The organism is Hamadaea sp. NPDC051192 (assembly GCF_040682475.1).
Taxonomy (GTDB): domain Bacteria; phylum Actinomycetota; class Actinomycetes; order Mycobacteriales; family Micromonosporaceae; genus Hamadaea; species Hamadaea flava.
The window spans coordinates 1-56,647 of record NZ_JBFBAZ010000045.1 but is presented as its reverse complement, the minus strand read 5'-3'; the positions used below and the strand labels follow the sequence as shown (position 1 = coordinate 56,647).

Here is a 56,647-nt window from a genome sequence, read left to right as displayed (position 1 = left end):
GGCGCTGGAGGCGCCGAGCCCGCGAGGAGCGAACGTCACCGCGAGGCGAGCAGCCGCCGCGGGTTGAACCGAAGGAGGAACTCGCGGAGCTGTCCCATCCGCTGAACGCCCCGGCTGAGCCCTTCCAGGAGTCCGATCCGCCACCGGGCCAGCACCGACGGCGGCATGAGCACGGCGAAGACGCGCGTACGCCGGTCGGAGGTGCTGGCGAGGTGCCGCCGGATGAGCCGTAGCGCGTCCGGCAGTGCCTGCGGGTCGAGCGGGTTGCGGGCGTACCGGGCGCGTTCTTCGGCGAGGGCGAGCCGTTGGGCTCCGTCGGCTGTCGCCTGGGGCAGTTCCTGCTCGGCGATGAGCCGCCGGGCCACCGCGCGCGGGGTTTCGGCGGCGTCGGCCGGCACCCGGAAGTCGACCAGGGTGTCGAGCAGTTCGTCCCAGGCGTCGTGGGCCAGGTTCCGGGCCCGGTCGGCGCCGGTGTCGGAGATGACCACCATCGTCCCGGTCGGGGTGACCTCCAGCGGGTCGCTGGGTACGCCGTCAGACCGGGATCTGCGGGTTCGCAGCATCCGGCGGCGTACGCCCGGCACGCTGAGCAGCAGCACCAGGGCCACTGCGCCGGCGAGCAGGTACCACGGCCACATCACGGTCTGTTCGATGGGCTGGCCGTCGGCGCCGAACTGCGCGTCCGGGTCGTTGGCCCCGAGACCCTTGTCGGGCAGGTCGTCCCCGGCGTCTCCGCCCGGTCCGGGGCTGAACGACGGGTTCGCCGACGGCCCGGTGGTCTGGTTGGGGTCGGGAGCCCACGCGGAGGCGACCGAGCCCGCGACGTAGGTGCTCGGCGTCGCGTCGAACGGCACCCAGCCGAAGCCCTGGAAGTAGACCTCGGTCCAGGCGTGCAGGTTGCGGTTGGTCAGCGTGAACGTGTACTGCCCGTTCGAGACGTGCACGTTGTTGCCCCGGGCGAAGCCGAACGCGACCCGCGCCGGGATGCCCGCCGTACGCACGAGCCAGGCCATCGCCGCGGCGTACTGCTCGCAGAAGCCCGTCTTGTTGTTCAGGAAGTCGACGATCTTCTGCCCGGACGTGCCGGTCGGCACTTCGAGGCTGTACTTGAAGCCGTTCTTGGAGGAGAAGTAGTCGTAGATCGCACGGACCTTCTCGTACGGCGTCTTCGCGCCCTTCGTCAGCTCGTCGACCTGCTTGCGGACCTCGGCCACCAGCGGCACCGCGGTGAACTGCCGCCGCATCGCGTTCTCGGCCGACAGCTCGGGCGCCTCGTTGAGCTCCTGCGGCGTGTAGGTCGAGCGGACGTAGTCGAAGTCGTAGGTACGCCCGCCGGACCGGGATCGCAGCGAGAAGACGACCTGCATGTTCTGGTCGTAGGACCAGTCCGAGCCGATCTTGCGGGTCTGCACCGGTTCGGCGTACACCGGCAGCAGCGGCATGTCGAACGTCTTGGACACCTCGACGTTGGCCGTGTACTTCTCCCGCGTCACGCCGAACGACGGCCGCTGGTACGGGTCGGGCAGCGGGTTGCCGATGCTCGTGCCGTTGGGCACCCGCGTGCCGAAGCCGCCCGCGCTCAGCTCGTCGGCCACCCCGAACCGAAGGTAGTAGGGGTTGGCGTCGGTCGTGGTGACCTTGACGAGGTCGATGACCTCCTTCTGGTTCAACCGGCCGCTGAGGTCGGCGAACAGGTTGGCCTGCAGGCCGCCCCGGCCGGAGCCGGTGCCGTTCCCGCCTTCGCCGTTCCCGCCGAACTGGTCGAAGAAGCTGGAGCTGAGCTGGGGGATGAGCAGCGGGATGACGATCGCGACGATCACGCTGACCACGCCGAGCCGCCGACCGGCCGAGGCCAGCGGGGACGGCTCCCACACGTCGACGTCGCGGCCCTCGCCGGTGAACCGCCGCCCGAATCGGCGTACGCGGTCCACATTGTCGCTGACCAGCAGCCACAGGTACGCGGCCGCGGCGAAGACGAACGGGACGACCGCGACCGAGTCGGGGTAGACCGCGATCGGCACGGCATAGATGGCCAGCATCGGCAGCCCGGTCAGGGCCGGCCGCCGCATCGCGACGGTGAGCAGGTCGTTGATGATCGCGACCAGCCCGATGCCGAACACCGTCAGGAACAGCAGCCCGTCCAGATCGGGCACCGGTACGCCGTTGTCCCGGATCTGGTCACCGGCGGTCGACAGCAGCGACGCGAAGTACTTGATCGTGTCCGGCGTCGGGATGATCCCGATCAGCGAGTGCCCGTTGGAGAACAGCAGGGTCAGGATCACGACCAGGGCGGCGAGCATGCCGAACCCCTGCGCGGCGGCTCGGCCACGCAGTGCGCGTACCCCTGCCGCCGTGGCGGCCACGACCCCGACGGCGAACGCCGACTCGATCAGCCAGGTCCACGTCTGGAAGATCCCCGCGAGCGGCGTGGCCGCGAGCAGGGTGGCCGCCGCGGCGACGAAGCCGAGGTGACGACGGTTGGTCACGAGAGCACCAGCCTTTCTGCGGTCATCGTCGGCCCGTCGTGGGCAGGGCGGTCTCGGCGAGCGCGGCGCGCCAGGCGAACCCGGCCGAACCGCGGCCGGCGTGCGGCCAGAGCGCGGCGAGCTTGGCCCCGTGCTCCGCGCCGACCACCCGCCAGCCGTTGTGCAGCAGGGCGAGCGCGGTGGCGGCCCGGTCGCGGTCGGCGGTCGCGCGGGCCTCGGGCGGCAGGTTGAGCCAGGTCGAGGCGTCGATCGCGAACGCGACACAGGTGGTGCCGCTGGCCCGCAACCCGGCGAGGATCTGCGTCTCCGCCTCGCCGAGCTGGCCCAGGATGGCGATGATCAGGCCGCCGTCGGACCGCCGCCGGGAGTGCTCGACCAGGGCGGCCAGCGTGCTCCGATTGCTGGTCTTGACCTCGGCCAGCCGGTCCATCAGGTGCGCCTCGCCGGCCGCGTCGTGCGCGTCGACGTCGATGTCGCCGTCGGAGACCAGCCTGATCCGGTAGCCGGCGTCGCGCAGGTGCATCGCGATGCTGGCGGCGGCGGACACGGCCCACTCGAAGCTCGCCGTCGGGCCCTCGCCCCGGTGGGCGACCGCCCGGGAGTCGATCAAGATCGTCGCCCGGCTCTCCCAGGGCTGTTCCTCGCGGCGGACCATCAGCTCGCCGACGCGCGCGGTCGAGCGCCAGTGCACCCGCCGCAGGTCGTCGCCGTGCCGGTATTCGCGGGTCGCCGCGTCGTCCTCGCCGTGCACCGACACCGAGCGCGCCCGGGAGTCGCCCGACCCCGCGAACTCGCCCGCGAGGCGTACCGAGGGAAGCGGCACGACCTGCGGGATCACCACCAGGTGGTCGGTACTCGGGAAGGACCGGGTCAGCTCGCACAGCCCGAACGGGTCGGTCATGCGGATCGCGAGCGGACCCACCTCGTACCGGCCGCGGGCGTCGGCCCGGACCGTGTAGGCGACCGAACTCGCCTGGCCCGCGCCGAGCCGTTCCAGCACCAGCCGCGGCCGGCTGCCCAGCGCGTACGGGAGGCGGTCCTCCAGCAGCAGCGTCCCGGTGGGCAGCCGGGACATGTTCGCCAGCCGGAGCACGACGCGGGAGCTGGAGCCGACCGGCACCCGGTGCGGCTCCAGGGTCCGCGTGCAGGACAGCTTGTATCGCGACCGGCCCACATAGGCCGCCGCCAGCAAGGGCAGCACGGCCAGCAGGGCCGCCACGCGCATGAGGTCCCGCTCGCCGAGGATCAGGGACGCGAGCGCGGCAGCGGCGGCCGCGGCGAAGAACGCTCGCCCCCGGGTGGTCAGGCCGCTCAGCGCCTCGCGCACGGCGTCATCGCCTCCGCTCGAAAGCCTGCGTGCCCTGCCGCCGCTCGCTCGGCACCGGCAGGCGGTGCACCAGATCCGAGACGATGGCATCAGTGGTACGCCGAGAGAGCTGAGCGTCGGCGGTCGGGATGATCCGGTGCGCCAGGACGGGCACCGCGAGCGCCTGAAGGTCGTCCGGCAGGACGTAGTCGCGGCCGTCCAGGGCGGCGATCGCCTTCGCCGTCCGCAGCAGCTGCAGCGTGGCCCGCGGCGAAGCGCCCAGCCGCAGGTCGCCCGACTCACGGGTGGCCGTCACCAGGGAGATCGCGTAGCTCTTCACGGCGTCGGAGACGTGCACCGCGCGTACCGTGGCGATCATCTCGCGGACACGGGCCGCGTCGGAGACCGCGACCAGGTTCTCCAGCGGGTCCTGGGCCGAGTGCACGTCGAGCATCGCCAGCTCGGCGTTGGCGTCGGGGTAACCCATGGCGATCCGGGCGGTGAACCGGTCGCGCTGCGCCTCGGGCAGCGGATAGGTCCCCTCCATCTCGATCGGGTTCTGGGTGGCGATGACCATGAACGGCGTCTGGAGCGGGTAGGTGACGCCGTCGACGGTGACCTGCCGCTCCTCCATGCACTCGAGGAGCGCGGACTGGGTCTTCGGCGAGGCCCGGTTGATCTCGTCGCCGACCACCAGGTTGGCGAAGACCGCGCCGGGCTTGAACTCGAAGTCGTGGTTCTCCTGGTTGTAGACGTTCACGCCGGTGACGTCGCTGGGGAGCAGGTCGGGGGTGAACTGGATGCGCCGCACGGAACAGTCGATCGACCGCGCGAGCGCCTTGGCGAGCTTCGTCTTGCCGACGCCGGGGACGTCCTCGATCAGCAGGTGGCCCTCCGCGAGCAGCACGGCGAGCGCCAGCCGGACGGTGGCCGTCTTGCCCTCGATGACCTGCTCGATGTTGGCGACGATGGCTTCCGCCGCCGACTGGAACTCCTCGGCCGGCAGAGCTGGGTTGAGCTCCTCGCGGCCGTCCCACGACCCAGGCGTCAGGGGGTTACGGGTGGTCAACGGGCCTCCTCAAGATCGTGACCTCCGGTGCGTCTGTTAGACGCCCTAGCCCCGCCCGTGGGTTGCAGGCCCGCCGTCGGCGAGGCGGCTCTCAGTGTGGGAGAAGTCTCCCCGAGTTACTTGCTCCCGGCAACAATCCGCGCTACCCGTTCGACGCTACCTCTTGCGCAGCGGTACACTGCGGTGCATGGGCCGGACTTTCGAGCTCCTTAGCGAGCCGTGCTGACGCCACTTCGAGCGTGAGCACGGCGACCCCTCCTGCGCGAGGGGCTTTTTTGTGTCTAAGTGTGCCCGGAAGCCGATAGACAGAGGTGAAGACGATGAGCGAGGCGGACACCCCCGCGTTCCGCTACACGGCGGCGCTGGCGAACCAGATCGAGAAGCGCTGGCAGGACTATTGGGCGGCGAACGGCACGTTCCACTCGCCGAACCCGGTCGGCCCGCTCGCCGATCCCGCCCACCCCCGCTCCGGCGCCGACAAGAAGTTCGTGCTGGACATGTTCCCGTACCCGTCCGGGGCGGGCCTGCATGTCGGGCACCCGCTGGGCTTCATCGGCACCGACGTCTTCGCCCGGTTCAACCGCATGGCCGGGTTCAACGTGCTGCACACGATGGGCTTCGACGCCTTCGGCCTGCCCGCCGAGCAGTACGCCGTGCAGACCGGCACGCACCCCCGGGTGACCACCGAGCAGAACGTCGAGCGCTACCGCGCGCAGCTGCGGATGCTGGGCCTGGGGCACGACGACCGGCGCAGCGTAGCCACCACCGATGTGGCCTTCTATCGCTGGACCCAGTGGATCTTCCGGCAGGTCTTCAACGCCTGGTACGACGAGGAAGCCGGCAAGGCGCGCCCGATCGAGGAGCTGGAAGCCGCGTACGCCGCGGGCGAGCGCCCGACGCCGGACGGCCGCGCCTGGTCGGAGCTGTCCGTCCACGAGCGCCGGGCGGTGCTGAACCGGTCGCGGCTGGCGTACGCGTCGAACGCGCCGGTGAACTGGTGCCCCGGGCTGGGCACGGTGCTGGCGAACGAGGAGGTCACCGCCGACGGTCGCAGCGAGCGCGGCAACTTCCCGGTCTTCAAGGCCAACCTGAAGCAGTGGATGATGCGGATCACCGCGTACGGGGACCGGCTGATCGACGATCTGGACACGCTGAACTGGCCGGAGCCGATCAAGCTGATGCAGCGTAACTGGATCGGCCGCTCGACCGGCGCCCACGTCGACTTCGCGTCTGACGCTGGTGCGATCAAGGTGTTCACCACCCGTCCCGACACCCTGTTCGGGGCGACCTACATGGTCCTGGCCCCGGAGCACGAGCTGGTCGACGCGCTGGCCCCGGCGGAGTGGCCGGCGGGCACGAACCCGAAGTGGACCGGCGGGCACGCGACGCCGGCCGCGGCGGTGGCGGCGTACCGGGCGTTCGCGGCGGCGAAGACCGATGTGGAGCGGCAGGCGGACGCGAAGGAGAAGACGGGCGTCTTCACCGGGGCGTACGCGACGAACCCCGTCGACGGCCGCAGCGTCCCGGTCTTCATCGCCGACTACGTGCTGGCCGGTTACGGCACCGGCGCGATCATGGCGGTGCCCGGCCAGGACGAACGCGACTGGGCCTTCGCCGAGGTGTTCGAGCTGCCCATCATCCGCACCGTGCAGGCGCCGGAAGGCTGGACGGGCAAGGCGTACACCGGCGACGGCCCGGCGATCAACAGCGCCTCCGAGGTCAGCACCAGCCTGGACGGGCTGGGCGTCACCGAGGCCAAGGCGAAGATCATCGAGTGGCTGGAGGCCAACGGCCACGGCACCGGGGCCATCACCTACCGGCTGCGGGACTGGCTGTTCAGCCGCCAGCGCTACTGGGGCGAGCCGTTCCCGATCGTCTATGAGGTGCTGCCGGACGGCACGGTCAGCGAGGAGCCGATCGCGCTGCCCGAGTCCATGCTGCCGCTGGAGCTGCCCGAGATCGACGACTTCTCCCCGAAGCTGTTCGACCCCAACGACGCGAACACCTCGCCGGAGACGCCGCTGTCGCGTACGCGGGAATGGGTCGAGGTGGAGCTGGACCTGGGCGACGGCCCGAAGCGCTACGTACGCGAGACGAACACGATGCCGCAGTGGGCCGGCTCCTGCTGGTATCAGCTGCGCTACCTGGATCCCACCAACGACCAGGCGTTCGTCGACCCGGCGAACGAGGCGTACTGGGTGGGCCCGCAGCCGGGGCAGGAGTCCGGCGGCGTCGACCTGTACGTCGGCGGCGTCGAGCACGCCGTCCTGCACCTGCTGTACGCCCGGTTCTGGCACAAGGTGCTGTTCGACCTGGGCAAGGTGTCCTCGTTCGAGCCCTACCACCGGCTGTTCAACCAGGGCTACATCCAGGCGTACGCCTACACCGACGAGCGCGGCGTCTACGTCCCGGCCGAGGAGGTGACCGAGGAGTCCAGCGGCGTCTACGTCTGGCAGGGCGAGAAGGTCGACCGCGAGTACGGGAAGATGGGCAAGTCCCTGAAGAACGTCGTGACTCCGGACGAGATGTGCGCGCAGTACGGCGCGGACACCTTCCGGGTCTACGAGATGTCGATGGGGCCGCTGGAGGTGTCCCGTCCGTGGGAGACCCGGGCGGTCATCGGCGCGCAGCGGTTCCTGCAGCGGGTCTGGCGGGCGATCGTCGACGAGGAGACCGGTCAGGCCGCCGTCGTCGACGAGGCCGCCGACGAGGCGACCCAGCGGCTGCTGCACAAGACCATCGCGGGCGTCCGTGAGGACATGTCGGAGCTGCGGTTCAACACCGCGGTCGCGAAGCTGATCGAGCTGACCAACGGCATCACCCGGCTGGAGCGCACGCCGCGGGCCACCGCGGAGGCGCTGACGCTGATGGTCGCGCCGTTCGCCCCGCACATCGCCGAGGAGCTGTGGCGCAAGCTGGGTCACGACGACTCGCTGACCTACGCCGACTTCCCGCAGGCCGACCCGGCCCTGCTGGTCGAGGACCAGGTCACCTACCCGGTCCAGATCAACGGCAAGGTCCGCGGCCGGGTCGAGGTCGCGGCTTCCGCCGCGGAAGAAGTGGTACGCGCGGCGGCGCTGGACGCCGTCGCGGACTCGCTGGCGGGCAAGGAGCCGAGGAAGGTCATCGTCGTCCCGGGCCGGATGGTCAGCGTCGTCGTGTGACCTACGAGCGTTAGATGACAAGACTGTCATCGCAGGTGGCGGCCCGTCTACGTGAGGAGACGGGTCGTTCGCCGGCTATAGACGTACCCCGTGACAAAACTGGGGACATCGGTCGATGATCGCCTCCGGGCGGCGCGACGAAGCTGTGGCTCATGAAGCTATTGGCCACACGACGTCGCAAGATAACCGCCGCCATCGCGGCCGTCCTGCTCGTCGGGGCCGGCGGGGCGGCGGCCGCCGGTGAGAAGTTCTGGGAAGAGATCGGAGTGCTCGACGAACCCGGCGCGGGCACGCCGTTCCAGCCGCACGAGTTCGCCGAGATGATGGCGGGGGAGGCCGGCGAGAATCCGGCCGACGAGGCGTTCGAGGCGCTGACCATCGCGCAGCAGTTCGCCGACGCCCGCACCTCGCCGGGCATCGTCGCGCCGGGCGCTTACAGCGCGGCGTACGCGCAACTCACCTCGATGCCGAAGACGGCGGGGACGTGGAGCGAGGTGACCAATAAGGTCTACGACGCCGACGATCCCCGATATCGCGACTGGTACTCGAACTCCAGCGGCGGCGCGGGGAATGTGACGGGCCGGATCACCGGTCTCGTCGCCGACAACGCCGGGCACGTGTACGCCGCGGGCGCGGACGGCGGCGTCTGGCGCTCGTCCACGGGCGGTGGCCAGTGGACCCCGATCGCCGACCAGCTCCCGTCGCTGTCCAGCGGCACCCTGGTCCTGGCCGAGGACGGCTCGCTCTGGTACGGCACCGGTGAGGCGAACACCGGTGGGACGGCGTACGCCGGATCCGGGGTGTATCGCCTGGCGGATCCGGCGAGCGGCCAGTTCACCCCGGCCAGCCGGGTCGGCGGGACGGAGCTGGAGAGCAGCGTCATCTCGAAGCTGCGCTTCGCGGGCGGCACCGTGTGGGCGGCCACCAACCGCGGGGTCTACAGCCACTCCGCGACGACGGCGACCGGTGCCTGGACCCTCCAGTACGCCCCCAACCCGTCGTTCCTCCCGGGCGGAGCCGACGCGGGCAACGCGAACGCGGCGTACAAGAACATCGTGAACGACATCGCGCCGGACCCGAAGGACCCGAAGCACATCGTGGCCGCCATCGCCTGGCGGTCGGGGGACACCTACAACGGGTTCTACGAGACCGCCGACTACACACAGGGTTCGGCGAGCTGGCACAAGGTGAATCCGACCGGGGCGATCCCGGCGGACGACATCGGCCGGGTCACCTTCGCGTACGCCGCCGACGGTAGCGCCCTGTACGCGGTCAACCAGTCGCCCAAGCTGCTGAACAAGCTGGTCGGCACGGTCAACAGCTACCTCGACGGGGTCTACGTCTCGAACTCGGGCAACCCGGCCGGGCCGTGGTCGAAGATCGCGGAGTCGGAGAAGCTGGCGAACTCGGGCTCGGCGTTGAAGCAGTCGGTCGGCGGCAAGGGCTACGGCCCCGGCATCCAGTCCTGGTACAACCACTTCCTGCAGGTCGATCCGGCCGACCCCAAGCACGTGTGGCTGGGCCTGGAGGAGGTCTACGAGACCACCGACGCCGGGGCGACCTGGAAGACGATCGGCCCGTACTGGAACTTCTACTTCGGCTGCTGGGCGATCAGCGACAAGGATGACACCTGCCCGGACAGCACCCACCCGGACCAGCACTCCGTGGCGGTCGGCAGCTATCAGGGCAAGGCCTACGTCTACGTCGGCAACGACGGCGGCGTCTTCCGACGGCCGGTGAACGGCGCGGTCAACCGGGACGGGCACGCGACCGACTGGCAGAGCCTCAACGACGGGACCATCGACGCCTTGCAGTACTACTCGGTGTCCGTCGGCAAGGACGGCTCCGGCGTCGGGGTGGCGGGCGGCCTGCAGGACAACGGCGCGTCCATCCTGCGGCCCGGCGACACCGTGATGGGCTCGCACTTCGGCGGGGACGGCGGCGACTCGCTGGCCAACCCGCAGAACTTCTGCCAGCAGGTCCAGGAGTACACCAACCTGGCGATGCGCTCGACCGAGAACTGCGCGGTGAACCCCGGCGCGGACACGATCGACAAGGCGACCTCGTACGACATCCAGCCGTACACGAACCGGCCGGGCGACGAGCCGGCCCGCTTCATCGCCCCGTTCTCGCCCGACCCGGGCAACCCGAACGTCTGGGTGGCCGGCGGCCAGCACGTGTGGGTCAACGACATGGGCTTCGCCATCCGCAGCGGCAAGCAGTGGAAGAGCGTGTTCGACCTGGGGGCGGGGCACACCGCCACCTCGGTCGCGGTGGCCGGCGGGACGGCGTACGTGGGCTGGTGCGGGCCGTGCAACAACGCCGGGTTCACCCGTGGCGTCGCCACCGGCAAGATCGGCGACCCGACCAGCTGGCACCAGCTGGCCCTGCCGTCGACCGGCGTCGTGCCGAACCGGTTCGTGCAGGGCGTCGAGGTCGACCCGGCCGACGGCCAACACGTGTTCCTCGCGATGAACGGGTTCTCCCGGCGCTTCACCGAGGGACCGGGCGCGGGCCTCGGCCACGTCTTCGAGTCCCACAATGGCGGGGCCGACTGGACGGACGTCTCGGCGAACCTCCCGGACGTCCCGGCCAGCTCGATCAAGCTGCTGCCCGGTGGCGCGCTGGTGCTCACCACCGACCTCGCCACCTTCTACCGGCCGGGCGTCTCGGCGACCTGGCAGCGGCTCGGGTCCGGGCTGCCGCTGACCGTCGGGATGGACGTGGAGTACTCGACTGTGGACAACTCCGTCTACGTCGCCACCCACGGCCGGGGCATCTGGCGGTTCAGCCTGGGACAGCTGTGATCCCGACGGTGACCCTGGCCGGACTGGCCGGCCGGTGATTCCACCTGGTGAGGGCGGCTTCGCACCGCCGCCCTCACCAGGTCACGGCTGCAGGACGATCGAGTCGCCGTTGACCGTCACGTTCTTCGCCGGCAGCGCCATGGTGGCGGGTCCCTGTTTGACCGCGCCGTCGGTGATCGAGTATTGGCTGCCGTGGCAGGGGCAGTTGATGGTGCCGTTGGCCACCGTGCCGACCGTGCAGTGCATGTGGGTGCAGATGGCGCTGAATCCCTTGAACGAGCCTGCGGTCGGCTGCGTCACCACCACCTCCTGAGTCGCGAAGATCTTGCCGCCGCCGACCGGGATGTCCGCCGTCTTGCCCAGCGTGGTCGGGGCGGTCACCTCGGTCGTGGCCTGCGCCGTCGGCGTGGCGGTCGAACCGCCGCCGTCGCCGCTGCCACACGCGGCGGCCAATCCGGTCGCGGCGACCCCCGCGGCTCCGGCGATCCCGGACACGAAGGCCCGGCGAGTGGATGTCATGTACGCCCCCACACTGCTTCGGCACCGGAGTCCCCGGTACGCACGACGTAATAGGCCGTGACGACGGCCAGCACCAGCACCACCACCTGCGCTCCGGTCCGTAGCCAGGGTGTCTGCGGGGTGCGTCGAAGCACCCAGAACAGCAGGGCCACGGCCAGACCCAGGGCGAGCGTCCACCAGAAGGTGGCCGTGCCGAACGAGCGATGCTGCAGCACGTTCAGCGGCTTCTGGGTGGGAAAGCGAGCGGCGATGAACTTGTCACCGGACAACTTCGCGGCCAGCGCGGCCAGCGGCGCGAGCACGGCCAGCCCGGCGGTGAGCCACCCCGTCTTCGCCCGCCAGCGCGGGACGAAGGCGTACACGATGGCGAACAGCGCCAGCAGAGGCACGAAGACGACCGCCGCGTGCACGAAGAGCGGATGGGCCGGTATGCCCAGAATGTCACTGAACATGACGCCAGTCTGGTAGATCCCACCTGACTGTGCTGGGCTTTCGCTCAGATCACGAGCGGCGGGACGTCACTCGCCAGTAGACGGCCGCGCTAGCGCTGACCAGCGCGCCCAGGGCGGCGGGCAGATAGGTGAGCAGGGTGACGCCGTCCGGCGAGACGACCGCGGCCCCGATGGCGGCGTACGCGAACGCGCTGGGCGCACCGCCGAGCGCCGTTCCCGCCAGGTAATGCCGGAAACGCGTCGCCGAGCTGCCGTACGCGTACCCGACGAGGCCGAACGGCGCGATCGGCAGGAGCCGCACGACCACCACGGCGAGCGTGCCGCGCTGGGCCAGCCACTCGTCCAGCCGCGCGATGCGCCCACGCAACCGGCGTCGCACGGTTTCCCGGCCAGCCCAGCGACCCAGCCAGAACGTCGCGATGGCAGCGCCGACCGCCGCGACCAGGGCCACGCCCGCCCCGGCCATCGCACCGAACAGCAAGCCGCAGGCCAACGAGATCGCCGTACGCGGAACGAGCGCCATGAGCAGGGCGGCTCCGGCGACGACGGCGGCGGCAGGGCCGAACGCGCCGAGATCGCGTACCTCGTCGGGCACCGAGCCCAGGGGAACTCGACTGGCCAGCAACGCCACCACGCCCACGCCGAGCGCGAGGGCGCCGGCACGGATCAGCGCCCGGCGCCGGAAGTCCGCCGCCGGGGTGTCAGCAGTCGTCATCGGCCGACAGCGGTGAGCCGCTCGGCCCGGAGCCGATCCGGCCAGGTGTCGTCCAGCGGCCCCAGCGACTGTTCGCCGGTCGCCCAGCAGAGCAGGAGATCTGCGAGCGCAGGGTTACGAGCCAGGGCGGGGCCGTGTGCGTACGTCCCGAGAATCGTCTCGGACCAGGCCCCCTCCGTGACGCCGTCGTTGCCGACGCCCGTGGTGACGCGGAGCAGGGGCTTGACGCCGGGGCCGAGATGCGTGCGGCCGCCGTGGTTCTCGAAACCGGTCAGCGGCGGGAGGCCGAGCGTGGGATCGATGTCGCCCGCCAGCTCGCCGACGGCGCGCGAGGGGCCGCGGTCCGAGCTGATGTCGATCATGTCGAGGCCGGGGCACTTGTCGCCCTTGGCGAAGAAGCTGCTGCCGAGGAGCTGGTAGCCGGCGCAGACGGCGAAGACCACGGCGCGGTTCGCCGCCGCGCGGGCCAGCCCGCCGTCGTTGAGCAGCCGTTGCGCGGCGAGTGCCTGCGGGCCGTCCTCGCCGCCGCCGAGCAGGTAGATGTCGCCCTGCTCGGGCAGCCGCTGGTCGGAGCGGACCTCGACGGTCTGGGCGGGGATGCCGCGGGCGCGGGCGCGGTGGGCCAGGATCAGCATGTTGCCGCGGTCGCCGTAGGTGGAGAGCAGGTCGGGGTAGACCCAGACGATCTGCAGGCCACCGTTCACATCAGAGGACACGGTCCAACTCCGCTCGGATGTCTTGGAACGCGGTGTAGTTGGCGATGACCTCCAGGCGGCCCTGCGGCACCGTCCCGACCGCGTCGGCGAAGGTCTTGACGTGCGTGAACGGCACGTCGTTGATCTCCAGCCGGACCGCCAGGTCCATCGCCCGATCGCCGCTCACGAGGACCTGACGCCCCCGGAGCGGGCTGAAGTCCACGTCGTAGAGCCAGCTCGTGTCCAGCCCGTCGGGGTCGCGGGCGTTGATCGCCAGGAGCGTCGGCGCGACGTCGGCCATCTCGAACGCCTCGAGCCAGCTCGCCGGGTTCTTCGCCAGCAGCAGCCGGACCAGCCGGCCGTCCCGCTCCACCTGGGCGTACCGGCCGGCGACGCTGGCCACCGAGCCGAGCCGGGGGATGGCGTCCACCGGATTGACCCCGAACCGGGCGGCCACGGCCAGCGCGGTCGCGGCGTTGCCCAGGTTGACCGTGCCGGGGATCTGGAGCTTCACCTCGTGCGGCTGGCCCTCGGGGTCGACGACCTCGCCGTCGAGCAACGTCCACTGCGGAGTCGGCCGGCGCAGGTCGCCGTTGGCGCAGGCCCAGCCGCCCGCCTCGCCGCGCTGGATGTGGCCGCCGCACGCCGGGCACACGTGCGAGTCGTCCTGCCAGCGCTGACCGGCCGAGAACCAGGTGACCTCGGCGACGGGGTGGGCGCCGGCGGCGTAGACCACCATCGGGTCGTCGGCGTTGGCCACGATGTGCACCGCCGGGTGCGACGCGAGCGCCTGCCGCCAGAGGTCGGCCATCATGGCGACCTCCTTGGCCCGGTCGAGCTGGTCGCGCGACAGGTTGAGCAGCGCCACCACCCGGGGCTGAGTCGCCTGGATGACCTGGGCCAGGTAGTGCTCGTCGACTTCGAGCACCGCGTAACGGGTGGTCCCGGCGCGGGCGAGCGCGGAGGTGTGCCCGGTCGGCATGTTCGCGCCGAACGAGTTCGTCGCGACGTCGCCGAGGACGCCCAGCGCCGCGGCGGTGAACCGGGTCGTGGTCGTCTTGCCGTTGGTGCCGGAGACCAGCGCGATCTGCCGGCCCGCCGCCAGATGGGCGAGCAGGTCGGGGTCGATCATCATGCCGAGCCGGCCGCCGATGACCGAACCGTCGCCTCGCCCGGTAGCGCGCGACAGCGCGGCCGCCGTCTTCGAGACGGAAACGGCGAAGGCCGTACGCAGCGGCAGCTTCTTCTCGTCCGACACGCGGCTAGAGTACGCGATCTGCCTTCGTGATTGGTTGTGTGGCCTGAATCACGGACATCTCGGGCAATCTACCGGGACAATCCGGGCGCCTGTCGCGGCCGAGGGACATCTTGGCTGCTCAGCCGCTATGTAGCGGGCTTGGCTGGGCGGCGAGGATGCACTAGAAAAAGGACGCCGGTCGATGACCGGTGGACGTTCCGGTCCCGCCGAGCCCTGCCCGGCCGGACGTCGACCCCCAGAACAGCATCGGGCAGGGGTGGGGGACCCACTTTCGCCTCGCGACTCACGCGGCCGGCCTCGCTTCCCCAGGAGCCGGTCTCGCCGCGCGCGGGGCTCGGGGTGTAGCCGCGCTCAGCGGCCGGGCAACCCTTCCGCGCCCGAACCCGACAGCTCACCTCACAGGCGTGCTGAAGGGACCCCTATGGCCATCTTCCGTATGGTCGCCTCCCGCTGGGAGCGTGCTCGAAGTCTTCTGTTCGGTAGCCGCCGTCTTCTGTTCGGTAGTCGGCGGCGGGGCTTGGTCACCGCCGGGGCCGCGGCGATCGCAGCGGCTGCGGTCGGCCTCCCGGCCCTCGCCGCCGGACCTGGTGGTTCTCCGGCCGCGTCCGAACTTTCGCTGTCGGTCGCGCCCTCGGCGTACGCCTCGGTCTCAGCGTCGGCGTCTGGTGCGGCGTCCGCGTCTACCTCGGCGTCGACGTCCGCTTCGGGCGCCGCAGGCGTGGGCTCGGCGGCGTCGGCCGCCGCGTCGGCTGCGGCTGCTGCCGCGGCCAAGAAGGCGGCTGCGGCCAGGGCTGCTGCTGCTGCGGCGGCGAAGAAGGCGGCGGCGACGGCCATCGCCTCGACGAAGGCGGCGACCGTGCTGCGCGAGGTGGCGAAGCTCAAAGGCTCGCCCTACGTGTTCGGCGCGACCGGGCCGCGGACCTTCGACTGCTCCGGGCTGACCCAGTTCGTGTACGCCAAGATCGGTGTCAAGCTCGTCAACTACGTGCCGACGCAGCTCGACAAGGCGAAGGTCGTCCCGCATTCGAAGCAGCGTCCGGGCGACCTGATCTTCTTCCTGAGCGGCGACTTCGCGTACCACGTCGGCATCTACGCCGGGAACCACAAGATGTGGGACGCCCCGACCGAGGGGCAGACCGTCGGCCTGCACGAGATCTGGGACGACTCCTACGTCGTCGGCCAGTTCTACTGAGTCCTCCACTGAGTGTTCGGCTGAGTCCGGCTCGTCCGATCGGGGGATCTCCCGGGTCGGCCGGGCTGGACGACTTCTGTGGGCTGCGTCACCAGCTGAACCGGACATCGCGGCAGGCAATATCGGACATCGATGTCTTGACCGCGCGCCAGGGGTAGTTTTCCCAGCTCTCAGGCCTTCTTCAGGTTCTTGGCCAATTCGCAGGTTCTCGGTAGAAACGATCCGCCGGCCGGGTTCACCTGGGCGGCGGCGCCGCGGATACGCCGAATCCCGCCCGTTCGCGGTGCCCACCCCACGCAGCAGTGGATGGGCGGGAGTGGGGGAACCACCTTCGCCGGATCTGGTCGCGGACCCGGCTCGGGGTGAAGCCACCGGCGTCCGCTCAGGACACCCGCCCCCCGGTGGACCTCCGTCCTGAATGGATGCCGTGGCCGGGCCGCCTTCCCGCCCGAACCCGACAGCTCACTTCGCAGGCGTGCCGGAAGGACGACGATGAAGTCTCAGATCAGGCGGCGTACCGCCAGACTCGTGCTGGCTGTCGGCGCGGGCGTCCTGGCGTCGACGCTGACGGGTACCCCCACCCAAGCCTCCTCGGTGGACTCGGCTGCCGCGGCGCTCGCCTCGGCTCCGGCTGCGACCGTCGGGACCGGAGTCGGCGCGGCCGACACCGTCGTGACGGAGAACGCAGTGGTCGCCACGACCGCCGTCGCCACCAACGCGACTGCCTCGACCCTCACCGCCGCCCCCACCGCGGTCAGCTCCCGGGCGGCCAAGGCGGCGAAGGTGATCGCGTTGGCGAAGCAGTACAGCGGCCGTCCTTACCGCTGGGGCGCCGCCGGGCCCAAGCGGTTCGACTGCACCGGGTACACGAAGTTCATCTACAAGAAGGTCGGCGTCAAGCTCCCCCACAGCGGCGCCCAGGGCAAGAAGGGGAAGAAGGTCTCCCGGGCCAAGGCGCTTCCCGGTGACCTGGTGATCTTCCGCGACTCCAGCGGTCGCGTCTACCACGTCGGCATCTACGCCGGCGGCAACAAGATGTACGACGCCCCGACGTACGGCAAGAAGACCGGACTGCACCGCATCTGGAGCAAGAAGGTCGAGTTCCGCCGGGTGCTCGGCTGAAGCCCGATCACCCATCCCCCTAAAGGCCTCTCACCCATCCCCGTAATGCAGCGGGCCCGCACCTATTGGTGCGGGCCTTGCTGTTTCGGTGCGGTGATCGCTTAACTCGTGCTTAACGAGCGGTAATGGCATCGGTGACGGTGATGTCGGAAACCGGACGATGTTGATCTTCATTACCCCCCTCCACCCGAACGTACCTGTTGTGACCTGGCCAAATGGGGAGGGCTCGGGGCGTCGGGGGTGTCGATTTTGGTTGACGGTGGAGGGAAGTGGAGTAAAGTGGGGCCCACTGGTGGGGCTGGGAGGCCCGGCCGGCCGGGGGAGCGGCTCGCCGCGAACGAGCTGATCCCGTCTGCGTCATCGGGGGGTGGGGCCGATGTTTCTCGGCACGCATACCCCTCGCCTGGACGACAAGGGCCGGTTGATTCTTCCGGCGAAGTTCCGGGACGAGCTGGCGGGAGGTGTCGTGATCACTAAAGGGCAGGAGCGCTGTCTCTACGTGTTCCCGGTCGCCGAGTTCCAGCGATACGCCGCCGAGCAGTCGGCCCGTCCGATGAGTGACAAGGCGGCCCGGGCGTACACCCGGGTGCTGTTCTCCGGCGCTCACGACGAGGTCCCCGACAAGCAGGGCCGGGTCACCATTCCGCCGACGCTCCGAGCGTACGCGGGACTGGAGCGAGACCTGGTGGTGATCGGCGCGAGCACTCGTGTCGAGATCTGGGACAACGCCGCCTGGGAGGCGTACCTCGCCGAAAGCGAGGAATCCTTCTCGGACGTCGACACCGCCGGTGACGCCGGCCTGCCGACGGAGGCGGGGTGACGCCGGCCCGACGGTGAGCGCCAGGCGCCTGGAAGCGATGCCGCGAACATCGCAGCACCGGGCACGAAACCGGCGTACCGCGAGATCTCCAGCCGCTTGTCGGCTCCTGGCGCCACTTCCCCGGCGCCAGGCGTACTGCTCTCTCGAACCCCTTGGGAACGGGGAACAAGAGGTGCGAGAAGCGGATGGGGATCTGGCGGTACGCCGGGGTCAACGAGAGCAGAACAGCAGGGGGTCGAGATGCAGCAGCCGCGGGGCAAGCACGTGCCCGTCCTGCTTGAACGCTGCCTCGACCTGCTGGCTCCCGCGCTCACCGTCGACCGCGCCGAGCAAGCCGGCGGCCGGACGTATCACGTCGACGCGACCCTCGGCCTGGGCGGCCACGCCGAAGCCGTGCTCCAACGCCACCCCGAGACGGTCCTCATCGGGCTCGACCGGGACACCGAGGCTTTGGAGCACTCCCGGCGACGGCTGGCTCCCTTCGCCGATCGCATTCATCTGGTGCACGCCGTCTATGACGAGCTTCCGCGCGTACTGCGGGACCTCCGGATCAACCGGATCGACTCGATCCTGTTCGACCTGGGCGTCTCCTCGTTGCAGCTGGACGAGGCGGACCGGGGCTTCGCGTACGCGCAGGACGCCCCGCTCGACATGCGGATGGACCAGACCCGGGGCATGACGGCCGAGCAGGTGGTCAACACCTACGAAGCCGGTCAGCTGGCCCGGGTGCTGCGGGTCTACGGCGAGGAGAAGTTCGCGTCCCGGATCGCGGCGTCGATCCTCAAGGAACGGGCGAAAGGCCCGCTCACCAGCTCGGCGCGGTTGGCTGAACTGGTTCGCGACGCCATCCCGGCGGCCGCCCGGCGTACCGGGGGACATCCGGCGAAGCGAACCTTCCAGGCCTTGCGCATCGAGGTGAATCGGGAACTGGTGGTGCTGGAAGCGGCACTGCCGGCGGCCCTGGACGTTTTAACGCCTGGCGGCCGGATCGTGGTCATGTCCTACCACTCGCTGGAGGACCGGATCACCAAGCAAGCGTTCGCAGCGCGGGCGCGGTCCACCGGGCCGATCGACCTTCCGGTCGAACTACCCGGTACCGGACCGACCCTGCGGCTGCTGACCAGGGGGGCGGAGCTGCCCAGCGAGTCCGAGGTCGCGGAGAACCCGCGAGCCGCCTCGGTTCGCCTGCGGGCGGCAGAGAAGATCGGGGGCGAGGCATGAGCAACTCCAACGCGGCGCGTGCGCCGCGCGACGACGACCGTCGCTTCGACCGGGCTCGTGGGGGCGAGCTGCGGAGCGACGCGCGTACTGAGGCTCGTGGTGAGACGGGCCGGACCACGCCGGAGCGGCCGGAGCGGCCGAAGCTGCGGCTGGCGCCGCCGATGCCGGTGTCCGGCCCGCGGGTGCCGTTCGTCGTGATGATCGTGGTCCTGGTGATGGCCGGGGTCGTGGGCATCCTGGCGCTCAACCAGAAGATTAACGAGAACGCGTTCAAGCTCGACAAGCTGCGTGCGGAGCAGGCCAAGCTGGACCGGCAGGAGCAGGACCTCAACCAGCAGATCGCCGAGAAGGAGGCGCCGGGCAACCTGGCGGCTCAGGCTCGCAAGCTGGGCCTGGTCCCGGCGGGCGCGCCGGCCTTCATCCGGCTGCCGGACGGCCGCGTCGTCGGCGTACCGCAGCCGGCCAACGGCGAGCCGGCCATCACCAGCCAGGGGGGCTGATGCCGCAGCGGCGTGGCTCCGACGGACGGGGGTCGGACGGGCAGGGCTCCGGCGACCGTGGGCGTACCGGCAAGTCCGGTGCGCCCACCGGCCGTTCCTCCGGGCAGAGCTCCTCCGGGCAGAGCTCCTCCGGGCAGAGCTCCTCCGGGCAGGACTCGCCGGGGCGGAACCGGAGCGAACTGGGTCGCGCGCGCGCCTACACCCCCCGCGGCCGCACCGTACGCGAGCAGTCGTCGCTGCGCGTCGTGCCGCCGATCGAGCACGAAGAAGAGGAGTCGATCAGGGACTCCCGGACCCGACCCACCGGTGGATCACGACCGAAGGTTCATGATCGCGCGGACAGGCGGGGGAGCGAGCGGGCGAGCGGAGGCCGCGGAGCGGGCCGGGGAGCGAGCGGGCGCGGAGCGCCGGCGAAGCCGGGGCGGCCGAAGGCGGTCAAGGTGCCGAAGCCGCCGCGTCCGGCGAACCCCCAGCGACGGCTGCGGCTGGCGGCCGGTCTCGCGCTGCTGATGTTCGCGGCGGTCGGCGTACGCCTCGTCGAGTTGCAGTTCGAGGGCGCGCCCGCGGCGGCTGCCCAGGGTTTGCAGTCGCGCCTGGCGCACGACGTGCTCTACGCCTCGCGAGGCTCCATTTTGGACCGCAACGGCGCGATCATGGTGCACAGCGTCGAGGCCCGGATGGTGTACGCCGATCCGACCCAGGTCAAGGATCCGGCCGCGGCGGCGGCCCGGCTCGCGCCGCTGCTGGGCCGGCCGGTGTCGGAGTTGCTGCCGCTGCTGTCCCCGCACACTCAGCCGAACAGCACCGAGCAGCAGCGCTACGAGGTGCTGGCGCAGGGCGTGAAGATCGAGACCGGCGACGCCGTGCAGGGCCTGCGTCTCGACGGCGTCGAGGTGGAGCGCAGCGATCTGCGGGACGTGCTGAGCCAGGACGTCGCGGCCAACCTCATCGGCTTCACCAACGCCGACGGCGGCCTCGTCGGCCTGGAGGCGCGCTTCGACGACCTGCTCGCCGGGAAGAACGGGCTGCGTACCTATGAGATCGGCCGCAACGAGCTCGACACGGAGATTCCCGGCGGCTATCACAAGACGGTCGCCGCGCGGAACGGCTCGAGCTTGCAGCTGACCATCGACCGTGATCTCCAGTACGAGGTCCAGCGCATCCTCACCGCGAAGATGCAGCAGGTCAAGGCGACCTTCGGCAGCGCGACGGTGATCGACGTGAAGACCGGTGAGGTGGTGGCTCAGGCGAGCTGGCCGACCTACGACGCGGCGAACCCGCTGGCGAGCCGGCCGCAGGACCGGGGCGACGTCGCGAGCAACGAGCTGGTCGACCCAGGTTCGGTGCACAAGGCGATCGTGCTGGCGGGCGCGTTGGAGGAGGGCGTGATCACGCCGGACTCGACGGTGACGATCGCGCCGACGATCAAGGTCGCCGACAAGACCTATGAGGATACTCACCCGTTCCCGAGCGGTACGAAGATCACCATGCCGGGGCTGATGGCGTACTCGTCGAACGTGGGCACCATCAAGATCTCGCAGCAGCTGGGCGCGGAGAACCTGTACAAGTACCAGCGGCTGTTCGGGCTCGGGCAGCCCACCGGGATCTCCATCCCGGGCGAGGCCTCGGGCGTCGCCCGGCCGCCGTCGGAGTGGCAGGGGTCGGACTTCGGCTCGATCCCGATCGGCAACGGCGTCTCGGTGACCCCGTTGCAGATGACCGCGGCGTACGCGGCGATCGCGAACGACGGCGTCTATATCCAGCCGCACCTGGTCAGGAACATCATCAGCCCGGACGGCAAGGTGCAGGCGGCCGAGGCCGCGCCCAGCCACCGGGTGATCAGCGCCGAGCACGCCGCCCAGTTGCGGCAGATCATGGAGCCGGTGACGACGGCGCCGGGCGCGACCGCGCGCAGCGCCGCGATCGCCGGATACCGGGTCGCCGGCAAGACGGGCACCGGGCGCTATTACGCCACGAACGGGTACGGCAAGGGCGAGGTCGCTTCGTTCATCGGGATGGCCCCGGCCGAGTCGCCGCGCTACGTGATCGGCGTGTTCGCGTACACCCCGGGCGGCAACGGCGGCGTGGTCTGCGGACCGGCGTTCCGGGACATGATGTCGTTCGCGCTCAAGCACTTCGGCGTCGCCCCGAGCGGCGAGAAGCCCCCGACCTTCGTGGCCACCCGCTGACCTCCGGTAGGGTGCTCAAGCGTGCCTGTCAGTCTCCGACCCGCGTCCGGCGAGCCCGTGGCGCTGGCCACCCTGGGCGCCCTGCTCGCGGTCCCGACGCCCGAGCCCGGACCGCTGGTGAGCGGGGTGACGCACGCGAGCGACGAGGTGCTTCCGGGTGATCTCTACGCCGCGCTGCCGGGTTCGAGGCGGCACGGCGCCGAGTTCATCGGCCAAGCCGCGGAGGCGGGAGCGGTCGCCGTCCTGACCGATCCGGCCGGGGCCGTGGCGGCCACGGAAGCCGGGCTGCCCGCGCTGATCGTCGACGATCCCCGGGCCGTCCTCGGGCTGGTCGCCGACCGGGTCTACGGCGAACCCAGCCGTGACCTCGTGCTCATCGGCATCACCGGCACCGCCGGGAAGACGTCGACGGCGTACCTGATCGAGGCGGGGCTGCGGGCCGGCGGGCACGTCACCGGCATCATCGGCACCGTCGAGACCCGGCTCGGCGACCTGCGGGTCGTCAGCAAGCGCACCACCCCCGAGGCGACCGACCTGCACGCGCTGCTCGCGGTTGCTCGGGAGAGTGGGGTCACGGCCGTGGTCATGGAGGTCTCCAGTCACGCGCTCGCCCTCGGCCGGGTCGGCGGCGTCCGGTTCGCGGTGGCGGGCTGGACCAACTTCGGGCTCGACCATCTCGACTTCCACGCCAGCACCGAGGAGTACTTCGCCGCCAAGGCATCGCTCTTCGACGGCCGGGCGCGAGCCGAGGTGCTCAACCTCGACGACCCCGCGCTCACCGCGCTGATCAAGCCCACGACGATCACTTACTCCGCGTCGGGCGACACCAGTGCCATCTGGTACGCACAAGGCATATCCGGCGGATACGACCAGAAGTTCACGGCGTACGGGCCGGGGAGTGTGTCGGTGCGCGCCGGGGTCGCCTTGGCCGGCCGCCACAACGTGGCCAACGCGCTGCTCGCCCTGGCCAGCCTGACCGCCGTCGGAGTGGATCCGCAGACGGCCGCCGACGGCGTGGCCGCCTGCCCGGGCGTACCGGGACGGCTGGAGCGCGTGCCGAGTCCGGCGAACGCCCGGCTGGACGTCGTCGGGGTGGTCGACTACGCGCACAAGCCCGACGCGATCGTGGCCGCGCTGAAGGCGCTGCGCGAACTGGCGGACTACCGGAACGGGCGGCTCATCTGCGTCATCGGCGCGGGCGGCGACCGCGACCGGGGCAAGCGCCCGATCATGGGTAAGGCCGCGGCCGACGGCGCCGATCTGCTCATCGTCACCGACGACAACCCGCGTACCGAGGACCCGGCGCAGATCCGCGCCGAGGTCATCGTGGGCGTGCCCGATCCGGCTGAGGTCGTCGAGATCGCGGGGCGGCGTACGGCGATCGACGAAGCGGTCCGGCGAGCCCGTCCGGGCGACGTGATCGCCGTGCTCGGCAAGGGCCACGAGACCGGTCAGGAGGTCGGCGGCGAGGTGCTGCCGTTCGACGACCGGGTCGAACTGGCCGACGCGCTTACCGCGGCCGCCTTGGCGGATCGCGGGAACTCGGCTCGCGGGAACGAGGAACCGGCATGATCCAGATGACCCTGGCCGAGATCGCCGCGGCGGTCGGCGGCACGCTCAGCGAGGCCGACCCGGAGACCACGGTGACCGGCCCGGTCGAGTACGACACCCGCCGCGACCTGACCGGCGGCCTGTTCGTCGCGTTCCCGGGAGCCAACGTCGACGGCCACGACTTCGCCGCCCGCGCGGTGGCCGACGGAGCCGCCGCCGTGCTGGGTACGCGGGCCGTCCCGGGTGTGCCGATGGTGCTGGTCGACGACGCGCTGAGCGCGATCGGCCGGCTGGCCCGCGCGGTGCTCGACCGGCTGCCGCAGCTGACCGTCATCGGCATCACCGGCTCGTCGGGCAAGACGAGCACCAAGGACATGATCGGCCAGCTGCTGTCGCGGCTCGGCCCGACGGTCGCCCCGCCGGGCACGTTCAACAACGAACTGGGCCTGCCGCACACCGCGCTCATGGCCGACGAACAGACCCGGTTCCTCGTTCTGGAGATGGGTGCGCGGGGCGCCGGTCACCTGACCTACCTGTGCGGCATCGCCCCGCCCAAGATCGGCGTCGTGATCAACGTCGGCGTCGCGCACATCGGCGAGTTCGGGTCGCAGGAGAAGATCGCCGAGGCCAAAGGCGAACTCGTCGAGGCGTTGCCAGCCGACGGCGTGGCGATCCTCAACGCCGACGACCCGTTGGTGGCGGCGATGGCGTCCCGCACCCGCGCTCAGGTCGTCGCGGTGGGCACCTCAGCCGAATCATCTGTACGCGCCGACGACGTCACCCTCGACGGGCTCGGGCGTCCGGCGTACAAGCTGGTCTGGCCGGAAGGCGAGACGGCCGTGACCCTGACCGTGGCCGGCGCCCACCAGGTGGGCAACTCGCTGGCCGCGGCGGCCGTGGCGCGAGCGGCCGGGATGACCGTGACCGAGTGTGGCGAAGGGCTGTCCACGTTGCGCGCGGTCTCCAGCCGAAGGATGGATGTCTTCAACCGTGCCGACGATGTCACGGTGATCGACGATTCGTACAACGCCAATCCGGCCTCGACCGCCGCCGCGCTGCGCGCGCTGGCCGCCCTGGGCAGCGCCCCGGACGGACCGGCTCGCCGCACGGTGGCGGTGCTGGGTTATCACGCCGAACTGGGCGAGCACGAGCGGTCCGGGCACGAGGAAGTGGGCCGGATCGCCGCCGAGTCGGGCGTGAGCCTGCTGGTCGTGGTGGGCGACAACGCCGCGCCGATTCGCGACGGAGCGACGGCAGTGGCGCGATGGGGAGGAGACTCGGTGCTGGTCAGCGATCAGGACGCGGCCGTCGCGCTGCTCGGGGAGCGACTGCGCCCCGGCGACGTCGTGCTGGTGAAGGGCTCGCGCTATCGGACCTGGCAGGTCGTCGACGCGCTGCGCGCCACCGCGGAGGCCGTTGCATGAGCGACCGGAGGTCGATCATCGTCAAGCTCAGTCCTGCTCATGCCGGCGCCGGCCGTAGGACGGTGACGGCATGAGGGCGGTCTTTGTCGCGATCGTCGTGGCGTTCGCGGTGTCTCTGTTCGGTACGCCGCTGGCGATCCGCGCGTTCACCCGGCTGAAGGCGGGTCAGCCGATCCGTGCCGACGGCCCGCAGATGCACCAGGGCAAGAAGGGCACCCCGACGATGGGCGGGGTCGTCTTCATCGTCTCCACCGTCATCGCCTACGTCGCCGGGCACGTCGCCTTGGTGACGCTGCCCAAGGCGCAGATCGGCCAGGTGCGGCCGACGATCACCGGCCTGGTCCTGCTCGGCCTGTTCGTGTTCTGCGGCGCGGTCGGGTTCATCGACGACTTCCTCAAGGTCCGCAAGCGCAACAGCGAGGGCCTCACGGAGCGGGGCAAGCTGCTCGGCCAACTGATCGTGGGCGCGGTCTTCGGCGTCATCGCGATCTGGCCGATCGACGCGTTCAAGAGCACCAACCAGCAGACGGTCGCCTCGACCAAGCTCTCGTTCATCCGGGACATCGACTGGATGGAGCTGGGGCGCATCGGCGCCATCGTCGTCTTCGTCCTGGTCATCATCGCGGCCAGCAACGGCGTCAACCTGACCGACGGGCTCGACGGGCTCGCCACGGGCGCCTCGTTCATGGTGCTGTCGGCGTACTCGTTCATCGGGTTCTGGCAGTACCGGCACTGGTGCGCCGACCCGGCGTACAACACCTCCAAGGCGACCTACTGCTACGTGGTCCGAGATCCGCTGGAGATCGCGATGATCGGGGCGGCCGCCGCGGCGGCGTGCGTCGGCTTCCTCTGGTGGAACGCGTACCCGGCCCGGATCTTCATGGGCGACACCGGCGCGCTGGGCCTCGGCGGCCTGATCGGCGGCCTGGCCGTCTCCACCCGGACGACGCTGCTGCTGCCGATCCTCGGCGCGCTGTTCGTCATCGTCACGATGAGCGTCATCATCCAGCGGATCTCCTACAAGACCACCGGTAAACGGGTCTTCCGCATGTCACCCCTCCAACACCATTTCGAATTAGTGGGCTGGAGCGAGGTCAACATCGTGATCCGGTTCTGGATCATCGCCGGGGTCGGGGTGGCGGTCGCCCTGGGCATCTTCTACGCCGACTTCCTGAGCGCGGTCAGCTGATGACCTCGTACGACGGTCGTGCCGTGCTGGTCGTCGGCTCCGGCACGGCCGGCGCGGCCAGCGCCCGGGCGCTGGCGAAGCACGGCGCCCGGGTCACCGTCGTCGATCAGAAGCAGACCGACGCGCTGACCGCCCTCGGGGACCTCGGGGCGCGGATCGTCGTCTCCGCAGGCTCGGGGGATTTGGGGCTTCTGTCCGGTATCTCGGACGTGGTGGTGTCGCCGGGCGTACCGCCGTATCACCCGCTGGCCGCTGCGGCGGTCGCCGCCGGGATCGACGTCTACTCCGAGCCCGAACTGGCCTGGCGGCTGCGAGGGCCGGACGCGCCCGCCTGGCTCGCCTTGACCGGCACCAACGGCAAGACGACCACGGTCACCATGCTGACCGCGATCCTGCGGGCCGCCGGGCACCGGACCGGCGCGTTCGGCAACATCGGCGTACCGCTGGTGGAGCTGCCGGATGGGCTCGACGTCCTCGCCGTCGAACTGTCCAGCTTCCAGCTGCACTGGTCGTCCCAGCTCGCACCGGAGGCGGGGGCGATCCTCAACCTCGCCGACGACCACCTCGAATGGCACGGCGACTTCGCGGCGTACGCGGGCGCGAAGGAAGCGATCTGGCGGTCGGCCCGGGCCGGGACCGGGGTCGCCGTGGGCAATGCCGACGACCCGCGCGTCTTCGCCGCCCTGAACCGGGCGGGCGGGCCGTCGCCGGTCTCGTTCACGCTGGGCGCCCCGTCGGCATCCTCCTTCGGCGTGGCCGACGGCTGGCTGACCACTCCGGACGGGCAGCCGATCATCGAGGCCGCCCGGATCAAGCCGGCCGGTACGCACAACGTGGCCAACGCGCTCGCCGCCGCCGCGCTCGCGGTCGCGTACGGGGTGCCGGTCGAGGCCATCCGCGACGGGCTCGCCGGTTACGTGCCCGAGCCGCACCGGAACGCGTACGTGACGACCGTGGCGGGGGTGGACTATGTGGACGACAGCAAGGCCACCAACCCGCACGCGGCGCTGGCTTCGCTGACCGCGTACCCGCGGATCGTGTGGGTCGCGGGCGGGCAGTTGAAGGGCGTCGACGTGGACGAGTTGGTCCGCGCGGTCGCCGATCGGCTGGCTGGCGCGGTGTTGCTCGGCGTCGACCGGGAGGAGATCGCGACAGCGTTGGCGCGACACGCGCCCGCGCTCCCCGTCGTCCAGGTCGCCAGGACGGATGATGGAGCGATGGGGGAGGTCGTCGCCGCCGCCGCGCGGCTCGCGCAACCGGGTGACACCGTGCTGCTCGCGCCGGCCGCCGCCAGCAAGGACATGTTCCACGGCTACGACCACCGAGGTTCGGCGTACGCCGCCGCCGTCCGGGCGCTGACCGGCGGGCAGGGCGGCTGAGGGGCGGGCATGACGCAGGGGACCGGCACACCCGATCCGCCCCCGGCCGGGTCCGCTCGAGCCGAGCGTGAGGACGTGAGCCGGCCGCATGTGGCAGCCGGGTCCGCTCGAGCCGAGCGTGAGGACGTGAGCCGGCCGCATGTGACAGCCGGGTCCGCTCGAGCCGAGGATTCTGCTTCGCGGCCGGCGCGACCGGCGTTCGATCCGCAGCGCACCGTGGTGGCCTTCGTGTCCGCGCTGCGCGGCCTGCTGGACCGCCCGCTCGCCTCGTACTACCTCCTGCTGGCCTGTGTCGGGCTGCTGCTGATCATCGGCCTGACGATGGTCTTCTCGGCGACCGCCGTCACGAACTACAGCAAGGGCCTCAGCCCGTACGGCTCGCTGATCCAGCAGCTCGCCGCGGCGGCGGTGGGCCTGGTCGCGTTCTGGGTCTGCCAGCGGCTGCCCCGGCGTACCTACCGGGCGGTCGCGCGGCTCATGCTGATGTTCGCCATCGCGCTGCTGGGCCTGCTGGACCTGATCAACCTCATCGCGTCGCTGCGGAACCAGTCCACGGCCCAGTGGGGTCCGGTCGAGGCGAGCGGCCTGTGGCTGTCCATCGGCTCGGTCGTCCTTCAGCCCTCGGAGCTGGCGAAGTTCGCGCTGGTGGTGTGGGGCGCCGACGTGCTGGTCCGCAAGGGCGACCGCATCCTGCAATGGCGGGAGCTGTGGACGCCGCTCTTCCCGGCGGTCGGCCTGCTCTTCGTCCTCGTCGGGTACGCCGACCTCGGCACCATGCTCGTGCTGCTGGCGATCTTCGTCGGCATGCTCTTCGTCGCCGGCGTACGCGGCCGGGTGTTCGCCGGGATGCTGGGCGTGGCCCTGCTCGGCATCCTCCTGCTCGTCTTCGCCCCGGGCAAGGACTACCGGAAGGACCGGTTCACCGCCTTCCTCGATCCGACGAGCACCAACTGCACCGACAACTGTTTCCAGATCAAGCAGGGCTGGTACGCCATCGCCGACGGCAGCTGGTTCGGCGTCGGCCTCGGCAACGGCTCGCTGAAGTGGAACTGGCTGCCTGAGGCGCACAACGACTTCATCTTCGCCGTGATCGCGGAGGAACTCGGGGTCGTCGGCTGCCTGATGGTGGTCACGTTGTTCGCCGTGCTCGCGTACACCGGGCTGCGGATCGCCCGCCGGGTGCCGGACGCGTTCCGGCGGATCGCGGCGGCCGCCGTCACGATCTGGTTCATCAGCCAGGCATTGATCAACATCGGCGGCGTGATCCGGTTGCTGCCGGTCACCGGCCTGGTGCTGCCGTTCATCTCACACGGCGGCAGTGCGCTGGTGGTCTCCCTCGCCGCGGTCGGCATGCTGGCCTCGTTCGCACGTACGGAGCCGGCGGCGGCGGCGGCCCTGCACGCCCGTCCGAGCGGGAAGTGGGTACAGCTACTCTGGGCCCCGTTGCCCGCGATCGCCCGGCGGCACCGGCCACCGGACGCCGCCACGCCATCGGCGCCCACCCCCCGGGCGCCCTCCCGCGCCGAGGCGGGAGCCGGAAAAGGACGGCGAGGCGGCCGCGGGCCGGCCGAGGACTGAGGAGGACAGCGGTGAGTCAGTTGCGTTCGGTGGTGCTGGCCGGTGGAGGCACAGGCGGTCACATCTACCCGCTGCTCGCCTTCGCCGACTGCCTGCGGCGGCACGACCCGGGGATCCGGATCACCTGCCTGGGCACCCCGAAGGGGCTGGAAACCGAGCTGATCCCGCCGGCCGGTTACGACCTGCGGCACATCCCGGCCTATCAGCTGCCGCGGTCGATCAACATGAACCTGCTGCGTACGCCGGACCGCATGTTCCGCTCGTCGCGGGCGGCGCGGGCGGTGCTGGACGAGGTCGACGCGCAGGTCGTCGTGGGCTTCGGCGGCTACGTCAGCGTCCCGGCGTACCTGGCGGCCTGGCGGCGGCACACGCCGATCGTCATCCACGAGGTGAACGTCCCGCCGGGTGTGGCGAACAAGCTGGGCATGCGGTTCACGGAGAACGTCGCGGTCGGCTTCCCGCACCAGGTGGCCCAGGCGGAGTCGCTGCAGGACGCGACCGTCGTCGGCGTACCGCTGCGCCGCTCGATCACCACGCTGGACCGCGCGGCCACGCAGGCCGCCGCCCGCAAGCACTTCGGCCTCGACCTCGACCGGCCGACCCTGTTCGTCTTCGGCGCCTCGCAGGGCGCGCGCTCGATCAACCTGGCGATGGCCGGAGCCGCCCGCGCGATCACCAACGCCGGCATCCAGGTGCTGCACGTCATCGGGGCGCGCAACGACGACGTCGAGATTCCGGCCGGGCTGGCGGCGCCCTACGTCACCGTCAAGTTCATCAACGAGATGGAACTCGGGTACGCCGCCGCCGACTTCGTGCTGTGCCGAGGCGGGGCGCTGACCTGCGCCGAGACCGCCGCGCTCGGGGTGCCGGCCGCGTACGTCCCGCTGCCCTACGGCAACGGCGAGCAGCGGCGCAACGCGCTGCCGGTCGTCGAGGCCGGTGGCGGCCTGATCGTCGACGACGCCGAGTTGAGTCCAGAGTGGATCGCGCGGACGCTCGTCCCGCTGGTCACCGATCGCCACCGGGTGGCGGCGATGGGGGCGGCCGCGGCGGCGTACGGGCGGCGCGACGGCGACGAGGCCCTGCGGGAGTTCGTCCTGAAGGCGGCGGGAGTGAGGGGCTGATGGCAGCAGTGGAGACCGCGAACATGACCCCGGCCGGTGTGCTCACGGCCGAGGAGCTCGGCACCGTGCACATGATCGGGGTCGGCGGCGTCGGGATGAGCGGCCTCGCGCGGCTGCTGCTGACCCGGGGCATCCCGGTGACCGGCAGCGAGCTGCGCGAGTGGCCCTCGCTGGCCGGCCTGCGGGCGCTCGGCGGCGTCATCCACATGACGCACGAGGCGTCCAACTTGGACGGTGTGGACACCGTCGTCTACTCGACGGCCATCCCGGCCGACCATCTGGAGCTGGTCGAGGCCCGCAAGCGCGGGCTGCGCGTACTGCACCGGTCGGAGGCGCTGGCCGCGGCGATGACCGGGCGGCGCACCATCGCCGTCGCGGGCACCCACGGCAAGACCACCACGACCTCGATGGCGACGCTGATCCTCCAGCACGCGGGGCTCGACCCGTCGTTCTTCATCGGCGGCGAGGTCGGCGAGGTCGGCTCCAACGGCCACCACGGCTCGGGCGAGTACTTCGTCGCCGAGGCCGACGAGCACGACCGGTCGTTCCTGGTCTACCGGCCGCACGTCGCCATCGTCACCAACATCGACGTCGACCACCTCAACACCTACGGCGACATGGACGGGCTGCGGGCCGGCTTCGCCGAGTTCGCGCGGCTGACCGACGCCGACGGGTTCGTGGTCACCTGCGCCGACGACCCGTACACCCGGGACATGGCCGAGGTGCTGCGCGGCGAGGGCCGGACCGTCTACACCTACGGCGAGGCCGAGGACGCGGACTTCCGGCTGACCGAGATCGCCTCCGGCGTCGCGGGCGTGCGCTACTTCGGCTCCCTCGACGGCGAACCGCTGGGCGAGTTCTCGCTGCCGACGCCCGGCCGCCATCTCGGCCTCAACAGCGCGGCCGCGGCGCTCACCGCGCTCAAGCTCGGGGTGCCCGCCAAGACGGTCGTCGACGCGCTCGCGGCCTTCCCGGGCGTACGCCGCCGGTTCGAGCTCAAGGGCATCGTCAGCGGCGTACGCGTCTACGACGAGTACGCGTACCACCCGACCTCCATGACCGCCGCGCTGAGCACCTTGCGCGAGGTCGCCGGGGCAGGGCGGTTGCTCGTGGTGTTCCAGCCGTACCGGGTCTACCGCACCCGCGACCTCCAGGAGGAGATCGCCACCGCGCTGGCCATCGCCGACGAGGCGATCGTGCTGGAGGTGTTCGGCCCCGGCGAGGTACGCGAGCCGGGCCAAGGGGGAGTGGCGCTGACCGGGGCGATCCCGTTGGCGGACGAGGCGAAGGTCTTCGTTCCGTCGTGGGAGGACGTTCCGGCCGAGGTGGTCCGCCGGGCCCGGGTCGGCGACGTCGTGGTCACCATGGGCGCGCCGCCGATCTCGCTGATGGGCGACGAGCTGATCGCCGCGTTGCGGGGCGACTCCGACGACGGGTCGCTCGACGGCGACGGCGAGGGTGGCGGCGGTGGCGGTACGCCCTACCAGGCGCGCCATTCGCGCGCCGACGTCTGACGGACGGATGGGGGACTGACGGGGGATGTCGCAGACGCCGGACGGGCCACGCCGCTGGCGGCTGGTCCGGGCTTCCCGGGACGCGGTGCCGGCCTCGGTACGCCGATTCATGGCCCGTGCCCGGCGTCGCCGGTTGCGGGCGGCCGCGCCGTGGGGGATCGGCGGGCTGATCCTGGTGCTGGGCGGGGCCTTGGTCTGGCTGGCGTTGCAGACCTCGGTGCTCGGCGTGGACCTGATCCGGGTCACCGGGGTGCAGATCCTGACGCCGGACGAGGTACGCGCCGCCGCCGAGGTGCCGACGGGCACGCCGCTGGCGCGGGTGGACACGAAGTCGGTGGCCCGCCGGATCGGGAAGCTGGCTCCGGTCGAGTCCGTCGACATCGGCCGCAGCTGGCCCAACACCCTGACCATCCGGGTGGTGGAGCGTACGCCGGTCGCCGTGGTGCCGCAGGATAAGAAGTTCGCGATGGTCGACCGGTCCGGCGTCGTGTTTCTCACAGTGGACGACCGCCCCGGTGATCTGCCCGAGCTGAAGCTGGCTCGGCCCGGACCGGACAGCCCGGAGACCGTCGCCGGGTTGCAAGTGCTGGCGGTCCTGACGCCGCAACTGAAGGCGGAATTGGTGCGAGTAGTCGTGGACGCGCCCGCGCGCATCCGCCTGGAGCTGCGCAAAGGCCGTACCGTCATATGGGGCGACGCGACTCAGGGCGAACTGAAGGCGCGCGTCGCGACCGCTCTGCTGACCCGCTCGGGTACGCAGATCGACGTGAGCGCGCCCGAGGTGGTGACGATCTCCTAGCCCCGTCGGGGAGACAGTCCATAATGGAGCGCTTCCGACACGCCGTACCGGGTCCTTGGATCGCGGCGCGCGGACGCCTACTTTTTCGTCAGAGCCACATAGTTGACAAAACTCTAAGGCTCAACTAGAGGGTGAGGGTTTGCCGGGGAACCTCCCGGGTGAGCCGCCGGAAGCGCGGTCGGACCTCGCCCTCGCCGCACAGCAGGACCAGCACCACCGCCTTCGGGGAAACGGCCGGACCCGGGGCGATCCGACCTCGAAAGGAAGGCCCGATGACACCTCCGCATAACTACCTCGCGGTCATCAAGGTCGTCGGCATCGGCGGCGGCGGTGTCAACGCCGTCAACCGAATGATCGAGGTGGGACTCAAGGGCGTCGAGTTCATCGCGATCAACACCGACGCGCAGGCGCTGCTGATGAGCGACGCCGACGTCAAGCTCGACGTAGGCCGGGAACTGACCCGCGGCCTCGGCGCCGGGGCCAACCCCGAAGTCGGCAAGAACGCCGCCGAGGACCACCGGGACGAGATCGAGGAGGTCCTCAAGGGGGCCGACATGGTCTTCGTGACGTGTGGCGAGGGCGGCGGCACCGGCACCGGCGGCGCGCCCGTGGTCGCCAACATCGCCCGCAAGCTCGGCGCGCTCACCATCGGCGTGGTCACCCGGCCGTTCTCGTTCGAGGGCAAGCGCCGTCAGGTGCAGGCCGAGTCGGGCATCGAGGAGCTGCGCAACCAGTGCGACACGCTCATCGTGATCCCGAACGACCGGCTGCTGGCCCTCGGCGACCGCGGCATCACCATGATGGACGCGTTCCGCCAGGCCGACCAGGTCCTGCTGTCCGGTGTCCAGGGCATCACGGACCTGATCACCACGCCGGGTCTGATCAATCTGGACTTCGCCGACGTCAAGTCGGTCATGAGCGGGGCCGGCAGCGCGCTCATGGGCATCGGCAGCGCGCGCGGCGACAACCGGGCGGTCGAGGCGGCCGAGCGGGCCATCTCCAGCCCCCTGCTGGAGCAGAGCATGGACGGCGCGCGCGGCGTGCTGCTGTCCATCGCGGGCGGCTCCGACCTCGGCCTGTTCGAGATCAACGACGCGGCCCAGCTCGTCACGGACGCGGCGCATCCGGAGGCGAACATCATCTTCGGCGCGGTCATCGACGACGCGCTCGGCGACGAGGTCCGGGTGACCGTGATCGCGGCCGGGTTCGACGGCGGTACGCCGACCTACAAGCCGGCTGAGCTGAAGCGGCCGGTCCCGGTCACCGAGACGGTCATCCGCAACCCGGTGCCGACCACCGAACCGCCGCGGCAGCCGCAGCGCAAGGTTCTCTTCGACGACGTCGACGTGCCGGACTTCCTGAAAAATGGGTCCTGACCCCGAGGTCCGGCGGTCGGAGATAGCGGCCAATCTGGCGGCGGTGCGCGAGCGCATCGCCGCCGCTTGCGCTGCCGCTGGGCGTACGCCGGACGAGATCACCCTCGTCGCCGTCACGAAGACCTATCCCGCGTCAGATGTGGTGCACCTGGCCGCGCTCGGCGTACGCGAGGTGGGGGAGAACCGGGATCAGGAAGCGGCCGCAAAGGCGGCTGAGGTCCGGGCGGCCGGCGCCGACGTGCATTGGCACTTCGTGGGCCAGCTTCAGCGGAACAAGGCCCGGTCGGTCGCGTCCTACGCGGACCTCGTCCATTCGGTGGACCGCCCGGCGTTGGCGGCCGCCTTGGCCGAGGCCGCGGCCAAGGTCCGCGACCGTCCGCTGGACGTCTTGATCCAGGTGAACCTGGATCCCGGCGCTCCCGAACTGTCGGATCCGCTACACCGGGGCGGCGTGTCCCCGGCGTCGGTGGCTGCATTGGCCGAGCTGATCGGTAAAGATGAGGCGTTGCGACTGCGGGGCGTGATGGCGGTGGCACCGGTGGACGACGCCGGAGCCGCGTTCGCACGGCTGGCCTTGGTCGCGACAGGACTTCGGGCCGACCATCCGAACGCGACGGTCGTCTCGGCCGGGATGAGCGGTGACCTGGAAGAGGCGATCGCGCACGGCGCGACACACGTACGCGTCGGCACCGCGTTGCTCGGAAAGCGTGCGCTGCTCGGGTAGCCTGACGGCGGGCGAAACTACATCCGTGTGGTTTGCCCGACCGGCACCCGCGGCGGGCGGAGGCCGCAGGGGCGACGCGCCGCGAACGCTCGCCCCGACGACACAAGGGGGCGGTTGCTGATGAGCGCATTGCGTAAGGCGGGTGTGTGGCTCGGCCTCGTCGAGGACGACGACGAGCGCGACTACGACGACCGCGGTTACGGCTCGGCCAGCTACCGCGACCGGGGCGGCTACCGGGATTCCCGCCGGACCGCCACCCGTGACTCGGAGTACGACGAGTTCGACGACGAGGAGGACGAGGACGACCTCCCGGCGGTGCCGCGTTCGCGCTACTCGGAGCGCCTGCGCGAGGACCGTGGCCGGGCGGACGACCGTGGCCGCGAGCCGCTGTCGCGCTCGGGTGAGTCCCGGTACGACACCGGCCGCTCGTCCGGTTCAGGTTCCACGGTCCGGCCGATCACTCGTCCGGTGAGTTCCGCCGCTCCGACCCAGCCGGCCGCCCCGGCTACGCCGAGCAGCGGGTCCGGCCGTTCCGGCGGGCTCTTCGGTACGCGCGAGAACCTGGCACTGGCTCCCGAGGCGGAGACCGCCGCTCAGGTCCAGCCGCGCTCCGCGGTGCCCGCGACCGAGGAGGACCGCCGCTACCAGATCACCACGCTGCACCCCACCACGTACAACGAGGCACGCACGATCGGGGAGCACTTCCGCGACGGCACGCCGGTCATCATGAACCTCACCGAAATGGACGAGGCCGACGCCAAGCGGCTCGTGGACTTCGCGGCCGGTCTCGCATTCGGGCTGCGCGGTACGATCGAGCGCGTTACCCACCGGGTGTTCCTCCTCTCTCCAGCCAACGTCCAGGTGACGGCGGAGGAGAAGGCGAAGATCGCCGAAGGTGGGTATCACCACACTTAACCCGCGCGAGGGATCCCACTGTCGTGTTTTCGATCGTCTGGCAAGTCGTATATCTCCTGCTGTACGCCTTCCTGTTGACCCTTTTAGCACGATTCGTGCTCGGGATGATCCTCCAGTACGGGCGCTGGTGGCACCCCGGTCGAGGCTCGGCGGCGACGCTGGAACTCATCTGGAGCGTCACTGATCCACCCCTCAAGGCGTTGAGGCGTGTGATCCCACCGTTGCGGATTGGTACCGTTAGCGTCGACCTGGCGGCGATGATTCTGTTGGTTATTCTGTGGGTTCTGATGCTGATCGCACAGAAGCTGTACCGATAGATTCGTCAGACGCCGATGACCACCGCCCGACGCGGCCGCAACTGACCCGAGGAGTTTCGATGCCGCTCACCCCGGCCGACGTGCACAACGTGGCCTTCAAGAAGCCCCCGATCGGCAAGCGGGGGTACGACGAGGAGGAGGTCGACGCCTTCCTGGATGAGGTCGAGCGCGAACTCGCCCGTCTGATCGAGGAGAACAACGAGCTGCGCGCCCAGGCCGAGCGTGGCGGCGGCGGTCGTCCTCCGGCCGGCCCCGGCGCCGACCCGCGCCTCGCGGCCGAGCTCAATGAGCTCAAGATGCAGCTCGACCGGAGCCAGCGGGAGAAGGGCGAAGCCGACCGCGCCGCGCGCGCGATGCAGGCTGAGCTCGACCAGGTGCGGGCCGGCGGCCCCGCCGGTGTCGGCCCGGTCGGCCCGGACGGCGAGCAGCAGGCGCTGCGCGTCCTCATGATGGCCCAGCGCACCGCGGACGACCACGTCTCGGACGCTCGCCGGGAGGCCGACAAGGTCCTCTCCGAGGCGCGCGCCAAGGCGGAGGAGGTCACCCGCGACGCCCGGGCCAAGGCCGACGCGCTCGAACGTGACGCGCGCCAGCGGCACCAGGAGGCGATGGGCGGGCTCGACGCCAAGCGCACCGCTCTCTCCAAGCACATCGAAGAGCTCAAGCAGTTCGAGCGCGAGTACCGTACCCGGCTCAAGGCGTACCTGGAGAGCCAGCTGCGCGACCTCGAAGGTCGTGGGCAGGGTCTCGAGGCGGAGATCGCCCGGTCCGAGAACGGTCGAGCGGTCACGGCCGGGGTCACCTCCGGCGCTGGCTTCGGCGCCAGCCGCTAGTCCCTCGCGAACTCCGGTGCGGACCCCCGTCCGCGTCGGCCCCTCTTGACGGCCGTGACCCCTCCTCGTGGCCGAGACCTCCTGGCGGCCGGTTCGCCGAAGACCCCCGTCTTCGGCGAGCCGCCGGAAGGAGCACGCACCACCGAACCACCCCGACACCCTGTGAGAGACCCGGCGCGGGACCCCGTGCCGGGATGACACCTGGATGCCGATATCGGCGGGGGTGAGCTGTGTGATTGTCGCAAGTCTGCTGCTCATCGTCGTCGCGGTCGTACTGCTGGTCACTGGCCTGATCAACGGGTCGAGCGGAATGCTCGTCGGTTCGATCGGGACCAGCCTCCTGGCCGCGGTCGCCCTCGTGGTGGGCGCACGGCAGGCCGCCGCAGCCCGCGCTGAGGCGGACTACGACGAGGACGAGCAGGACGAGAGCGACGCGTACGAGGAGCCGGTCAGCCGGTCCCGGGCCACGCGAGACAGCGGTGGCAGGGAGACGACCCGGGAGCCGGAGCAGCCGGTTCGCGGCCGGGTCGCCGACCGGACCGGCGAGCGTCTCGACCAGACCGGGGTCACGATCCCGGCCCAGTCGGGCGGGACCGCGCTCGGAGAGATCGACGACGACGAAGATCCACCGGACGAGCCGGTCGCGCAGCGGGTACCGCCCGCCGACGCCGCCCGGATCGCCCGGATGAGCACCGAGGTGCTGGTCATCGACGGTCGGCCGCGTTATCACGTGGCGGGCTGCGTGCATCTGCTCGGCCGTCCACACGAGCCGCTGCCCGTGAACGAGGCGGTGGAACTCGGGTTCAGCCCGTGTGGGCTCTGCGAGCCGGACAGCGCGTTGCTCGCCGACGCCCGTCGCGTCTGACGGACAGATTCAGTGTCAGGGGATCCCGGTCGGGGTCCCCTGACGCTGTGTCAGCTAGTTGATCACCATGGCCTAGGATGAGGCATGGCGCAGAGCGTGACGGTCGCGGTGCGAGTCAAGCCGGGCGCCTCGCGGGCGAAGGTCGGCGGGCGCTATGACGGCTCGCTCGGCCCCGCGCTCGTCGTCGCGGTCACGGCGCCGCCGGTCGACGGCCGGGCGACCGAGGCGGTACGCCGGGCGCTGGCGGTCGCGTTGGGCGTACCGGTGTCTTCGGTGAGCCTGCGTAGCGGAGCGACCGGCCGGGACAAACTCTTCGCCGTCGCCGATCCGCCCGAGGATCTGACCGTTCGCCTCGACACCCTGCGAGACGGCGCTTGAGCGGCGCGTACTCCTTCGAGGTGGCCCTGCTGATCGGCACGGGCGTGCTGCTCGCCGCCGTCGCCGCGGTCCGCTTCTCCAGCCGCATCGGCCTGCCCAGCCTGCTGGTCTATCTGGCGCTGGGCATGCTGATCGGCGAATCGGGCTTCGGCATCGAGTTCGAGAACGCCACCCTGACGCGTACGCTCGGCCTCTGCGCGCTCGTCCTGATCATCGCCGAGGGCGGGCTGAGCGCCCGGTGGAGCACGCTGAAGCCGGTTCTCCCGGCGGCGATCGCCTTGTCGACTGTGGGCGTCTTCGTCAGCACCGCCGTCGTCGGGCTGGTCGTCCACCTACTCCTCGGCGTCTCGTTGCACGCCGGGCTGCTGCTGGGCGCGGTGCTGTCGTCGACCGACGCCGCCGCCGTCTTCGCCACCCTGCGCTGGCTGCGGCTCAAGCCGAAACTCATGGCCACGCTGGAGGCCGAGTCCGGGATGAACGACGCCCCGGCCGTCATCCTGGTCGTCCTCCTGGCGACGCCCAGCCTCGCCGGCGTCCACTGGTCGACCGAGGCCGGGCTCATCGCGTACGAGTTGGTCGTGGGTGCGGCCCTCGGCCTGCTCGTGGGCCTGGCCGGAGCGTGGACCCTGCGGCGCGCGGCGTTGCCCGCGGCGGGTCTCTACCCGCTGGCGGCGGTCGGGTTGACGGTGCTCGCGTATGCCGCGGGTGTGGTGGTGCATGGCTCCGGCTTCCTCGCCGTGTATGTGGCGGGGGTGATCCTCGGCAATTCGCGGCTGCCACACCGCCAGGCCATCCTCGGCTTCGCCGACGGCTTGGCCTGGCTGGCCCAGATCGGCCTGTTCGTCATGCTGGGCCTGCTGGTGTCGCCCGGCCGGCTGACGGACGCGCTGATTCCGGCACTGGTGATCGGGCTGACCCTGTTGTTGCTGGCCCGGCCGATCTCGGTGGCCGTCTCGCTGCTGCCGTTCACCGGGCGCAGCCGCCGAAGGCGATCGCGGTACGAGCGGTTCGGCCGCCGGGACCTGGCCTTCCTGAGCTGGGCGGGGCTGCGCGGCGCGGTCCCGATCGTGCTGGCCACCATCCCGTTGTCCGAGGCGGTCCCAGGCGCGACCGCCCTGTTCGACGCGGTCTTCGTCCTTGTGGTGATCTTCACGCTGGCCCAGACGGGCACGCTCGCGCCGGTGGCGCGCTGGCTTCGGGTGACCTCCCCGGCCGAGCCGACCGAGCTGCGCGTGGAGACCGCGCCGCTCGAGCGCATGCAGGCCGACCTGCTCCAACTGGAGATCCCGGTGGGCTCGCAGCTCGCCGGAGTCCACCTCGACGAATTGCGGCTGCCGGTCGGGGCGGTGGTCACGCTCGTCCTGCGCGACGGCGAGGGCTTCGTCCCGCACGAGCAGACCAGGCTGCGTGCCGGGGACAGCATGCTGATCGTCGCGACCGACGAAGTACGCGATGCGACGTTAAGAAGGCTTCGAGAAGTGGGTAAGGCCGGAAGACTCGCACGTTGGATTGCCGGAAATTCGGGTAAGACGGACGATTAGCGGCTAATGTCCGGTACTTGAGTGACCGGCAGTGTCGAACCAGACACTGTCCGATTTCGGCAACCACGAGTGGCATGTTTGTCGGAAACCTGTGGCTTCCGTATTCTTGCCAACCTACTCCGAGTGCGCGGCACCCGCCGCGCGCCCGTTTTGCATGTGGGGGTATCCCATGGCCGAACCCGCAGGGCGCAAGGCGACCGCGAAGGCCACGGCGGGCGCCGCCGGAAGGACGACCGCGGCCCGGTCGGCGCGTACGCCGTCCACGGCCGCCGCGGCGAAGAAGGCCGCCTCCGCCCGGAAGGTTCCCACCCCGAAGCCCGCGCCCGCTCGTGCGAACGCGTCCTCGGCCCGATCCGCTAAATCGGCTGGTCAGAAGGCGACTCCAGCGAAGAAGACGGCCGCGGCCACGAAGGCGACGGCGGCGGAGAAGGCGGCTGAGCAGGCGGCGGTCGAGCAGGCGGAGCCGGCGACGGCGGTAGAGCCCGCGAAGGCGCCGAAGAAGACGGCGAAGGCAGCCGCCGCGGCCAAGGCGACTCGGGCAGCCGAGAAGCCGGTCAAGAAGGTGGCGGCGAAGGCGACTTCAGCCGCCGAGCCGACGGCAGAGCCGGCCGTGGCCAAGAAGGCAGCGCCTGCCGAGAAGGCGGCGACCAAGACGGCGCCGGCGAAGAAGGCGGCGCCGGCCAAGACGACGGCCAAGAAGACGACGGCGAAGAAGACAGCCGGGAAGGCGAGCGCGGCCGCTGAGGCGGAGCCGGTCGCGACGGAGAAGCCGGTCAGGTCGACGGCGAAGAAGGCGCCGGCCGAGGCCGCGCAGCAGCCGGTCACCGCGACGGCGCACCCCCCTGTCCAGGAAGTTGAGACCGCCGCGGACTCCGCGGCCGAGGGAGCGATGATGGCGAAGCAGACCACACCCAAGACCGCCGCCGCAGGCACCGCCACCACCGCGAAGACCGCGACCGTGGTGAGGGGTACGCGGAGCGCCGCGGACACCGAGAAGATCCGTACCGCGTTGTCGGGACGGCTGGACGAGTTGCGCACGGAGTACGACCAGACCCTGGTCGACATCACCGAACTGCAGCGCGACCGGTTGACCGACTCGGCCGGCGACGACCAGGCCGACACCGGGACCAAGACGTTCGAGCGCGAGCAGGAGATCACCCTCGCGAACAACATCTTGGAACGGATCAACCAGGTGGAGCGCGCATTGGAGCGTCTCGATGAGGGAAGCTATGGGTGGTGTGAGCGGTGCGGCAACCCGATCCCGGTCGAGCGGCTGGCCGCCTTCCCGTCCGCCACACTGTGCGTGACGTGTAAGCAACTGGAGGAGCGGCGCTGAGCATGAGCGAACTGGGGAGCGTGGCGGTGTCCGACGAAGACGGCGAGACGAGACCGCTCCCCGAGGCGGTTCCCACGACCGCGATCAGCGTAGGCCGCTCGGTGCTGACGCTGGTCGCGGTCGCTGTCGTGATCATCGGGCTCGACGCGGCGACGAAGGAGTGGGCGACCAACACCCTGGAGGGCGCCGATCCCATGCGCCTGCTCGGCGGTCTGGTCTACTTCTCCTTCACCCGCAACAGCGGGGCCGCCTGGAGCATGGGCAGCAACTACACCTTCGTCTTCCCGTTCATCGCGTTCGCGGTGGCGGCGTGGATCGGCTGGACCGCCCGCAAGCTGCGGTCGCTGCCCTGGGCGATCGCGCTGGGCCTGGTCCTCGGGGGCGCCCTGGGCAACCTCGTCGACCGCGTCTTCCGTTATCCCGGGGGCATCTCCGGTCATGTCGTCGACTTCATCAGCCTCTTCGGGCCGTACGGCGAGCGTTTCCCGATCTTCAACATCGCCGACATGGCGCTGAGCTTCGGCGTATGCCTGGCGATCCTGCTGGAGTTCACCGGACGCCAACGGGACGGCACCCGGCTGCGCCGCGAGTCGAAGGGCGACGCCGGCAAGGCGCAGCGCGAGGAAACGCGGTGAGCCGGGAGCAACGCTCGATGCCGGTGCCGGACGGCTTGGACGGGATGCGTCTCGACCAGGCCGTCTCGCGGCTGTTCGGGTTCTCCCGGACGCTCGCCGCCGATCTCGTCGAGTCCGGTGACGTCCTGATCGACGGGGCGGCCCGGGCCAAGTCCGAGAAGGTGTCCGGCGGCTCGTGGCTGGAGGTCACGATGCCGGCGCCGCCGGCGGCGGTCGAGGTGGTCGCCGAGCCGGTCGACGGCCTCCAGATCCTTTACAGCGACGACGACATCGCGGTGGTGGACAAGCCGGTCGGCGTGGCGGCCCACCCCAGCCCCGGCTGGACCGGGCCGACCGTGATCGGCGGGTTGGCCGCGATGGGCCAACGGGTCGCGACCAGCGGCGCGGCCGAGCGGCAGGGCGTCGTGCACCGGCTCGACGTCGGCACGACCGGGGTCATGGTCGTCGCGAAGAGCGAGCACGCGTACAGCTTCCTCAAGCGCGCCTTCAAGGCCCGGGAGGTGGACAAGCGCTACCACGCGGTGGTGCAGGGCCATCTCGATCCGCTGCGCGGCACGATCGACGCCCCGATCGACCGGCATCCGCATCACGACTACCGGTTCGCGGTCATGTCGAGCGGCAAGGCCAGCGTCACGCACTACGACACCGCCGAGGCGTTCCCGGCGGCCAGCCTGGTCGACGTGCGGCTGGAGACCGGGCGAACGCACCAGATCCGGGTGCACTTCTCGGCCATGCGGCACCCGTGCGTCGGCGACCTCACCTACGGCGCGGACCCGACCCTGGCGGCCCGGCTGGGGCTCACCCGGCAGTGGCTGCACGCCCGGGAACTCAGCTTCGAACACCCGTCGACCGGCGAGGAGGTCCGGTTCGTCTCGGCGTACCCGGCCGACCTGGCCCACGCGCTCGAGGTGCTGCGGGCGGCCGGATGACCCGGTCGCTGGGCGAACGGCTCGCCGCGGTCGACGAACTGCTGCTCGCCCCGATCGCCCGCGGCTACCGGCGGATCCTCGCCGGTCGCCGCCGCCCCACCTCGCTCACCGTCGCCGCCTGCCTGGTCGCGGGCGCGGTGCTCGCGGTCGCCGTCTGGCAGGCGGATCGTGCCGCGCCGGCCACCGACATGTCGGTCGGCCAGGTGGTCAAGGTGGGCGTCGAGCCTAACGGCTCCATCCCCGGATACGCCGAAAGCAGCCGGGCGGAGCTGGACAAGCTGGCGGCCGAGGGCGCACCGGAGGCGTACGCCCTGGTGACGCTCACGGAGTATCTGCCGCCGGAGTCGCTGACCCCGATTCTGGCGGGCGTCGCGGTGTCGGCGGTCTACGTCCGGGTGCCGCTGGCCGGCGAGCAGACCGAGATCGTCCGCATCCCGGTGACGAAGGTGCCGGTCGACGTGGTGACCGGGATGGGGCAGATCGCCGACCGGAAGAGCCGCGAGGCCGCCGAGTACGCCGCGAAGCTGACCGCGAGCCCCGCCGCCGACCTGGTCGCCGTGTACGAATCCGGGCAGCGGGTCGCCGCCGCCGAACGGGACGCGTACGCCGAGCACTGCGCTTGCGCGTACGCCGCGGTGGTCCGGGCGACCCCGGCGGCGCTGGAACCACTCGCGCACCGCCCGGGCGTGCGAGTGGTGGACGTCGCCCCCGAGATCCGGCGGCTCGACCGGGCGGTCTTCTGGCCACCCCTGCCCGAACAGCGGACGATCGCGATCCCACCGGGGGATACCCAGGGCTGAGGGCCGGTCGTTGTACCCGTGACGCGATGCCCGGCTTGCCAGATCGGCACGCAATCGGCCGACGGCGGGATGGCAGGTTGCTCCGTACCGCCTAAGGTTGATCCGGTATCCCGTAGGCGGCCCCGGCGATCGCCGACAAGCCGGGGACCACGGGCGGCGCTGGGAGGGCGAAGCGTGGAGCGCACACCACCGCAGGAGGACCACAACCCGCGTTGGCGTGTCCTGCTCGACCGCGGCCGCGCGCCGCGGCAGGAACAACGCGAATATCCCCAGCAACGGGGCGTCGCGCCGATGCCGTCGAATCCGATCGAGTGGCGGCCCACGCCCACCGCGAACAACTCCGCGGACGCGGAGGTCAACCTGCTGCGGCGGGATCTCGGCGGACCTCGGGTGCTGGCGTTCGCCAACCCCAAGGGCGGCGTGCACAAGACGACCGCCACCGTGCTGGCCGCCGCCACGATCGGCAGCGTACGCGGCCGGGGCGTGCTGGCCTGGGACGACAACGAGCTGCGGGGCACCCTCGGCTTGCGGGCGGGCAGCGCCCGGCACGCTCGGACCATCCGGCATCTGCTGGCCGACCTGGTCACCATCGAGAACGCGCCGTCCTACGAGATGGCCGACCTGCTCGACGGATACCTGCGGCACGCCTCCGACGGCTCCTACGACGTGCTCGCCGGGGAGGAGAGCCCTCGGTTCGCCCAGCGCCTGGACTCGCACACGGTCCGGCGGGTGCTGGACCTGCTGGGCCGTACCCACGACGTGATCTGCGTCGACACCGGCAACAACGTGGAGAGCGCCAACTGGCAGACCGTCCTCCAGGCGGCCGACCAGCTCGTGATCACGACCGTGCCCCGGGAGGACGCGGCGTTCACTGCTGACTGGATGATCGACCTGTTGCACGAGGTGGGCCTGGGCCGGCTCGCCGACAACGCGGTGACGCTGCTGTCCTGCCCGACGCCGGGGCCGTCGGCGCTGCTGGAGGACCTGCGGGCGCACTTCGCCACGCGTACGCGTGGTGTGGCGGTCGTGCCCTATGACGCCGCGCTGGAGCCGGGGTCGTCGATCGAGTACACGGCGTTGCAGCCGTCGACTCGGCGCGCCTGGCTGAGCGCCGCCGCGCTCATGCTGGAGCCGTTCGCGCGCTGAGTTGATCATGAGATACCGGTCTCTCCGGGGGTGTCGGCAGATGCTTGTTGTCCGCCCCGGGGACTAGGCTGTGCCAGGCTGGCGATCGGTGGTTGGGGGTTCTAGTGGCTGACAACTTCGTTCACCTGCATGTGCACACCGAGTACTCGATTCTCGACGGTGCGGCGCGCATCAAAGAAGTCATGGCAGAGGCATCTCGGCTGGGAATGCCCGCGGTGGCGATCACCGATCACGGCAACCTGCACGGTCTGGCCGACTTCTACAAGGCGGCCAAGGGGGCCGGTTTGACGCCCGTCCTGGGCATCGAGGCGTACCTGGCACCCGGCACCCGGTTCGATCGCAAGCCGGTGCGGTGGGGTACCGCGGATCAGCGCAGCGACGACGTCTCCGGAGCCGGCCGCTACACCCACGCGACGATGTGGGCGCAGAACAACACCGGCCTGCACAACCTGTTCCGGTTGTCGTCCCGGGCCTCCCTCGAGGGGCAGTACGGCAAGCCCCGGATGGACGCCGACCTGCTGGCCGAGTACGCCGACGGACTGATGGCGACCACCGGCTGTCCATCCGGCGAGGTGCAGACCCGGCTGCGGCTCGGCCATGAGGAGGAGGCCTTCAAGGCCGCGGCGAGGTATCGGGACATCTTCGGCCCGGACAACTACTTCGTCGAGATCATGGACCACGGTCTGGAGATCGAGCGCCGGGTGCGAGACGGGCTGCTGGACATCGCCCGCCGGTTGAACTTGCCGCCCGTGGTCACCAACGACCTGCACTACTCACGGCCCGATCAGGCGGCCGCGCACGACGCCCTGCTCTGTGTGCAGACCCAGGCGAACATCTCGGACACGAACCGGTTCCGGTTCGACGGTCAGGGCTACTACGTCAAGAGCGCCGAGGAGATGTATGCCGTCGACGCCTCGGATGTGTGGCAGGAGGGCTGCCGCAACACACTGCTGATCGCCGAGCGGGTGGACCTGACGGGAATGTTCGAGGCGAGGAACCTCATGCCTCGCTTCCCCGTTCCGGACGGCCAGACCGAGCAGAGCTGGTTCGAGGAAGAGGTCTGGCGCGGGATGCAGCGCCGGTTCCCCGAGGGCATCCCCGACGACCGGCGCAAGCAGTGTGAGTACGAGATCGGCGTCATCCAGCAGATGGGGTTCCCGGGCTACTTCCTCATCGTCGCCGACTTCGTCATGTGGGCCAAGGAGAACGGCGGCGCCACCAGGGTCGGTCCCGGCCGCGGGTCTGCCGCGGGGTCGATGGTCGCCTATGCGTTGGGCATCACCGAACTCGATCCGATCACCCATGGTCTGATCTTCGAGCGCTTCCTCAATCCCGAGCGTGTGTCGATGCCCGATATCGACATGGACTTCGACGAGCGTCTGCGCGTCGAGGCCATTCGGTATGTGACGGAGAAGTACGGCAACGACCGGGTGTCGATGATCGGCACCTTCGGCACGATCAAGGCGAAGGCCGCGATCAAGGATGCCGCGCGGGTGCTGGGTTATCCGTACGCGGTCGGCGACCGGATCACCAAGGCGATGCCGCCGGCGGTGATGGGTAAAGACATTCCCCTCTCCGGGATCTTCGACCCGAACCATCAACGGTATGCCGAGGCCGCCGAGATCCGGGCGCTGCACGATTCCGACGCCGACGTCGCCAAGGTGATGGAGGTGGCCCGCGGGCTGGAGGGTCTGGTCCGGCAGACCGGTGTGCACGCCGCGGGCATCCTCATGTCGGCTGAGCCGCTGATCGACCACGTTCCGCTGCAAAGGCGCGAGGACGACGGGGCGATCATCACCCAGTGGGACTATCCCACGTGCGAGTCCATCGGCCTGATCAAGATGGACTTCCTGGGCCTGCGGAACCTGTCGATCCTCGACGACGCGTTGAAGAACCTGGAAGCCACTACCGGGCGCACGATCGACCTCAACTCGCTGCCGTTGGCGGACGCGGCCACCTTCGAGCTGCTGGCCCGTGGCGACACCCTAGGCGTGTTCCAGCTCGACGGCGGCCCGATGCGGGACCTGCTCCGGTTGATGCGCCCCGACAGTTTCGAGGACATCTCCGCCGCCCTGGCGTTGTACCGGCCGGGTCCGATGGGTGCCAACAGCCACACCAACTATGCGTTGCGCAAGACCGGCCAGCAGCCCGTGGTTCCCATCCACCCGGAACTGGCCGAGCCGTTGGAGGAGATCCTCGGCCCGACCTATGGCCTGATCGTGTATCAGGAGCAGGTCCAGATGGCCGCCGTGAAGCTGGCCGGCTACAGCCTCGGCAAGGCCGACAATCTGCGCAAGGCCATGGGTAAGAAGATCAAGGCTGTCCTGGATAAGGAGTTCGCGCCGTTCCGTGACGGCATGCTCGCCAACGGCTACTCCGATGAGGCGATCCAGACCCTGTGGGACATCCTGGTCCCGTTCGCCGACTACGCCTTCAACAAGGCCCACACGGCTTCCTATGGGCTGGTGTCGTTCTGGACGGCGTACCTGAAGGCGAACTATCCGGCTGAATACATGGCGGCGTTGCTGACCTCGGTCGGCGACGACAAGGACAAGATGGCCGTCTACCTCGCCGAATGTAAGCGGATGGGCATTCAGGTCATGTTGCCCGACGTCAACAGCTCGGTCGGCCCGTTCGCCCCGGTGGACGGCGACATCCGGTTCGGCCTGTCCGCAGTGCGTAACGTCGGCACCAACGTCGTCGAGGCGATCGTGCGAGCCCGTATGGAGAAGGGGGCCTTCACCTCCTTCGCCGACTTCATGTCCAAAGTCGATCTCGTGGTCTGCAACAAGCGGACCATCGAGTCTCTGATCAAGGCAGGGGCGTTCGACAGCCTCGGCCATCCCCGCCGAGGCCTGCTCGATGTCCATGAGCAGGCGGTGGAAGCCGTCACCGGGATCAAGCGGCAGGAAGCCAACGGCCAGTTCGATCTGTTCGGTGCGGTCATGCCGGCCGAGGACACCGTCGTCGGCCTGGATCTGACGGTCCGCGAAGGCGAGTGGGACCGGAAGACACTGCTCAGCTTCGAGCGGGAGATGCTCGGCCTGTACGTCTCCTCGCACCCGCTGGCTGGAACCGAACGGATCTTGCGCGCACACGCGGACCGGACGATCAGCGATCTGTTGTCCGACGAGCCCAACGACGGGACGAATGTCAGCATCGCCGGGATGCTGGTCAACATCACCCGGCGTACGACCAAGCAGGGCAAGCTGTGGGCATCCGCCACGCTGGAAGACCTCGCCGGGTCGATCGAGGTGCTGTTCTTCCCGAACACCTACGAAATGGTCGGTCCGCAGCTGGCCGAAGACCTGATCGTGGCGGTCAAGGGCCGGATCAATCGGCGTGACACCGGGTCGATGTCCGTGTTCGCCACCGACCTGGCGATCTTGCAGGTTTCCGACGCCGACCTGGACGCTCATCCGCCGGTCACGCTCAATGTGGCTGGCGAACGCATCCCTCAGCTTCACGACGAGCTGTTCCGGATCGTGGCCTCGCACCCGGGCGAGCACCCGCTGCTGCTGCGGATTCGGTGGGCCGGCGGTGGCGGCATCTTCGAGGTCGGTCCGGAGCGGGTCAATCCGGACGGCGCTTTCCGATCCGAGATCAAGCAGCTCCTCGGGGCGGGCTCGCTCGGCTGAGTCTGCCGATCGCGTGCAGCATGATCAGGGTCAATTCCATGTCGCTATAGCAGCATGGAATTGACCCTGATCATGGAAACCGGCAGCCGCCGTAGGATGCCGCAGCCGAGCACAGTGCAGCGTCAGTAGCGGTAGCGCCAGCGGAGGGGGAGCGCGAGCGTACCGGCGAGCATCCGAGCCGACGGACGCATGTCACGCCGCCAAGCCTCGTCGGCCCGGATCGCGACGGGCCCGGTGGTGAACCGTCCGGGGTTGCCGGAGACGGTGTGGTTGGCGGCGAGCGCAACCGTCCGGTCGTCGAGGAACGGCCCGTCGTCGACCGGTACGCCGGCCATCCCCAGCAGGTCTTCCACGACGGAGCGGGGCGACCGGGCGAAGTCCTCGTAGCGGAGTCGGCGGTGGACGGCGAAGCGACGTGCGGTGAGTTCGGTGAGGTAGTTCCAGGTCAGCCATTTCGCCGTGCTGTCCCAGGTGCTGTGCGGTTTCATGAGGGTGACCCGGGAGGGCAGGTCCAGCTGCTGCTTGGGCCGCTGCCACGAGTGGGCCACCGCGCGTGGGTCGCGCACCATGTGGACGAGGTACGCCGAGGGCGAGCCGGCGAGCAGTGCCGCCCCGGAGGGCAGCTTCGACGAGTCGATGATCAGGGACGCGCCGGTCACGTCGGCGATTCCTTGGTAGAGGCGGGCCATCACGTCGACGAGCGGGTGGCCGTCGCGCAGGATGCGGGCGGTGTGGCGGGCACGGGCGGCTTCGTCCTGCCAGGCCACGACTTGCCGGGGGTCGGGCGGGTCGTCCCCGTACGCCGAGGACAGCACGGCCTGCCAGAGGTCGCAGTCGCGTACGGGGGTTCCGCAGCCGCATCTCCGGCCGCTGATGAGCCCGCGTCGCCAGAGGAAACACAGTTCGCCGGCGCTGAACACCCCCGGGTAGGAGCCGAGGATGTTGTCGAGGATCGTCGTCCCGCTGCGTCCCCAACCGGCCAGGTAGAGCACACGAGGCATCGGCACAGCGTCGGGGAGCGTACTCAGGGGGGCGACGGAGCCGCCTGCGCGTTGCCTCAGGGCGGGTGACGTTTTTACCGTCATAGCCCGAATTATCGATTTTAAGAAGTTTTAACGCACGGGCGACACGCGTACTCCGGCGAATGACCCGTCCCCAGTCGGCGCTCAGACGGATCTGAGAGGATCACCCGGTGGTGGATGAGTCGGAGTACGCCTGGGTCCCCGAGCCCGCGCCGGAGCCCCGCCGGCCCGCGCTGGTCCTGCTCCAGTCCCTCGCCGTGCTGATGGCCGGCGTACTGGGGTTCCCGCTCGGGCTGCTCTGGCAGCAGTCGGCCCCGAACGTGCCGGTGCTGATCGTCCAGGACGGGGCCGTCTACAACGATCCGCAGCCCGAGCAGTTCATGTCCGGCGACGGCTGGTTCGCCGTGCTCGGCTTCTCGTTCGGCGTCGTTCTCGCCGTCGTCACCTGGATCCTCTTCCGGCGGCTGCGCGGTCCGTTGCTGATCGTGCTGCTCGCGGTGGCGGGCACGGTCGCCGCCGTGATCGCCTGGAAGTTCGGCCGCCAGCTCGGCCTCGACGCGTACCTCAAGGAGCTGCACTCCGCGCCCGCGGGCACGGAGCTGGGCAAGCCCAACGATCTGCGCGTTCAACTGCTGCGGTGGTGGCCGCCCGCCCTCGAGGGCGTGCTGTTGCTGCCCGCGCTCGGCTCCACGCTCACCGTCACCCTGCTCGCGGCCTGGTCACGATGGCCGTCCCTGCGCGCTCCCCGATCCACTGGTACGCCGGAAGCAGCGCCCGGGATCGGCCCGGAGGAGGCGGGCGGCCCCGCGTTCAGTTGAGCGACGGCGGCTTGTGCAGCTCCGACGGCGGCATCGGCACCGCCCGGACCTGCCGGAGCAGGGCCGATTCGCGGTGCAGGATCTTGATCTCCAGGCGCATCCGGGTAGTGGTGTCCGGCGCGGCGAGCAGGGCTTGCCGGTCGGCCACGGTCAGCGCCGTGCTGGCCGCCACCAGGTGGGAGAGCACCTTCGGATCGTCGGGCAGTTGGTCGTCGGGTCCGCCGCGCAGCGCCGACAGATAGTCCCGGAAGATGGACAGCACTCGGGGGGCCAGTTCGTCGGCCTCCGCGTCGGCGTCCGGCTCCGGGTACCACTCGACGTGCGCGACGGGGTAGGGGGCGTCGTCGGCGGCGATTCCGGTGATCTTGAACCGGCGGTCGCCGACCGCGACGATGTCGAAGTGCCCGTCCGGATGTTCGGTGACCTGACGCAACTGCGCCACGCACCCGATGTCGTGCAGGCTGAGCTCGGTGACGTCCGAGCCCGGATTGGGCGGCAGAACCTCCAGCCCCTGATCGATGGCGACCACGCCGAACTCGCGCGGAGTCCCGTCGGGCAGGTCGATCAGCTGGCGGATCAGCTGGCGGTAGCGCTCCTCGAAGATGTGCAGGGGCAGAACCAGTCCCGGGAACAACACCGTCCCGAGCGGAAACAGCGGCAACCGAGGCGACATCTGTCCACGGTACCCGCGGGATGTTACACATCAACCTTTCCGCACGGTTCGGCCCGCCGAGGCGTCGCCGGGACACCCCTGGGCTCCCCGCGAGCAGGGGCGTGGGTCACAGTGATCCCATCCGGTGGTAACGCCGCGCGGTTCCGGACTTGCCGCTCGGTAGACTTGCCCGCGTGTTGACCCGTATCGACCTGCGCGGACGGGATGTCGACCCGCGCAGTCTCCTGCCTCGTGCCCAGCTCGACGTGTCTCAGGCCGTCGAGCAGATCCGTCCGGTCATCGACGGGGTGCGACACCATGGGGTCGACGCGATCCAGGAGGCCACCGAACGCTTCGACGGTATCCGGCCCGCCCGTCTCCGCGTACCAGTGGAGGCTCTGAAGGAAGCCGAGGAGCGGCTCGACCCGGAGGTGCGCGCGGCCCTGCTGGAGGCGATCGCGCGGACCCGGAAGGTCCACGCGGACCAGCGGCGCACGGACGTGACCACGCAGGTCGTGCCGGGCGGCACGGTGACCGAGCGCTGGCTGCCGGTCCGCCGGGTCGGCCTGTACGTGCCGGGCGGCCTCGCGATGTACCCGTCCACGGTGGTGATGAACGTGGTTCCGGCCCAGGCGGCCGGAGTCGAGGCGCTGGTCGTGGCCAGCCCGCCGCAGAAGGAGGCCGGCGGCCTGCCGGACGAGCGGGTGCTGGCGGCGTGCTCGCTGCTGGGCGTCGACGAGGTGTACGCCGTCGGCGGCTCGCAGGCGATCGCCATGCTCGCCTACGGCAGCCGGGGCTCGGACCTGGAGCGGGAGCTGGACCCGGCGGACGACTGCGAGCCGGTCGACCTGATCACCGGGCCGGGCAACGTCTGGGTGACCGCCGCCAAGCGGCTCGTCCGGGGCGTAGTCGGGATCGACGCCGAGGCGGGCCCGACCGAGATCGCCGTCCTGGCCGACGACACCGCCGACCCGCGCCACGTGGCCGCCGACCTGATCAGTCAGGCCGAGCACGACCCGCTGGCGGCGAGCGTCCTGGTCACCACCTCGGCCGAGCTGGCCGACGCGGTGGACGCCGAACTGGTCCGGCAGGTCTCGCTCACCAAGCACACGGAACGGATTCGCACCGCGCTGACTGGCGAGCAGTCCGGAGTGGTCCTCGTCGGCTCCTTGGACCAGGGGTTGCGTGTCGTCGACGCGTACGCCGCGGAGCACCTGGAGATCCAGACGCGGGACGCCCGTGACATCGCGATGCGCGTACGCAACGCCGGGGCGATCTTCGTCGGCCCGTGGGCGCCGGTGAGCCTCGGCGACTACTGCGCGGGCTCCAACCACGTGCTGCCCACCGGCGGCTGCGCCCGGCACTCCAGCGGACTGTCGGTGCAGTCGTTCCTTCGCGGCGTCCACGTCGTGGAGTACACCGAGGAGGCACTGCGGGACGTGGCGCACCACGTCGTCACCCTCGCCACCGTCGAGGACCTGCCCGCACACGGCCAGGCCGTCACGGCGCGCTTCCCCGGGGACGGTGCCGCGTGACCTCCGAGATCCGTGCGCTGCTTCGCGAGGAGCTGCAGGGGCTGTCGGCGTACGGGGCGCCGCAGCTGGACGTGGCCGTCCGGCTCAACGTCAACGAGAACTCCTACGCCCCGCCCACCGAAGTCGTGCGCGCGGTGGCACGGGCGCTCGAAGGCGAGATCGCGACGCTCAACCGCTACCCCGACCGGGACGCGCTCAAGCTGCGCGCCGACCTGGCGGCCTATCTGGGCCACGGGCTGACCGCCGAGCAGGTGTACGCCGCCAACGGCTCCAACGAGGTCCAGCAGCAACTGCTGCAGGCGTTCGGTGGTCCCGGGCGGACGGCGCTCGGCTTCGGCCCGGCGTACTCGATGCACCCGCTGCTCGCCGCGGGCACCGCGACCGGGTGGGTCGACGGCGGCCGGGGGCCGGACTTCGGGCTCACCGCTTCGCACGTCGAGGCGGTGCTGCGCGAGCACCGACCGGCCATCACGTTCCTGTGCTCGCCGAACAACCCGACCGGCACCGCGCTCTCGCTGGACGTGGTCCGGGCGGCGCTGGCCACTACCTCGGGGATCGTCGTCGTGGACGAGGCGTACGCCGAATTCGCCCGCCCCGGCACGCCGAGCGCCCTGACCCTGCTGGAGGCGAACCCGCGCCTGGTCGTCACCCGCACGATGAGCAAGGCGTTCGCGTTCGCCGGAGCCCGGGTCGGCTACCTCGCCGCCGGCCCCGAGATCGTCGAAGCCGTGCAGCTCGTCCGGCTGCCGTACCACCTCTCGGCGCTGACCCAGGCGGCCGCCCGCGCCGCGTTGGCCCACGCCGACGTGCTCCTCTCCACAGTGGAGCAGATCAAGATCCAGCGTGATCGGATCGTCGCCGAACTGCGTACGCGGGGCCACCAGGTCGCCGACTCGGACGCGAACTTCGTGCTCTACCGCGTCGCGCGGGACGGCAGCGCGGACGAGACCGATCAGAAGGTCGTCTGGCGGCGGATCCTCGACGCCGGAGTGCTCGTCCGGGACGTCGGGCTGCCGGGGTGGCTGCGGGTGACCGCCGGTACGCCCGCCGAGACCTCCGCCTTCCTGGCCGCCGTCGAACCCTCGGACAGCCTCCCGGCCGCCGTCGAAACCTTGGAGAACTAATGGGTACCGCGACCGTTGAGCACAGTGCCCGCAGGGCGCTCGTCGAGCGCATCACGGCCGAGACGAAGGTCGTCGTCGAGCTGGACCTGGACGGCACCGGCCAGGCCGACATCGCGACCGGCGTCGGCTTCTTCGACCACATGCTGCACCAGATCGCCCGGCACGGCGGCTTCGACGTGCGGGTGAAGACCGACGGCGACCTGGTCATCGACGCGCACCACACCATCGAGGACACCGCGCTGGCCCTCGGCACGGCGCTCGACAAGGCGCTCGGCGACCGCAAGGGCATCCGCCGCTACGGCGACGCGACGGTGCCGATGGACGAGGTGCTCGTCCGCGCCGCGCTCGACCTGTCCGGCCGCCCGTACGTGGTGCACGACGAGCCTGAGCTGGCCCCGATGATCGGGCCGATCTACCCGACCAGCATGACCCGGCACATCTGGGAGTCGTTCGCGCAGACCGCCCGGATGACGCTGCATGTGGACGTGCTGCGCGCGGCCCGCCCCGGCGGCCGTCCCGACGCCCACCACGTGGTGGAGGGCCAGTTCAAGGCGGTCGCCCGCGCGCTGCGCGACGCCGTCGCCATCGACCCCCGGTTCGCCGGCGTCCTGCCGTCCACAAAGGAGGCACTCTGATGGGTGGCTACGCTCCTATCCTGCTGTTCGCGCTCGCGGGCATCCTCCTCGGCGGCACCTGGTCGCTCTACAAGCAGGGCGCGCACAAGGGCGTGGTGATCGTCGCGGGCGTACTGGCGCTGCTGTCGGCGGCCGGCGGCGTGGCGTGGCTGATGCCCGGGGAGGCGTGATGGCCCCCTCGGTCACCATCCTCGACTACGGCTCCGGCAACCTCCGCTCGGCCGAACGCGCGGTCGCGGCGACCGGCGCCCGGGTGACCGTCACCGACGACCTGACCGCGGCGGCGGACGCCGACGGCCTGGTGGTGCCGGGCGTCGGCGCGTTCGCCGCCTGCATGGCCGGGATCGAGGAAGCCAAGGCAGGGCCGGTGATCGCCGAGCGGATCGCCGCCGGCCGCCCGGTCCTCGGCATCTGCGTCGGCGCCCAGGTGATGTTCACCGAAGGCGACGAACACGGCGTCATCACCCCGGGTCTGGGCCTGCTGCCCGGCCGGGTCACCCGGCTGCCCGTACGCCGAGTCCCGCACATCGGCTGGAACACGGTCTCGCCGCCCGCCGGCTCGACGCTGTTCCCGTCGCCGGAGGAGCGCTTCTACTTCGTGCACTCGTTCGCCGCCTCGCCGGCCGACTTCGCCGACTCGGACGCGCTCGTCACGACCACCGAACACGAAGGCGCGGTCTTCGTCGCCGCGGTGGAGGCCGGGCCGCTCAGCGTCACCCAGTTCCACCCCGAGAAGTCCGGCTCGGCCGGGGCGGGCCTGCTGCGCGCCTGGGTCGCCACGCTATGAACGCCGGTCGCCACGCCGCAAGCGCCGATCGCCACGCTATGAACGCCGGTAGCCACGCCGCGAGCGCCGGTCGCCGAGCCGTGCGGGTAGCCGGATGAGCAAAGAACGGGCGCGGCGGCGGGCCGAGCGAGAGGCCGAGCAGCTCAAACAGCGCGAGAAGCGGGCGCGTACCGAGGCTCGCCGGGCGAAACGACGCCGGATCACCGCCCGGGTCCGGGCACTGCGCCCGGGCCGGACCGGGCGGATCGCCCGCTGGAACCGGGGTCAGCGGTCGGTCATCGGGCTCGTGCTGGCGCTCGGCCTCGTCCTGATCTGGACGATGACCGGGTCGGTCGCGCTCAGCATCGCGCTGTCGCTGCTGCTGATCCTGGTGCTGCCGGTGCTCGCCGTACTGGCCTTCGACAAGTGACCTCGTCCTGCAGATCACGGATGTGCAGGCTACAACCGCTCATGATCACATGCGTATCCGTGATCTGCGGCGAATACCGGGAGAGTGAGAGAGCATGACACTGGAGCTGCTGCCGGCCGTCGACGTCGCCGGGGGCCAGGCCGTACGCCTGGTGCAGGGCGCCGCGGGCACGGAGACGGCGTACGGCGATCCGCTGGAGGCGGCGCTGGACTTCGCCCGGCAGGGGGCGCAGTGGATTCATCTCGTCGACCTGGACGCCGCGTTCGGCCGGGGCTCCAACGCCGAGCAGCTGGCCGCCGTCGTCCGGGCCTTGGACTGCAAGGTCGAGCTGTCCGGGGGCATTCGCGACGACGAGTCGCTGCGGCGGGCACTGGGCACCGGGGCCGCCCGGGTCAACATCGGCACGGCGGCGCTGGAGGACCCGGAGTGGTGCGATCGCGTCGTCGGCGAGTACGCCGACCGCGTCGCCATAGGGTTGGACGTCCGTGGGCGTACCCTCTCGGCGAGAGGCTGGACCCGCGACGGCGGTGACCTGTTCGACGTGCTGGCGCGTCTGGAGCGCGCGGGCTGTGCCCGGTACGTCGTGACGGACGTGCACCGCGACGGGACGATGACCGGGCCGAACCTGCAGCTGCTGCGCGACGTCTGCGGCGCGACCGACAAGCCGGTGGTGGCCAGCGGCGGTGTCTCCACTCTGGACGATCTGCGGGCGCTGGCGACGCTGGAGAAGGAAGGCGTCGAGGGCGTGATCGCCGGAAAGGCCCTGTATGCCGGAGCCTTCACGGTCGCCGAGGCGCTCGCCGCCCTGGAGGAAGCGTGACCGAGGTCGTGATCCCGGGGTCGAAGTCGGTGATGGCGCGGGCGCTGTTCCTGGCGGCGGCCGCGGACGGGGTCAGCACGCTGCGCCAGCCGCTCGCCTCCGACGACACCGAGGCGTTCGCCTACGGCCTGCGCGACCTCGGATACGAGGTCGACCTGCAGCCGGACGTGTGGACGGTCACCGGGCTGCCACAGGGTCCGGCCGGCAGCGCGAGCGTCTACACGAGGGACGCGGGCACGGCCTCTCGCTTCCTGCCCGCGCTGGTCGCGGCCGGTCACGGCACGTTCCGCTTCGACGCCTCGGCGCAGATGCGCCGCCGCCCGGTCGCCCCGCTGGTCGACGCGCTGCGGCAGCTCGGCGTCGAGGTCTCGTGCGACGAGACCGAGGGGCACCTGCCGCTCACCGTCCACGCCGACGGGGTCAAGGGCGGCACGCTCACCCTCGACGCCTCGCTGTCCTCGCAGTTCCTCACCGCGCTGCTCATGCTCGGTCCACTCACGACGGACGGGCTCGTGATCCGCGTGGGCGAGCTGGTCTCGGTGCCGTACATCGAGATCACCCTCGCGATGATGCGCCGCTTCGGCGCCACCGTCGACTGGTCCGGCGACACCTTCACCGTCGCGCCCGGCGGCTACCAGGCCCGCGACTACCTCATCGAGCCCGACGCGTCCAGCGCCAGCTACTTCTTCGCCGCCGCGGCGGTCACCGGCCGCGAGGTCACGGTCCACGGCCTGGGCAGCGAAAGCTTGCAGGGTGACGTCCGGTTCGTCGACGTCCTGGCCCGCATGGGCGCGACGGTACGCGTCGAGCCCGAGTCGGTGACGGTGATCGGCCCCGAGAACGGGCGGCTCGACGGGGTGACCGTGAACATGCGCGACATCTCCGACACGATGCCGACGCTGGCCGCGATCGCCCCGTACGCGTCGTCGCCGGTCCGCATCGAAGACGTCTACAACACCCGGGTCAAGGAGTGCGACCGGCTGGAGACGTCGGCCGTGAACCTGCGCCGCCTCGGGATCGCCGTCGAGACGGGCCGGGACTGGATCGAGATCCAGCCGGGGCAGCCGCAGGCCGCCGAGATCCTGACCGAACGGGATCACCGGATCGCGATGAGCTTCAGCGTCACCGGCCTGCGTACGCCGGGGATCACGCTGGACGACCCGGACTGCGTCAAGAAGACCTTCCCGACGTTCCACTCCGTCTTCGCCGCCTGGGCCCGCTCCTAACCCTGCGCGGCCGGGCCTCAGATCAGGGATATGCCTGTGATCTTGGTCCAAGATCACAGGCATATCCCTGATCTCCTGAAACCAGTACGCTCAAGCTCCATGGACTTCACCAC

47 protein-coding genes, 2 pseudogenes and 2 riboswitches are annotated in these 56,647 nt (G+C 70.6%); of the genes and pseudogenes, 39 read left to right on the top strand and 10 right to left on the bottom strand.

Annotated elements, in window-relative coordinates; genetic code table 11:
- Window positions 1-35: 35 nt before the first annotated feature.
- From AB0M47_RS20595 to AB0M47_RS20585, 3 genes are read right to left on the bottom strand one after another with little or no spacing between them, the layout of a single operon-like run.
- Complete coding sequence (locus tag AB0M47_RS20595) at window positions 36-2,486, bottom strand: DUF3488 and transglutaminase-like domain-containing protein (protein ID WP_363415886.1); 2,451 nt, start codon at window positions 2,484-2,486, stop codon at window positions 36-38.
- Window positions 2,487-2,508: 22 nt separating this feature from the next.
- The gene (locus tag AB0M47_RS20590; protein WP_363415883.1) at window positions 2,509-3,813 is read right to left on the bottom strand and encodes a DUF58 domain-containing protein; all 1,305 of its coding nucleotides are present in this window, start codon (window positions 3,811-3,813) and stop codon (window positions 2,509-2,511) included.
- Window positions 3,814-3,817: 4 nt separating this feature from the next.
- Window positions 3,818-4,843, bottom strand: coding sequence for a MoxR family ATPase (locus tag AB0M47_RS20585; protein ID WP_363415898.1), 1,026 nt, complete (start codon window positions 4,841-4,843; stop codon window positions 3,818-3,820).
- A gap of 338 nt (window positions 4,844-5,181) precedes the next feature.
- On the opposite strand from AB0M47_RS20585, the gene leuS reads away from it, so the two are divergent.
- Complete coding sequence (gene leuS / locus AB0M47_RS20580) at window positions 5,182-8,025, top strand: leucine--tRNA ligase (RefSeq protein ID WP_363415881.1); 2,844 nt, start codon at window positions 5,182-5,184, stop codon at window positions 8,023-8,025.
- A gap of 152 nt (window positions 8,026-8,177) precedes the next feature.
- Entirely contained in the window at window positions 8,178-10,832 is a 2,655-nt protein-coding gene (locus AB0M47_RS20575) for a glycosyl hydrolase (protein ID WP_363415878.1), read from the top strand.
- Window positions 10,833-10,913: 81 nt separating this feature from the next.
- On the opposite strand, the gene AB0M47_RS20570 is transcribed toward AB0M47_RS20575, so the two are convergent.
- From AB0M47_RS20570 to AB0M47_RS20550, 5 genes are read right to left on the bottom strand one after another with little or no spacing between them, the layout of a single operon-like run.
- A complete protein-coding gene (locus AB0M47_RS20570) occupies window positions 10,914-11,351 on the bottom strand; it encodes a Rieske (2Fe-2S) protein (RefSeq protein ID WP_363415875.1) in 438 nt (145 codons plus the stop codon).
- Complete coding sequence (locus tag AB0M47_RS20565) at window positions 11,348-11,803, bottom strand: DUF2231 domain-containing protein (protein ID WP_363415872.1); 456 nt, start codon at window positions 11,801-11,803, stop codon at window positions 11,348-11,350. Before AB0M47_RS20565 ends, AB0M47_RS20570 begins: the two co-directional genes overlap by 4 nt.
- A gap of 49 nt (window positions 11,804-11,852) precedes the next feature.
- Window positions 11,853-12,518: a VTT domain-containing protein gene (locus tag AB0M47_RS20560; RefSeq protein WP_363415869.1), complete on the bottom strand. Its 666-nt coding sequence runs from the start codon at window positions 12,516-12,518 to the stop codon at window positions 11,853-11,855.
- Window positions 12,515-13,234 carry a glutamine amidotransferase gene (locus AB0M47_RS20555; RefSeq protein WP_363415866.1) on the bottom strand — a complete coding sequence of 240 codons (720 nt, stop codon included), beginning with the start codon at window positions 13,232-13,234 and terminating at the stop codon, window positions 12,515-12,517. Before AB0M47_RS20555 ends, AB0M47_RS20560 begins: the two co-directional genes overlap by 4 nt.
- On the bottom strand, window positions 13,224-14,453 hold the full coding sequence (locus tag AB0M47_RS20550; protein WP_363415895.1) for a MurT ligase domain-containing protein: 1,230 nt from the start codon (window positions 14,451-14,453) through the stop codon (window positions 13,224-13,226). Before AB0M47_RS20550 ends, AB0M47_RS20555 begins: the two co-directional genes overlap by 11 nt.
- A gap of 244 nt (window positions 14,454-14,697) precedes the next feature.
- A riboswitch (cyclic di-AMP (ydaO/yuaA leader) is annotated at window positions 14,698-14,887 on the top strand.
- A 5-nt stretch (window positions 14,888-14,892) separates the two neighbouring features.
- Between AB0M47_RS20550 and AB0M47_RS20545 the strand changes: the two genes are divergently transcribed.
- From AB0M47_RS20545 to dnaE, 28 genes and pseudogenes are all read left to right on the top strand, one after another.
- Window positions 14,893-15,663: an NlpC/P60 family protein gene (locus tag AB0M47_RS20545; RefSeq protein ID WP_363415863.1), complete on the top strand. Its 771-nt coding sequence runs from the start codon at window positions 14,893-14,895 to the stop codon at window positions 15,661-15,663.
- A gap of 251 nt (window positions 15,664-15,914) precedes the next feature.
- Window positions 15,915-16,153, top strand: a riboswitch (cyclic di-AMP (ydaO/yuaA leader).
- Window positions 16,154-16,155: 2 nt separating this feature from the next.
- Window positions 16,156-16,785: a C40 family peptidase gene (locus tag AB0M47_RS20540; protein ID WP_363415860.1), complete on the top strand. Its 630-nt coding sequence runs from the start codon at window positions 16,156-16,158 to the stop codon at window positions 16,783-16,785.
- Between the two features lie 376 nt (window positions 16,786-17,161).
- Window positions 17,162-17,605, top strand: a complete 444-nt coding sequence (gene mraZ, locus AB0M47_RS20535) for a division/cell wall cluster transcriptional repressor MraZ (protein WP_363415857.1) — start codon at window positions 17,162-17,164, stop codon at window positions 17,603-17,605.
- A 240-nt stretch (window positions 17,606-17,845) separates the two neighbouring features.
- A pseudogene (gene rsmH, locus AB0M47_RS20530) lies at window positions 17,846-18,811 on the top strand (16S rRNA (cytosine(1402)-N(4))-methyltransferase RsmH); the annotation flags it as partial.
- Window positions 18,812-18,822: 11 nt separating this feature from the next.
- Window positions 18,823-19,326 (top strand): hypothetical protein, encoded by a 504-nt coding sequence (locus AB0M47_RS20525; protein ID WP_363415855.1) that lies wholly within the window; start codon window positions 18,823-18,825, stop codon window positions 19,324-19,326.
- A gap of 440 nt (window positions 19,327-19,766) precedes the next feature.
- The gene (locus AB0M47_RS20520; RefSeq protein ID WP_363415852.1) at window positions 19,767-21,515 is read left to right on the top strand and encodes a penicillin-binding protein 2; all 1,749 of its coding nucleotides are present in this window, start codon (window positions 19,767-19,769) and stop codon (window positions 21,513-21,515) included.
- A 57-nt stretch (window positions 21,516-21,572) separates the two neighbouring features.
- Window positions 21,573-23,087, top strand: coding sequence for a UDP-N-acetylmuramoyl-L-alanyl-D-glutamate--2,6-diaminopimelate ligase (locus AB0M47_RS20515; protein ID WP_363415892.1), 1,515 nt, complete (start codon window positions 21,573-21,575; stop codon window positions 23,085-23,087).
- Window positions 23,084-24,490, top strand: coding sequence for a UDP-N-acetylmuramoyl-tripeptide--D-alanyl-D-alanine ligase (murF, locus tag AB0M47_RS20510; protein ID WP_363415849.1), 1,407 nt, complete (start codon window positions 23,084-23,086; stop codon window positions 24,488-24,490). The genes AB0M47_RS20515 and murF overlap by 4 nt, the downstream gene beginning before the upstream one ends.
- A 70-nt stretch (window positions 24,491-24,560) precedes the next feature.
- Window positions 24,561-25,679: a phospho-N-acetylmuramoyl-pentapeptide-transferase gene (gene mraY / locus AB0M47_RS20505; protein WP_363415846.1), complete on the top strand. Its 1,119-nt coding sequence runs from the start codon at window positions 24,561-24,563 to the stop codon at window positions 25,677-25,679.
- Entirely contained in the window at window positions 25,679-27,058 is a 1,380-nt protein-coding gene (gene murD, locus AB0M47_RS20500; RefSeq protein ID WP_363415843.1) for a UDP-N-acetylmuramoyl-L-alanine--D-glutamate ligase, read from the top strand. Before mraY ends, murD begins: the two co-directional genes overlap by 1 nt.
- 228 nt (window positions 27,059-27,286) lie before the next feature.
- Entirely contained in the window at window positions 27,287-28,636 is a 1,350-nt protein-coding gene (locus AB0M47_RS20495) for a putative peptidoglycan glycosyltransferase FtsW (RefSeq protein ID WP_363415840.1), read from the top strand.
- A gap of 11 nt (window positions 28,637-28,647) precedes the next feature.
- Window positions 28,648-29,760: an undecaprenyldiphospho-muramoylpentapeptide beta-N-acetylglucosaminyltransferase gene (gene murG, locus AB0M47_RS20490; RefSeq protein WP_363415837.1), complete on the top strand. Its 1,113-nt coding sequence runs from the start codon at window positions 28,648-28,650 to the stop codon at window positions 29,758-29,760.
- Entirely contained in the window at window positions 29,760-31,274 is a 1,515-nt protein-coding gene (gene murC / locus AB0M47_RS20485) for a UDP-N-acetylmuramate--L-alanine ligase (protein WP_363415834.1), read from the top strand. The genes murG and murC overlap by 1 nt, the downstream gene beginning before the upstream one ends.
- A gap of 25 nt (window positions 31,275-31,299) precedes the next feature.
- Window positions 31,300-32,073 (top strand): FtsQ-type POTRA domain-containing protein, encoded by a 774-nt coding sequence (locus tag AB0M47_RS20480; protein ID WP_363415831.1) that lies wholly within the window; start codon window positions 31,300-31,302, stop codon window positions 32,071-32,073.
- 272 nt (window positions 32,074-32,345) lie between these two features.
- Window positions 32,346-33,449, top strand: a complete 1,104-nt coding sequence (gene ftsZ / locus AB0M47_RS20475; RefSeq protein WP_253761585.1) for a cell division protein FtsZ — start codon at window positions 32,346-32,348, stop codon at window positions 33,447-33,449.
- Window positions 33,439-34,173, top strand: coding sequence for a YggS family pyridoxal phosphate-dependent enzyme (locus tag AB0M47_RS20470; RefSeq protein WP_363415828.1), 735 nt, complete (start codon window positions 33,439-33,441; stop codon window positions 34,171-34,173). The genes ftsZ and AB0M47_RS20470 overlap by 11 nt, the downstream gene beginning before the upstream one ends.
- Window positions 34,174-34,293: 120 nt before the next feature.
- Complete coding sequence (gene sepF / locus AB0M47_RS20465; protein ID WP_363415825.1) at window positions 34,294-35,088, top strand: cell division protein SepF; 795 nt, start codon at window positions 34,294-34,296, stop codon at window positions 35,086-35,088.
- 23 nt (window positions 35,089-35,111) lie between these two features.
- Complete coding sequence (locus AB0M47_RS20460; protein ID WP_363415822.1) at window positions 35,112-35,405, top strand: YggT family protein; 294 nt, start codon at window positions 35,112-35,114, stop codon at window positions 35,403-35,405.
- A gap of 59 nt (window positions 35,406-35,464) precedes the next feature.
- The gene (locus tag AB0M47_RS20455) at window positions 35,465-36,238 is read left to right on the top strand and encodes a DivIVA domain-containing protein (RefSeq protein WP_275978352.1); all 774 of its coding nucleotides are present in this window, start codon (window positions 35,465-35,467) and stop codon (window positions 36,236-36,238) included.
- Between the two features lie 232 nt (window positions 36,239-36,470).
- Entirely contained in the window at window positions 36,471-37,103 is a 633-nt protein-coding gene (locus tag AB0M47_RS20450) for a hypothetical protein (protein ID WP_253761589.1), read from the top strand.
- 84 nt (window positions 37,104-37,187) lie between these two features.
- Complete coding sequence (locus AB0M47_RS20445) at window positions 37,188-37,481, top strand: DUF167 domain-containing protein (RefSeq protein ID WP_253761590.1); 294 nt, start codon at window positions 37,188-37,190, stop codon at window positions 37,479-37,481.
- Window positions 37,478-39,022 carry a potassium/proton antiporter gene (locus AB0M47_RS20440; RefSeq protein WP_363415817.1) on the top strand — a complete coding sequence of 515 codons (1,545 nt, stop codon included), beginning with the start codon at window positions 37,478-37,480 and terminating at the stop codon, window positions 39,020-39,022. The genes AB0M47_RS20445 and AB0M47_RS20440 overlap by 4 nt, the downstream gene beginning before the upstream one ends.
- An 892-nt stretch (window positions 39,023-39,914) precedes the next feature.
- Window positions 39,915-40,358, top strand: coding sequence for a TraR/DksA C4-type zinc finger protein (locus AB0M47_RS20435; RefSeq protein WP_253763891.1), 444 nt, complete (start codon window positions 39,915-39,917; stop codon window positions 40,356-40,358).
- Between the two features lie 2 nt (window positions 40,359-40,360).
- Window positions 40,361-40,993 carry a signal peptidase II gene (lspA, locus tag AB0M47_RS20430; RefSeq protein WP_363415814.1) on the top strand — a complete coding sequence of 211 codons (633 nt, stop codon included), beginning with the start codon at window positions 40,361-40,363 and terminating at the stop codon, window positions 40,991-40,993.
- 17 nt (window positions 40,994-41,010) lie between these two features.
- Window positions 41,011-41,922: an RluA family pseudouridine synthase gene (locus AB0M47_RS20425; protein ID WP_363415889.1), complete on the top strand. Its 912-nt coding sequence runs from the start codon at window positions 41,011-41,013 to the stop codon at window positions 41,920-41,922.
- A complete protein-coding gene (locus tag AB0M47_RS20420; protein WP_363415811.1) occupies window positions 41,919-42,722 on the top strand; it encodes a hypothetical protein in 804 nt (267 codons plus the stop codon). The genes AB0M47_RS20425 and AB0M47_RS20420 overlap by 4 nt, the downstream gene beginning before the upstream one ends.
- A 306-nt stretch (window positions 42,723-43,028) precedes the next feature.
- Window positions 43,029-43,868, top strand: a pseudogene (locus AB0M47_RS20415) (AAA family ATPase); the annotation flags it as partial.
- A gap of 104 nt (window positions 43,869-43,972) precedes the next feature.
- Window positions 43,973-47,506 (top strand): DNA polymerase III subunit alpha, encoded by a 3,534-nt coding sequence (dnaE, locus tag AB0M47_RS20410; RefSeq protein ID WP_363415808.1) that lies wholly within the window; start codon window positions 43,973-43,975, stop codon window positions 47,504-47,506.
- A 122-nt stretch (window positions 47,507-47,628) separates the two neighbouring features.
- Here the strand turns inward: dnaE and AB0M47_RS20405 are convergent, their stop codons facing one another.
- Window positions 47,629-48,507: a sulfotransferase gene (locus AB0M47_RS20405; protein WP_363415806.1), complete on the bottom strand. Its 879-nt coding sequence runs from the start codon at window positions 48,505-48,507 to the stop codon at window positions 47,629-47,631.
- Between the two features lie 191 nt (window positions 48,508-48,698).
- On the opposite strand from AB0M47_RS20405, the gene AB0M47_RS20400 reads away from it, so the two are divergent.
- Window positions 48,699-49,346, top strand: a complete 648-nt coding sequence (locus tag AB0M47_RS20400) for a DUF2567 domain-containing protein (protein WP_363415803.1) — start codon at window positions 48,699-48,701, stop codon at window positions 49,344-49,346.
- Here AB0M47_RS20400 and AB0M47_RS20395 read toward each other — a convergent pair.
- The gene (locus AB0M47_RS20395) at window positions 49,339-50,019 is read right to left on the bottom strand and encodes an LON peptidase substrate-binding domain-containing protein (protein WP_363415800.1); all 681 of its coding nucleotides are present in this window, start codon (window positions 50,017-50,019) and stop codon (window positions 49,339-49,341) included. The two genes, AB0M47_RS20400 and AB0M47_RS20395, sit on opposite strands and share 8 nt — an antisense overlap.
- Window positions 50,020-50,192: 173 nt before the next feature.
- On the opposite strand from AB0M47_RS20395, the gene hisD reads away from it, so the two are divergent.
- The 8 genes from hisD (at window position 50,193) to aroA (ending at window position 56,534) form a co-directional block, all read left to right on the top strand.
- On the top strand, window positions 50,193-51,533 hold the full coding sequence (hisD, locus tag AB0M47_RS20390) for a histidinol dehydrogenase (RefSeq protein ID WP_363415797.1): 1,341 nt from the start codon (window positions 50,193-50,195) through the stop codon (window positions 51,531-51,533).
- A complete protein-coding gene (locus AB0M47_RS20385; RefSeq protein ID WP_363415794.1) occupies window positions 51,530-52,657 on the top strand; it encodes a histidinol-phosphate transaminase in 1,128 nt (375 codons plus the stop codon). The genes hisD and AB0M47_RS20385 overlap by 4 nt, the downstream gene beginning before the upstream one ends.
- Window positions 52,657-53,292, top strand: coding sequence for an imidazoleglycerol-phosphate dehydratase HisB (gene hisB, locus AB0M47_RS20380; RefSeq protein ID WP_363415791.1), 636 nt, complete (start codon window positions 52,657-52,659; stop codon window positions 53,290-53,292). The genes AB0M47_RS20385 and hisB overlap by 1 nt, the downstream gene beginning before the upstream one ends.
- The gene (locus AB0M47_RS20375; RefSeq protein WP_363415788.1) at window positions 53,292-53,462 is read left to right on the top strand and encodes a hypothetical protein; all 171 of its coding nucleotides are present in this window, start codon (window positions 53,292-53,294) and stop codon (window positions 53,460-53,462) included. Before hisB ends, AB0M47_RS20375 begins: the two co-directional genes overlap by 1 nt.
- The gene (gene hisH, locus AB0M47_RS20370; protein ID WP_363415786.1) at window positions 53,462-54,079 is read left to right on the top strand and encodes an imidazole glycerol phosphate synthase subunit HisH; all 618 of its coding nucleotides are present in this window, start codon (window positions 53,462-53,464) and stop codon (window positions 54,077-54,079) included. Before AB0M47_RS20375 ends, hisH begins: the two co-directional genes overlap by 1 nt.
- A gap of 94 nt (window positions 54,080-54,173) precedes the next feature.
- Window positions 54,174-54,488 carry a hypothetical protein gene (locus tag AB0M47_RS20365; protein ID WP_363415783.1) on the top strand — a complete coding sequence of 105 codons (315 nt, stop codon included), beginning with the start codon at window positions 54,174-54,176 and terminating at the stop codon, window positions 54,486-54,488.
- 94 nt (window positions 54,489-54,582) lie between these two features.
- Window positions 54,583-55,308 carry a bifunctional 1-(5-phosphoribosyl)-5-((5-phosphoribosylamino)methylideneamino)imidazole-4-carboxamide isomerase/phosphoribosylanthranilate isomerase PriA gene (priA, locus tag AB0M47_RS20360; protein WP_363415780.1) on the top strand — a complete coding sequence of 242 codons (726 nt, stop codon included), beginning with the start codon at window positions 54,583-54,585 and terminating at the stop codon, window positions 55,306-55,308.
- A complete protein-coding gene (gene aroA / locus AB0M47_RS20355; protein WP_363415777.1) occupies window positions 55,305-56,534 on the top strand; it encodes a 3-phosphoshikimate 1-carboxyvinyltransferase in 1,230 nt (409 codons plus the stop codon). The genes priA and aroA overlap by 4 nt, the downstream gene beginning before the upstream one ends.
- The last annotated feature ends 113 nt before the right edge of the window (window positions 56,535-56,647 follow it).

Bases quoted from the DNA above. Each gene is read 5' to 3' on its own strand.
- leuS (WP_363415881.1), top strand. From the start codon at position 5,182: ATGAGCGAGGCGGACACCCCCGCGTTCCGCTACACGGCGGCGCTGGCG.
- AB0M47_RS20575 (WP_363415878.1), top strand. From the start codon at position 8,178: ATGAAGCTATTGGCCACACGACGTCGCAAGATAACCGCCGCCATCGCG.
- AB0M47_RS20570 (WP_363415875.1), bottom strand. From the start codon at position 11,351: ATGACATCCACTCGCCGGGCCTTCGTGTCCGGGATCGCCGGAGCCGCG.
- AB0M47_RS20565 (WP_363415872.1), bottom strand. From the start codon at position 11,803: ATGTTCAGTGACATTCTGGGCATACCGGCCCATCCGCTCTTCGTGCAC.
- AB0M47_RS20560 (WP_363415869.1), bottom strand. From the start codon at position 12,518: ATGACGACTGCTGACACCCCGGCGGCGGACTTCCGGCGCCGGGCGCTG.
- AB0M47_RS20545 (WP_363415863.1), top strand. From the start codon at position 14,893: ATGGCCATCTTCCGTATGGTCGCCTCCCGCTGGGAGCGTGCTCGAAGT.
- AB0M47_RS20540 (WP_363415860.1), top strand. From the start codon at position 16,156: ATGAAGTCTCAGATCAGGCGGCGTACCGCCAGACTCGTGCTGGCTGTC.
- mraZ (WP_363415857.1), top strand. From the start codon at position 17,162: ATGTTTCTCGGCACGCATACCCCTCGCCTGGACGACAAGGGCCGGTTG.
- AB0M47_RS20525 (WP_363415855.1), top strand. From the start codon at position 18,823: ATGAGCAACTCCAACGCGGCGCGTGCGCCGCGCGACGACGACCGTCGC.
- murF (WP_363415849.1), top strand. From the start codon at position 23,084: ATGATCCAGATGACCCTGGCCGAGATCGCCGCGGCGGTCGGCGGCACG.
- mraY (WP_363415846.1), top strand. From the start codon at position 24,561: ATGAGGGCGGTCTTTGTCGCGATCGTCGTGGCGTTCGCGGTGTCTCTG.
- murD (WP_363415843.1), top strand. From the start codon at position 25,679: ATGACCTCGTACGACGGTCGTGCCGTGCTGGTCGTCGGCTCCGGCACG.
- murC (WP_363415834.1), top strand. From the start codon at position 29,760: ATGGCAGCAGTGGAGACCGCGAACATGACCCCGGCCGGTGTGCTCACG.
- AB0M47_RS20480 (WP_363415831.1), top strand. From the start codon at position 31,300: ATGTCGCAGACGCCGGACGGGCCACGCCGCTGGCGGCTGGTCCGGGCT.
- ftsZ (WP_253761585.1), top strand. From the start codon at position 32,346: ATGACACCTCCGCATAACTACCTCGCGGTCATCAAGGTCGTCGGCATC.
- AB0M47_RS20470 (WP_363415828.1), top strand. From the start codon at position 33,439: ATGGGTCCTGACCCCGAGGTCCGGCGGTCGGAGATAGCGGCCAATCTG.
- sepF (WP_363415825.1), top strand. From the start codon at position 34,294: ATGAGCGCATTGCGTAAGGCGGGTGTGTGGCTCGGCCTCGTCGAGGAC.
- AB0M47_RS20455 (WP_275978352.1), top strand. From the start codon at position 35,465: ATGCCGCTCACCCCGGCCGACGTGCACAACGTGGCCTTCAAGAAGCCC.
- AB0M47_RS20445 (WP_253761590.1), top strand. From the start codon at position 37,188: ATGGCGCAGAGCGTGACGGTCGCGGTGCGAGTCAAGCCGGGCGCCTCG.
- AB0M47_RS20435 (WP_253763891.1), top strand. From the start codon at position 39,915: ATGGCGAAGCAGACCACACCCAAGACCGCCGCCGCAGGCACCGCCACC.
- lspA (WP_363415814.1), top strand. From the start codon at position 40,361: ATGAGCGAACTGGGGAGCGTGGCGGTGTCCGACGAAGACGGCGAGACG.
- AB0M47_RS20425 (WP_363415889.1), top strand. From the start codon at position 41,011: ATGCCGGTGCCGGACGGCTTGGACGGGATGCGTCTCGACCAGGCCGTC.
- AB0M47_RS20420 (WP_363415811.1), top strand. From the start codon at position 41,919: ATGACCCGGTCGCTGGGCGAACGGCTCGCCGCGGTCGACGAACTGCTG.
- AB0M47_RS20405 (WP_363415806.1), bottom strand. From the start codon at position 48,507: ATGCCTCGTGTGCTCTACCTGGCCGGTTGGGGACGCAGCGGGACGACG.
- AB0M47_RS20395 (WP_363415800.1), bottom strand. From the start codon at position 50,019: ATGTCGCCTCGGTTGCCGCTGTTTCCGCTCGGGACGGTGTTGTTCCCG.
- hisB (WP_363415791.1), top strand. From the start codon at position 52,657: ATGGGTACCGCGACCGTTGAGCACAGTGCCCGCAGGGCGCTCGTCGAG.
- AB0M47_RS20375 (WP_363415788.1), top strand. From the start codon at position 53,292: ATGGGTGGCTACGCTCCTATCCTGCTGTTCGCGCTCGCGGGCATCCTC.
- hisH (WP_363415786.1), top strand. From the start codon at position 53,462: ATGGCCCCCTCGGTCACCATCCTCGACTACGGCTCCGGCAACCTCCGC.
- AB0M47_RS20365 (WP_363415783.1), top strand. From the start codon at position 54,174: ATGAGCAAAGAACGGGCGCGGCGGCGGGCCGAGCGAGAGGCCGAGCAG.
- priA (WP_363415780.1), top strand. From the start codon at position 54,583: ATGACACTGGAGCTGCTGCCGGCCGTCGACGTCGCCGGGGGCCAGGCC.